This is a genomic window from Streptomyces sp. CA-142005, from assembly GCF_050942335.1.
Classification (GTDB): Bacteria; Actinomycetota; Actinomycetes; order Streptomycetales; family Streptomycetaceae; genus Streptomyces.
Window position 1 is genome coordinate 3950002 of the sequence record NZ_CP192078.1, and the last position, 56233, is coordinate 4006234.

51 protein-coding genes, 1 tRNA gene and 4 pseudogenes (1 of these 56 cut by a window edge) are annotated in these 56233 nt (G+C 70.1%); 21 read left to right on the forward strand and 35 right to left on the reverse strand.

Going from position 1 to position 56233, the window contains the following annotated elements:
* Positions 1-253 precede the first annotated feature (253 nt).
* Positions 254-676: pseudogene (locus ACQPXS_RS18590) on the forward strand (tyrosine-type recombinase/integrase); the annotation flags it as partial.
* A 164-nt stretch (positions 677-840) separates the two neighbouring features.
* Here ACQPXS_RS18590 and ACQPXS_RS18595 read toward each other — a convergent pair.
* The 5 genes from ACQPXS_RS18595 to ACQPXS_RS18615 form a co-directional block, all read right to left on the reverse strand.
* Positions 841-2013 carry a PP2C family protein-serine/threonine phosphatase gene (locus ACQPXS_RS18595; RefSeq protein ID WP_433450456.1) on the reverse strand — a complete coding sequence of 391 codons (1173 nt, stop codon included), beginning with the start codon at positions 2011-2013 and terminating at the stop codon, positions 841-843.
* Positions 2014-2286: 273 nt separating this feature from the next.
* On the reverse strand, positions 2287-3699 hold the full coding sequence (locus ACQPXS_RS18600) for a Cys-Gln thioester bond-forming surface protein (RefSeq protein ID WP_433450458.1): 1413 nt from the start codon (positions 3697-3699) through the stop codon (positions 2287-2289).
* A 295-nt stretch (positions 3700-3994) separates the two neighbouring features.
* Complete coding sequence (locus ACQPXS_RS18605) at positions 3995-4477, reverse strand: single-stranded DNA-binding protein (RefSeq protein ID WP_433450459.1); 483 nt, start codon at positions 4475-4477, stop codon at positions 3995-3997.
* A 534-nt stretch (positions 4478-5011) separates the two neighbouring features.
* The gene (locus ACQPXS_RS18610) at positions 5012-6991 is read right to left on the reverse strand and encodes a GTPase (protein WP_433455856.1); all 1980 of its coding nucleotides are present in this window, start codon (positions 6989-6991) and stop codon (positions 5012-5014) included.
* 660 nt (positions 6992-7651) lie between these two features.
* Positions 7652-9259: a dynamin family protein gene (locus ACQPXS_RS18615; protein ID WP_433450461.1), complete on the reverse strand. Its 1608-nt coding sequence runs from the start codon at positions 9257-9259 to the stop codon at positions 7652-7654.
* Between the two features lie 273 nt (positions 9260-9532).
* Between ACQPXS_RS18615 and ACQPXS_RS18620 the strand changes: the two genes are divergently transcribed.
* Positions 9533-9605: transfer RNA gene (locus tag ACQPXS_RS18620), tRNA-Arg, on the forward strand.
* An 82-nt stretch (positions 9606-9687) separates the two neighbouring features.
* Here ACQPXS_RS18620 and ACQPXS_RS18625 read toward each other — a convergent pair.
* The 3 genes from ACQPXS_RS18625 to ACQPXS_RS18635 are packed head-to-tail and all read right to left on the reverse strand — an operon-like array spanning position 9688 to position 11078.
* Positions 9688-9966: a tyrosine-type recombinase/integrase gene (locus tag ACQPXS_RS18625; protein WP_433450462.1), complete on the reverse strand. Its 279-nt coding sequence runs from the start codon at positions 9964-9966 to the stop codon at positions 9688-9690.
* A gap of 15 nt (positions 9967-9981) precedes the next feature.
* Positions 9982-10911: a tyrosine-type recombinase/integrase gene (locus ACQPXS_RS18630; protein WP_433450463.1), complete on the reverse strand. Its 930-nt coding sequence runs from the start codon at positions 10909-10911 to the stop codon at positions 9982-9984.
* Positions 10911-11078 (reverse strand): hypothetical protein, encoded by a 168-nt coding sequence (locus ACQPXS_RS18635; RefSeq protein ID WP_433450464.1) that lies wholly within the window; start codon positions 11076-11078, stop codon positions 10911-10913. The genes ACQPXS_RS18630 and ACQPXS_RS18635 overlap by 1 nt, the downstream gene beginning before the upstream one ends.
* 394 nt (positions 11079-11472) lie before the next feature.
* On the opposite strand from ACQPXS_RS18635, the gene ACQPXS_RS18640 reads away from it, so the two are divergent.
* Positions 11473-11772: a hypothetical protein gene (locus tag ACQPXS_RS18640; RefSeq protein ID WP_433450465.1), complete on the forward strand. Its 300-nt coding sequence runs from the start codon at positions 11473-11475 to the stop codon at positions 11770-11772.
* 151 nt (positions 11773-11923) lie between these two features.
* Here the strand turns inward: ACQPXS_RS18640 and ACQPXS_RS18645 are convergent, their stop codons facing one another.
* A complete protein-coding gene (locus ACQPXS_RS18645) occupies positions 11924-12253 on the reverse strand; it encodes a deoxyxylulose-5-phosphate synthase (RefSeq protein WP_433450466.1) in 330 nt (109 codons plus the stop codon).
* 700 nt (positions 12254-12953) lie between these two features.
* Here ACQPXS_RS18645 and ACQPXS_RS18650 point away from each other — a divergent pair.
* Positions 12954-13214 (forward strand): DUF7660 family protein, encoded by a 261-nt coding sequence (locus ACQPXS_RS18650; protein WP_433450468.1) that lies wholly within the window; start codon positions 12954-12956, stop codon positions 13212-13214.
* 292 nt (positions 13215-13506) lie between these two features.
* Here ACQPXS_RS18650 and ACQPXS_RS18655 read toward each other — a convergent pair whose 3' ends face one another.
* Complete coding sequence (locus ACQPXS_RS18655; RefSeq protein ID WP_433450469.1) at positions 13507-14523, reverse strand: PQQ-binding-like beta-propeller repeat protein; 1017 nt, start codon at positions 14521-14523, stop codon at positions 13507-13509.
* Between the two features lie 757 nt (positions 14524-15280).
* Positions 15281-16077 (reverse strand): annotated as a pseudogene (locus ACQPXS_RS18660) (IS5 family transposase).
* A gap of 509 nt (positions 16078-16586) precedes the next feature.
* Here ACQPXS_RS18660 and ACQPXS_RS18665 point away from each other — a divergent pair.
* From ACQPXS_RS18665 to ACQPXS_RS18675, 3 genes are all read left to right on the forward strand, one after another.
* The gene (locus ACQPXS_RS18665) at positions 16587-16850 is read left to right on the forward strand and encodes a hypothetical protein (RefSeq protein ID WP_433450470.1); all 264 of its coding nucleotides are present in this window, start codon (positions 16587-16589) and stop codon (positions 16848-16850) included.
* Positions 16851-17042: 192 nt separating this feature from the next.
* Complete coding sequence (locus tag ACQPXS_RS18670) at positions 17043-17351, forward strand: hypothetical protein (protein WP_433450471.1); 309 nt, start codon at positions 17043-17045, stop codon at positions 17349-17351.
* A gap of 937 nt (positions 17352-18288) precedes the next feature.
* On the forward strand, positions 18289-18573 hold the full coding sequence (locus ACQPXS_RS18675; protein ID WP_433450473.1) for a DUF7336 domain-containing protein: 285 nt from the start codon (positions 18289-18291) through the stop codon (positions 18571-18573).
* Between the two features lie 160 nt (positions 18574-18733).
* Here ACQPXS_RS18675 and ACQPXS_RS18680 read toward each other — a convergent pair whose 3' ends face one another.
* Positions 18734-19258 carry a hypothetical protein gene (locus tag ACQPXS_RS18680; protein WP_433450475.1) on the reverse strand — a complete coding sequence of 175 codons (525 nt, stop codon included), beginning with the start codon at positions 19256-19258 and terminating at the stop codon, positions 18734-18736.
* Positions 19259-19730: 472 nt separating this feature from the next.
* Positions 19731-19972: pseudogene (locus ACQPXS_RS18685) on the reverse strand (helix-turn-helix domain-containing protein).
* On the opposite strand from ACQPXS_RS18685, the gene ACQPXS_RS18690 reads away from it, so the two are divergent.
* Complete coding sequence (locus ACQPXS_RS18690) at positions 19971-20129, forward strand: hypothetical protein (protein WP_433450476.1); 159 nt, start codon at positions 19971-19973, stop codon at positions 20127-20129. The pseudogene ACQPXS_RS18685 and the gene ACQPXS_RS18690 overlap by 2 nt on opposite strands.
* Before the next feature lie 599 nt (positions 20130-20728).
* Positions 20729-20851 carry a hypothetical protein gene (locus ACQPXS_RS18695; protein ID WP_433450478.1) on the forward strand — a complete coding sequence of 41 codons (123 nt, stop codon included), beginning with the start codon at positions 20729-20731 and terminating at the stop codon, positions 20849-20851.
* A 171-nt stretch (positions 20852-21022) separates the two neighbouring features.
* On the opposite strand, the gene ACQPXS_RS18700 is transcribed toward ACQPXS_RS18695, so the two are convergent.
* Positions 21023-21577, reverse strand: a complete 555-nt coding sequence (locus ACQPXS_RS18700; RefSeq protein ID WP_433450479.1) for an allene oxide cyclase barrel-like domain-containing protein — start codon at positions 21575-21577, stop codon at positions 21023-21025.
* 1095 nt (positions 21578-22672) lie between these two features.
* Between ACQPXS_RS18700 and ACQPXS_RS18705 the strand changes: the two genes are divergently transcribed.
* Together ACQPXS_RS18705 and ACQPXS_RS18710 are read left to right on the forward strand one after the other, a co-directional pair.
* Positions 22673-22876 (forward strand): hypothetical protein, encoded by a 204-nt coding sequence (locus ACQPXS_RS18705; protein ID WP_433450480.1) that lies wholly within the window; start codon positions 22673-22675, stop codon positions 22874-22876.
* Between the two features lie 37 nt (positions 22877-22913).
* Positions 22914-23381, forward strand: coding sequence for a hypothetical protein (locus ACQPXS_RS18710; protein ID WP_433450482.1), 468 nt, complete (start codon positions 22914-22916; stop codon positions 23379-23381).
* A 636-nt stretch (positions 23382-24017) separates the two neighbouring features.
* On the opposite strand, the gene ACQPXS_RS18715 is transcribed toward ACQPXS_RS18710, so the two are convergent.
* Positions 24018-24425 (reverse strand): SseB family protein, encoded by a 408-nt coding sequence (locus tag ACQPXS_RS18715; RefSeq protein ID WP_433450483.1) that lies wholly within the window; start codon positions 24423-24425, stop codon positions 24018-24020.
* Positions 24426-24523: 98 nt separating this feature from the next.
* Between ACQPXS_RS18715 and ACQPXS_RS18720 the strand changes: the two are divergent.
* Positions 24524-24718 (forward strand): annotated as a pseudogene (locus tag ACQPXS_RS18720) (CPCC family cysteine-rich protein); the annotation flags it as partial.
* A gap of 730 nt (positions 24719-25448) precedes the next feature.
* Complete coding sequence (locus ACQPXS_RS18725) at positions 25449-26081, forward strand: SMI1/KNR4 family protein (RefSeq protein ID WP_433450484.1); 633 nt, start codon at positions 25449-25451, stop codon at positions 26079-26081.
* Positions 26082-26438: 357 nt separating this feature from the next.
* On the opposite strand, the gene ACQPXS_RS18730 is transcribed toward ACQPXS_RS18725, so the two are convergent.
* Both ACQPXS_RS18730 and ACQPXS_RS18735 read right to left on the reverse strand, forming a co-directional pair.
* The gene (locus ACQPXS_RS18730; RefSeq protein WP_433450486.1) at positions 26439-26942 is read right to left on the reverse strand and encodes a DUF4234 domain-containing protein; all 504 of its coding nucleotides are present in this window, start codon (positions 26940-26942) and stop codon (positions 26439-26441) included.
* A gap of 154 nt (positions 26943-27096) precedes the next feature.
* Positions 27097-29106: a hypothetical protein gene (locus tag ACQPXS_RS18735; protein ID WP_433450488.1), complete on the reverse strand. Its 2010-nt coding sequence runs from the start codon at positions 29104-29106 to the stop codon at positions 27097-27099.
* Between the two features lie 193 nt (positions 29107-29299).
* On the opposite strand from ACQPXS_RS18735, the gene ACQPXS_RS18740 reads away from it, so the two are divergent.
* Positions 29300-30259, forward strand: a complete 960-nt coding sequence (locus tag ACQPXS_RS18740; protein WP_433450489.1) for a D-2-hydroxyacid dehydrogenase family protein — start codon at positions 29300-29302, stop codon at positions 30257-30259.
* 514 nt (positions 30260-30773) lie between these two features.
* On the opposite strand, the gene ACQPXS_RS18745 is transcribed toward ACQPXS_RS18740, so the two are convergent.
* The 6 genes from ACQPXS_RS18745 to ACQPXS_RS18770 form a co-directional block, all read right to left on the reverse strand.
* A complete protein-coding gene (locus ACQPXS_RS18745) occupies positions 30774-31271 on the reverse strand; it encodes a DUF5949 family protein (RefSeq protein ID WP_433450490.1) in 498 nt (165 codons plus the stop codon).
* Positions 31272-31395: 124 nt separating this feature from the next.
* Positions 31396-31677 carry a hypothetical protein gene (locus ACQPXS_RS18750; protein WP_433450491.1) on the reverse strand — a complete coding sequence of 94 codons (282 nt, stop codon included), beginning with the start codon at positions 31675-31677 and terminating at the stop codon, positions 31396-31398.
* Positions 31678-31900: 223 nt separating this feature from the next.
* The gene (locus ACQPXS_RS18755; RefSeq protein ID WP_433450492.1) at positions 31901-32437 is read right to left on the reverse strand and encodes a hypothetical protein; all 537 of its coding nucleotides are present in this window, start codon (positions 32435-32437) and stop codon (positions 31901-31903) included.
* Positions 32438-32689: 252 nt separating this feature from the next.
* Complete coding sequence (gene chpG, locus ACQPXS_RS18760; protein WP_390681163.1) at positions 32690-32929, reverse strand: chaplin ChpG; 240 nt, start codon at positions 32927-32929, stop codon at positions 32690-32692.
* 308 nt (positions 32930-33237) lie between these two features.
* Entirely contained in the window at positions 33238-33927 is a 690-nt protein-coding gene (locus ACQPXS_RS18765) for a chaplin family protein (RefSeq protein WP_433450494.1), read from the reverse strand.
* A gap of 142 nt (positions 33928-34069) precedes the next feature.
* Positions 34070-34297 (reverse strand): chaplin, encoded by a 228-nt coding sequence (locus ACQPXS_RS18770; protein WP_433455858.1) that lies wholly within the window; start codon positions 34295-34297, stop codon positions 34070-34072.
* Positions 34298-34692: 395 nt separating this feature from the next.
* On the opposite strand from ACQPXS_RS18770, the gene ACQPXS_RS18775 reads away from it, so the two are divergent.
* Positions 34693-35103 (forward strand): rodlin, encoded by a 411-nt coding sequence (locus ACQPXS_RS18775; RefSeq protein WP_351808424.1) that lies wholly within the window; start codon positions 34693-34695, stop codon positions 35101-35103.
* A 162-nt stretch (positions 35104-35265) separates the two neighbouring features.
* Positions 35266-35673: a rodlin gene (locus ACQPXS_RS18780; RefSeq protein ID WP_433450496.1), complete on the forward strand. Its 408-nt coding sequence runs from the start codon at positions 35266-35268 to the stop codon at positions 35671-35673.
* A gap of 58 nt (positions 35674-35731) precedes the next feature.
* Here ACQPXS_RS18780 and ACQPXS_RS18785 read toward each other — a convergent pair whose 3' ends face one another.
* The 4 genes from ACQPXS_RS18785 to ACQPXS_RS18800 form a co-directional block, all read right to left on the reverse strand.
* Positions 35732-37651, reverse strand: a complete 1920-nt coding sequence (locus tag ACQPXS_RS18785) for an AMP-dependent synthetase/ligase (RefSeq protein ID WP_433450498.1) — start codon at positions 37649-37651, stop codon at positions 35732-35734.
* A 115-nt stretch (positions 37652-37766) separates the two neighbouring features.
* Positions 37767-39383, reverse strand: coding sequence for a YfbK domain-containing protein (locus ACQPXS_RS18790; protein WP_433450500.1), 1617 nt, complete (start codon positions 39381-39383; stop codon positions 37767-37769).
* A 163-nt stretch (positions 39384-39546) separates the two neighbouring features.
* Positions 39547-40401, reverse strand: a complete 855-nt coding sequence (locus tag ACQPXS_RS18795) for an ABC transporter permease (protein ID WP_433450501.1) — start codon at positions 40399-40401, stop codon at positions 39547-39549.
* Positions 40398-43049 carry a CocE/NonD family hydrolase gene (locus tag ACQPXS_RS18800; RefSeq protein ID WP_433450503.1) on the reverse strand — a complete coding sequence of 884 codons (2652 nt, stop codon included), beginning with the start codon at positions 43047-43049 and terminating at the stop codon, positions 40398-40400. The genes ACQPXS_RS18795 and ACQPXS_RS18800 overlap by 4 nt, the downstream gene beginning before the upstream one ends.
* Before the next feature lie 115 nt (positions 43050-43164).
* Here ACQPXS_RS18800 and ACQPXS_RS18805 point away from each other — a divergent pair, with 115 nt between their 5' ends.
* Positions 43165-43575 carry a GNAT family N-acetyltransferase gene (locus ACQPXS_RS18805; RefSeq protein WP_433450504.1) on the forward strand — a complete coding sequence of 137 codons (411 nt, stop codon included), beginning with the start codon at positions 43165-43167 and terminating at the stop codon, positions 43573-43575.
* A 3-nt stretch (positions 43576-43578) separates the two neighbouring features.
* Here ACQPXS_RS18805 and ACQPXS_RS18810 read toward each other — a convergent pair whose 3' ends face one another.
* The 6 genes from ACQPXS_RS18810 to iolC all read right to left on the reverse strand — a co-directional run bounded on the left by ACQPXS_RS18810 (position 43579) and on the right by iolC (position 51542).
* A complete protein-coding gene (locus ACQPXS_RS18810) occupies positions 43579-45042 on the reverse strand; it encodes an APC family permease (protein ID WP_433450506.1) in 1464 nt (487 codons plus the stop codon).
* 380 nt (positions 45043-45422) lie between these two features.
* Entirely contained in the window at positions 45423-46925 is a 1503-nt protein-coding gene (gene mmsA, locus ACQPXS_RS18815; protein WP_433450507.1) for a CoA-acylating methylmalonate-semialdehyde dehydrogenase, read from the reverse strand.
* Between the two features lie 16 nt (positions 46926-46941).
* Complete coding sequence (iolD, locus tag ACQPXS_RS18820; RefSeq protein ID WP_433450509.1) at positions 46942-48819, reverse strand: 3D-(3,5/4)-trihydroxycyclohexane-1,2-dione acylhydrolase (decyclizing); 1878 nt, start codon at positions 48817-48819, stop codon at positions 46942-46944.
* Positions 48816-49640, reverse strand: coding sequence for a 5-deoxy-glucuronate isomerase (gene iolB / locus ACQPXS_RS18825; RefSeq protein ID WP_433450511.1), 825 nt, complete (start codon positions 49638-49640; stop codon positions 48816-48818). The genes iolD and iolB overlap by 4 nt, the downstream gene beginning before the upstream one ends.
* 7 nt (positions 49641-49647) lie before the next feature.
* Positions 49648-50526 carry a Cgl0159 family (beta/alpha)8-fold protein gene (locus ACQPXS_RS18830; RefSeq protein ID WP_351808766.1) on the reverse strand — a complete coding sequence of 293 codons (879 nt, stop codon included), beginning with the start codon at positions 50524-50526 and terminating at the stop codon, positions 49648-49650.
* Between the two features lie 65 nt (positions 50527-50591).
* Positions 50592-51542 (reverse strand): 5-dehydro-2-deoxygluconokinase, encoded by a 951-nt coding sequence (iolC, locus tag ACQPXS_RS18835; protein WP_351808454.1) that lies wholly within the window; start codon positions 51540-51542, stop codon positions 50592-50594.
* 125 nt (positions 51543-51667) lie between these two features.
* On the opposite strand from iolC, the gene ACQPXS_RS18840 reads away from it, so the two are divergent.
* From ACQPXS_RS18840 to ACQPXS_RS18855, 4 genes are all read left to right on the forward strand, one after another.
* On the forward strand, positions 51668-52585 hold the full coding sequence (locus ACQPXS_RS18840) for a sugar phosphate isomerase/epimerase family protein (protein ID WP_433450512.1): 918 nt from the start codon (positions 51668-51670) through the stop codon (positions 52583-52585).
* Positions 52586-52626: 41 nt separating this feature from the next.
* Positions 52627-53586, forward strand: coding sequence for a helix-turn-helix domain-containing protein (locus ACQPXS_RS18845; RefSeq protein WP_433450513.1), 960 nt, complete (start codon positions 52627-52629; stop codon positions 53584-53586).
* A 387-nt stretch (positions 53587-53973) separates the two neighbouring features.
* On the forward strand, positions 53974-54168 hold the full coding sequence (locus tag ACQPXS_RS18850; protein WP_351808463.1) for a helix-turn-helix transcriptional regulator: 195 nt from the start codon (positions 53974-53976) through the stop codon (positions 54166-54168).
* Between the two features lie 53 nt (positions 54169-54221).
* Positions 54222-54800, forward strand: a complete 579-nt coding sequence (locus ACQPXS_RS18855; RefSeq protein WP_433450515.1) for a GNAT family N-acetyltransferase — start codon at positions 54222-54224, stop codon at positions 54798-54800.
* Here ACQPXS_RS18855 and ACQPXS_RS18860 read toward each other — a convergent pair.
* Both ACQPXS_RS18860 and ACQPXS_RS18865 read right to left on the reverse strand, forming a co-directional pair.
* Complete coding sequence (locus ACQPXS_RS18860) at positions 54781-55824, reverse strand: zinc-dependent alcohol dehydrogenase family protein (RefSeq protein WP_433450516.1); 1044 nt, start codon at positions 55822-55824, stop codon at positions 54781-54783. The two genes, ACQPXS_RS18855 and ACQPXS_RS18860, sit on opposite strands and share 20 nt — an antisense overlap.
* Before the next feature lie 47 nt (positions 55825-55871).
* Positions 55872-56233, reverse strand: partial view of an MMPL family transporter gene (locus tag ACQPXS_RS18865; RefSeq protein ID WP_433450517.1) — the end only. The gene runs 1936 nt beyond the window's last position; only the last 362 of its 2298 coding nucleotides appear in the window; the start codon falls outside the window, past its right edge; it ends in the stop codon at positions 55872-55874.

A 56233-nucleotide genomic window follows, 5' to 3' on the forward strand; every position in this document is an offset into this window, starting at 1 on the left:
TGGTTGAGACCGCAACCAAATGAGGGCGAAGAGCAGGGCTGGGGACTTTCAAAGAGTCCCAACACCGTCTTCGCGCACGGTGGTACCGGCGACGGACACCGAATGTCGTGGGCTCTCGTTCGGCACTTGCCCGGGCCTCACTACACCGCTACGTCGCCCGGCGCCTGGCCGTGCTCCAGGTACACCAGGGCGCTCTCGGCTCGGGCCTCGATCGCTGCGAGGATCCGGCGAGCCAGCCGTGGGATCGTGCGGTCTGCCCTGGCTGACACCGACCGGCCCCAAAGTCACACACCGCCTCGTCTTCACGAGCGGCATCGGCGCTGCCATCTGGAGCCAGGGGTTCAACGACCAGTCATGGAAACCTGCGCTGGCCTCCGCCGGCATCATCCCGACCCCGGAGAAGGGTGAGCGCTACGCGGCGGCCCGCGAACACGGCATGCACGCCCTACGGCACTTCTACGCCTCGGTGCTTCTGGACGCCGGGGAGAGCATCAAGGCCGTGAGCCTCTACCTCGGCCACAGCGACCCGGGGTTCACCCTCCGCGTCTATACGCACCTCATGCCGTCCAGCGAGACACGGACCCGGAAGGCCATCTCCGCGATGTACCGGGCGGCCGGTCACGCTCACGACGGCCCGAAGACGGGCGACGGCCCAGAGACGGCCCAGGCTGCCTGAGACGGCCCCTCATCGGCGGGGAACCTGCTGGTGAGGGGCCTTTTCATGCCCTCCACTGGCAAGTAACACCCCATCTTGCCTGACTGCCACCCCTGGATGGAAACCAGTACGGTCGGGGCGCTCTGACCTGAGGGTTCGCTGCCGGCGAGATGGTCCGGAGGCGGTCAGGGGTTGCGGCCGGCCGAGTGGGCGACAGGGCTCCGCTCGTGCGCGTCGTCCGGAACCCGGTCGATGAGGATCATGGCCACGTCGTCCTTCAGGGAGTCGGCGGTGTGGCTGATCAGCCGCTGATGGAGTTCCTCCAGAAACTGCTGCGGGGTGACCGCGCTCACGGCTTCCATGGCCTCGGGCAGGGGGAAGAAGTCGCCGGCCGCGTTACGGGCTTCGACCACGCCGTCCGTGTAGAGGAGCAGTCGGTCGCCCGGCTCGAAGGCGTAACTCTCCGCGGCGGTCTCGGGCCCCGTCATCAGGTCCTCCAGGCCCAGGGGCGGCAGAGGCAGGCTGGGGCCGATGGCGTGGACCCTGCCCCGGTGCAGTACCAGCGGAGCCGGATGGCCGCGGTTGACCAGCTGGACCACGGATCCGTTCGTCACCTGGGCGACGAGTGCGGTGACGAAACACTCCATCCGGTATGCCTCGTCGTGATCGGCGGCGGCGCGCTCCCTGCCCATGGCGGCCGCGCAGTGACTGACGACCTCGGGCAGATCTCGCTCGTAGTGGACGGATTCCCTGAACGCGCACAGTACGGCCGCGGCCGCACGCACGGCGGGCAGCCCCTTCCCCCGGACATCGCCCATGATCATCCGGGTCCCGTACCGGGTCTGCACGGCTTCGAACAGGTCACCGCCGATCTGGGCCCCGAACTCGGCCGCCAGGTAGAGGCTGGCGGCCCGGAGCGGGCCCAGGCGAGGGCTCACGGGCCGCAGCAGGACGTCCTGAGCCGCTTCGGCGACGCGGCGGATCTGGTCCAGCTCGTGTTGTCTTCGCGTCCGCATGACGCTGCTGATGGTGACGCAGGCGACCGAGACCACGACGAGGGCGAGAAGGTTGCTGTAGACCTGCCCGGTCTCCCATGAACGGTGGAGGCTGGCCGACGTGCTGGTGACCGCCAGGGCGCCGACCGCCGTGGACAGGGTGCCCAGGGGGCCCATGGTGAGTGCGGCGAGCGCCGGCATCGCAGTGAGGAGCGGCCCGGTGTATATGGAGTGCATCGGCGAGAGTTCGATGCCGAGCCCCAGGAGCAGGACCGCGAACGGGACGCATTGCTCCAGCCTGAGGAGGAGGCGCTCGTGATCGCCCGCTCCCGGCCCGAGAGAGGCGCGGAAGAGCCAGCGCATGAGAACAGCGTCCCTCTCGGCCGTCGGATGTTCCAACCCCGCCGGGAACATGATCTGCCGGCCACGCGCGACGCTCTCGGAAACCACCCCGCGATTCCCCGTCCCCTCGGGCGCGCAAGGGACCCGGTCACCTTCCGATCCGAGGTCTCACGGGCCGGCCGGACGGCCGCCGGCGTCGTCCGGGCGCCGGCCTCACAGAGACGGGGAGGCTCCCTCCGGGAAGACACCGGGGCGGTGCGTGCCCGCCGCGGTGGTCTCCCGCGGAAGACGTCGTCAGCCGTCGGCCTGTTCGCGCTTGCGCAGCAGGACCAGGACCGCGCCGCCGATCACCACGAATCCGATGGCCACGCCGGCGATCAGCGGGGTGATCGCCGAGCCGCCCGTCGCGGCGAGGTTGGTGCCGGGGGCCGTGGTGCCGCCGACCGAGGCGGGGCTGGGCTCGTTGTGGTCCTGGGCCGTCTGCGCGGTGATCACGCCCTGCGTCTTGCAGTCGAGGACCCCGGTGAAGCGGTGGCTGAAGCCGCCGGCTCCGGTGATCGTGAAGTCGTAGGCCTGGTCCTCCTGGAGCGGCACGGTCACCGTACGCGAGGCGCCCGCGGGGATGGTGTGCTCGGCGCCCATCAGCTCGAAGGTGAAGGGCTTGTCGCCCTTGTTGGCCGCGAAGATGTCCAGGCCGCCCTTGGCGCAGTTCTTCCGGGCCGACACCGCGGGTATCGCACCCCCGGCCGCCCAGGTGGCGGTCGCGGTCGCGGCGACCGTGGACTCGCTGGAGCCGGCCAGGATCTGGGTCTGGCTGCGGCTGTCGGAGGCGAAGGCACGGCCCACCGGCACCGTGGTCGACGCCTGCACGCTCAGCTGGGCCGTGCCGTCCGTGGCGTCCTCGGGAATGTCGAAGTACAGCTGGGTGCCGTCCTGCGCGGACGTCATCACCTTGCCGGTCCTGTCGATGATCCGCACCCCGCTGGTGGCCGCGTCCGGCGGCGGACTCACCGTGACGGTGTTCGCGTTGGTGTGCACGGTCACCGGTCCCAGCACGTCCCCCGGCCGGCCGGAGACCGCCGGCGGGTCCAGGGTCAGCGAGGCCTGCGGTTCGCCGAGGTCGCGGGCGCTCTTCTGCAGATAGTCGGCGAGCTTCTCGGCCTGGGGGTCGACGGCGTCGACCTTCGCGTGGTCGGAGTACCGCCAGATGGCCACCTGGGTGCCGGCCGCCGCGTCCTGCTCGGTCAGGGTGCCGACGCCCGCCTGGCGGGCGAGCGCGGCGAGGTCGTTGACCTGGGGATAGGAGTTCTGCAGGATCCAGCGGATCCGGCCGGCGTCCTTGTTGCCGCCCAGCGAGGTGCCGCTCCAGGGCGTCTCCTCGTAGAGGGCGTCGCGCTGGGTGGGGTTGTGGAGGTCGACGCAGTACGTCTGGAGGGTGCCGCCGCCGTCGACGGACATCTCGAACAGGCCCGCGGCCACGCGCTGGTCGCCGCCGTCCTCGTGGATCACCGCCTCGCCGTAGGTCTTCAGGCCGTTGATCGTGGCCGTCGCCCCGCCCTGGCTCTGCGGTGTCCCGTCGGTCCCGTCGGCCACGGCCGTACCGGCGCCGGACAGCACACCGGCCGCCACGAGACCGGTCACCGTCGTGGCGGCGGCCAGGCGGGCCGCTCCGGCGGAACGGCGGAACCCACTGAACGCAGCAAGCACAGAATTCCCCTTCGAGCAGGACCCGTTGGACGTGGGGGACGGTCCCACCAGCAGAATCGGCAGCCCCTGGGGGCATGCCCGGCATCCTATGGATCAGCCGGAGCCTCTCCCGCCGGTCGGATGATCCGATGGGCGATCCGATCCGTAATCGTTATCGCCGGGACCGTCCATGAGCTGGGCATATCGACAAATCCACCGGTTCGTACGGGGAGTTCGCCAACCGGGTGCCACCGCGGCAACCGGGTTCCCGGTCCCGCCCGGTCCGGCTCCGCCCCGCGGCAACCCGGTACTGACGTCACGTCACCGTGACTGCCTCCGCCGCTTGTTGCGGCGTACCGCTCCCCTCGTCCGGGGTGTCGGCGGGACGCGGTGTCTCCCAGTTCGGCTCCGGCCGGGTCGCCGTCGGCGGTGCCTCCGGTTTGGCCGAGCGCTGGAAGGCGGCCGTACCGCGGGCGAGGTCGTGGCCGACCGCCACGGCGTCGATGTCGGCGGAGGCCCACTGCTGCTGCTCCCCGCGCACCTCCGTGCGCACCTTCAGCCGGCCCTGCACGACGACCGGCTGGCCCACCTCCACGCACGCGGCCACGTTCACCGCGAGCTGGCGGTTGGCCCACACCGTGAAGAAGTTGGTGTGCCCGTCCGTCCAGACGCTCCTCTCCCGGTCCCAGTAGCGCGCCGTCACCGCCAGCCGGAACCGGGCCGACGGACCCGCCGCCGACTCCCGGTACACCGGCTGGGTCGCCACGTTGCCCACCACGCACACGATGGTCTCGTTCACGTCCTCACTCCCCTCCCCCGCCCGGCCCCTTCCGGCCGGGCGGACACGCGCACGGGGCCGTCCCGTACGGCTGTGTCTGTCATGCGGCTGTCCCCTTCGGGTCTGCCGTGCGGGCCCGTTCGGGTCTGCCGTGCGGGCCCGTTCGGGTCTGCCGTGCGGGCCCGTTCGGGTCTGCCGTGCGGGCCCGTTCGGGTCTGCCGTGCGGGCGCATACGACCGCCGTACGCGCCCGCACGTCCCGCCGATCGCGCGCACGGTCCGCCGTCCCTCAGGCCGGGCCCGCCGTGCGATCGCCGCGCAGCCAGACTGCCTCCGCCGCGCCGAACCCGCTGGGAGCTGTGGACGACCACCCCACCTGTGGAAAACCCCGCCACCCGCACGAGGGACCCGGTCGCCGGCGGCTCTCGTCACCCCGCCCGGAGCGCCGCTGAAGAGCCCCCTGAGCACACCCGGGGCCCCTCCCCGGAAACCGCCGAGGGGCCCCGGAAACACCGAGGCCCCTCGCGCTCACATCGCACCCGCTCCGAGCGGGCTCTCACTCCACCCCGGTCCCGCTCCGTACGACGCGCCCGTACTGCTCCCGCACCTCCCGGTACCGCAAGAGCTCCGCCGCCACCGGATCGAGCACCCGGGCCCGGCCGCAGCCGGCGGCCGCCTCCCGGAGCCGGCGTTCCGCCTCCTGGCCGTAGCGCCTGGCCGGGCCTCTCGCCGCCATCCGGCAACTCCACTCCAACAGCGGTCCCCCGACGATCCCGCACACCATCAGCAGCACCGGAACTCCGAGGTTCGGCGCCATGACACCGACGATCTGGCCGCACAGCCACAGGCCGCCCACGACCTGCAGCAGGGTCATCGCCGCCTGGACCAGCACCGCCGCCGGCCACCACCCCGGGCGCGGCGGCCGGCCCGGCGGCAGTCCCGCCCGCGCCGCCAGGTCGTCCAGCGCTTCCGACAGCCCCTGCGACCCCCGTACGGCCGCCTCGCGCACCGCCTGCGTCCACGGCGCAGGCAGCCCGGTCGAGGCCCGGTCGGACACCGTACGGACCGCCTGTTCGACGCGCTGACGGGCCGTGGCCTCCTCGTCGGGCTGGGCCGCCCGTACCGGGATGCGGCCCGTGCTGGACTCGCCCCGGGACCGGTACCAGCGCCACAGCCGCAGCCAGGGCGTGCCGCAGGCGCGGTTGGCGTTGCGCAGCCAGGCCCGCTCGGCGGCCTCGCCCGCCGCGGTTGCGCCCACCGCGTCCGCGAGCCGGTCGGTGAACTCCTCGCGTGCCTCCTCGCTGAGACCGACCAGCCGCCCCGCGGCGTACACGGGCCGCAGACCCGCCGCGGCGGCGTCCACGTCGGCCGACACCCGGCGTGCCGCCGCTCCGCGCTCCGCCACGAACTGGCCGAGGCTCTCGCGCAGATCGCCGACGCCGTCGCCGGTGAGCGCGGACAGCGCGAGCACGGTGGCGCCCGGCTCGCCGTGCTCGCCCAGTGCGATGCCGTCCTCGTCCAGCAGCCGCCGCAGATCGTCCAGGACCTGGTCGGCGGCCTCCCCGGGCAGCCGGTCGATCTGGTTGAGCACGACGAACATGATCTCCGAATGGCCGGCCATGGGCCGCAGATAGCGCTCGTGCAGCACGGCGTCGGCGTACTTCTCCGGATCGACCACCCAGATCACCGCGTCGACCAGCTTCAGGATCCGGTCCACCTGCCTGCGGTGCTCCACGGCGGCGGAGTCGTGGTCGGGCAGGTCGACCAGGACCAGCCCGCGCAACTGCGCCTCCGCCTCCGGGCTCTGCAGCGGACGGCGGCGCAGCCGGCCCGGGATGCCGAGCCGGTCGATGAGGCCCGCCGCGCCGTCGCTCCAGCTGCACGCGATGGGCGCCGCGGTGGTCGGACGTCGTACGCCGGTCTCCGAAATGGCCACTCCGGCAAGGGCGTTGAACAACTGCGACTTACCGCTGCCGGTCGCGCCCGCGATGGCCACGACGGTGTGCCCGCCGGAGAGCTTGCGGCGGGCGGCCGCCTCGTCCAGTACCCGGCCCGCCTCGGCGAGCGTCTCGCTCTCCACACGGGCCCGGGAGAGCCCGACCAGCTCGCGCAGGGCGTCCAGCCGGGAGCGCAGCCGGCCGTCGTACGCCAACGGGGCCGGGGTCTGGCTGCCGGGACCGCGGCCGCCGCTCTCCAGGGCGGTGACGCGTTCGGCGGCGAGAGCGGCGGCCGTCGCCTCCGTGACCCGCCGGGCGATGAGGCCGTCGTCCCAGGGCCCGGAGGGGTCGGTGGAGTCGGTGGAGTCGTCGGGGGACTTCGCGGACTCGGGGGACCGAGGAGCCTCTGACGGCCGCAGGGGATCGGAGGGCTTGTGCGATCCGGGGGCGGTGTCTGCGACCGCAGTTGCGTGGGAGGCGGGGGTCGGCGCGAAGGCGGGGATGGGTGTGAGGGGCGGCAGGGGCGGCAGCAGGCGACGGGGCTTGACTGGCTTGGTCGCCGTGATGGCTGGGTTTGTCGTGATGGCTTGGGCCCCCATGACTGATTCGGTGGCGTGATTCGGTTCGGCGGTGGAGGTGGCTGTGACTGAGGGTGTTGTGGGTCGGGGAGTTGACGTGGTCTGGGGGGCGTACGTGTCTCCCGGGGTGGTGGCGTCGTCTGCGGGGTGCGGGAGCGGGTGCGGCGGACAGAGCTGCGTGGCCCCGCCCCTTGTGTCCGCGTGCCTCCCCGCCTGCGTGTCGAGGTTCATCCGGTCCGCGGCCTCGGCCTCGGCTTCGCCGTCGCCCTCGTTCGTGCCCTCACCGGCGGCCGCGCGGTCGCCGGAGTTGTCGGAGGCGTCCGGCCCCGTGCCAGGACCGGGACGCTCTGCCCGCTCGGCCACACCTGTGCCGTACTCGACGCGATCCACGTACTCGAACCGGTCCGCGTGACCGACGCGACCGCCGATGTGTTTCACGCGGTCGGCGTGATCCACGCGACTCATGGGGTCAAGGCGGTCCACGTGCTCCACGAACTCGGGCAGCGCGTGACGGCCGTGTTCCACGCAACCGCCGTGCTGTTCGACATGCCCGCCGTGTTCCAGGTGTCCGGTACCGGTGTCGTCGCCGTGGCTGCCGTGCTCCCTGTCCCTCATGCGTCCCGCGTGCCTCGGGCGGTCGCTGTGATCCATGTGGTCCTGGTCAGTGACGGCGGTCAACGGTCACCTCTCCTTCTGCAGTACCGACAGCGCGGCGATGAGTGTGGCCTGGGGCTCGGGACGGACGTCCAGGGCGTCGAGCGGGCCGAGGCGCCGCTCGCGTTCGGTGTGCAGGACGCGGTCCACGTGTTCGCCCAGCAGCCGCCCGGCCCGGTCGCGAAGCCGCAGCGCGCCATGCGCCCCGATCCGCTCGGCGAGCCCCTCGCCCGCGCCGCGCGCCCGGCGTCCGCCGAGCAGGGCGGTGGCGACCAGGGCGGCGACGACTTCCGGGTCGGGTGCGGCGGCGGCACGTTGCAGTTCGCGTACCTCGTCCTCGGCGAACTCCTCCAGCTCGCGCCGCCAGCGCCGTACGGCCACACCGATGCGGTGTTCGGTGCTCTCCCCGGAGGACTCTGCGGCGGTGAGGGCCGGGCCGGCTCCGGCCGGCTCGCGCCGCCAGGCCTCGTCGATGCGCTCGTCGGCGGCGGTGACCGAGCACAGCAGCAGGGCGGACAGGCTCGCCACGAGCGCGTCGAGGAGTTCGCCGGAGGTGCAGTCCAGGGGGAAGGCGCGCCAGCGTTTGAGGGCGTCCCCGGCGAGTACGGCGCCGGACTGGAGCCGGTCACGCACGCGCGCGTGCTCGCTGTCGTAGGCGGCGTCCACGGCGGAGATCAGCCGGACGGCGGCGGCGTGCTGGGCGGCGGCGGCATTGGCCAGCTCGGGCATGCGGGACTTGAGGGAGTCGAGAAGACCGTACGCCGTACGGGCCATGACATGCTGCCGGGCGGCGGGGTCCTGGGCGTGGTGCACGAGCCAGTTCTTCAGCGGCGCGACGGCGCTGGCGGGCAGCAGGCCCGCGCCCCAGGCGGACTCGGGCAGCTCGGGCACGGTGAAGCGGGGTACGTCGCCGAGCCCGGCCTTGGTGAGCAGGGCGCCGTACTGCCGGGAGACCTCCGAGACGACCTGGTGGGGCACGCGGTCCAGGACGGTGACGAGGGCGGCGTCGTACTCCTTGGCGGTGCGCAGGAGGTGCCAGGGGACGGCGTCGGCGTAGCGGGCGGCCGTGGTGACCATGATCCAGACGTCGGCGGCGCAGATCAGCTCGGCGGCGAGGAGGCGGTTGTCGGCGACCAGGGAATCGATGTCGGGGGCGTCGAGGAGGGCGAGTCCGCGCGGGAGGGTGTCGGCGCTCTCGACGCGGAGCACGCGCGCGGGGTGGTCGCCGGCGGGCGCGAGCTCGTCGGATTCCTCCTCCGGCCCCCACACGCGCGTGAGGTCGGGCAACACGCGCATCTCCCTGAACCAGTGATGATCCTCCGGATGGCAGACGAGCACCGGCGTCCGGGTGGTCGGCCGCAGCACGCCCGCCTCGCTCACCGGGCGGCCGACGAGCGAATTGACGAGCGTCGACTTGCCGGCGCCGGTGGACCCGCCGACGACGGCCAGCAGCGGCGCACCGGACTCCCGTAGGCGCGGTAGCAGATAGTCGTCGAGCTGCGCCAGGAGTTCGTCGCGGTTGGCACGCGCGCGTGGGGCACCGGGCAGGGGTAGCGGAAAGCGTGCGGCGGCGACACGGTCGCGCAGCGCGGAGAGTGTGTCGAGCAGCTGAGGCCGTACGTCCAAGGTCACCACATGCGAAGAATGCCCAATTTTGGGGGATTTCTGAAGCATATGGATACGTCTGCGCGCCGACGGAACAGAAAGGATGCAAGGGACGACTGGGACACAGGCAAACCCCAGGCATAACGAGTGCACAACACCCGGTGCGTCGCACGCCAAAAGCGGTGCACGATTCGTACCTGCCTGCGATTATCGGGATCGCTTCACCGAACCTCCACATCGAGCCACGGAGGCGAAGCGACAGGGTCGAGGAACAGGGAGCTTTATCCTTGGTCCCGCCACCAGGCCCCCGTAGCTCAGTGGATAGAGCAGGCGCCTTCTAAGCGCTTGGCCGCAGGTTCGAGTCCTGCCGGGGGCGCAAGCCGTCACCAGCAAAAACGCCCCAGAGGGGATCTCCCCTCCAGGGCGTTTCGTGTCTCTGACGGCAACGGGCCCGTCACTTACTCCTCGGCGAGCAGGGTCCCCAGCCGGTCCAGCGCGGCTCGCTTCTCGGTCATGTCGGCGTGCGCGTAGATGTTCATGGTCACGTCCAGCGCGCTGTGCCCGACGATGTCGCGGACGATGTGGGGCGGGATACCGAGGCCGAGCAGCAGGGTCACGCAGGTGTGCCGGAGATCGTGGAAGCGGACGTCCAGGCCCAGCCGCTCGCGGATCGGGTAGAAGTGCCGGTTGAGGTTCCGCGGCTCGATCGGAGTACCCCGCCGGGTGGTGAAGACCAAGCCGGTTTCCTGCCACTACTCCCCCGCGGTTTCACGTTCCTCCGCCTGGCGCTCGCGGTGCCGGCGGAGTGCATCAACGCACACGGCCGGGAGCGGTACGGGCCGCTCCGAGCGGCGCGTCTTGGGTGCGGTGAGTGTCAGCTGTCCGTTGACCCGCTGCAGAGCCGTACGGATCTCCAGCGATCCTCCGTCCAGGTCAACGTCCGACCAGTGGAGCCCCAGCAGCTCGCCGCGTCGGAGCCCCAGGTACAGCGCGAGCACGTACGCCGCGCTCAGCCGGTCGTCACGCACGTCGGCCAGAAGCTTCTTCGCCTCGGCGACGGACAGGCCGCGCCCGACGCGGTACCGGGGAGTCTGCACCTGCACGAGCTTGGCGACGTTGCGCTGCACCAGCTCCTCCCGGACCGCGTGCTGGAGGGCGTTCCGCAGCACCGCGTGAAGGTACTGGACCATGCGCGGCGACAGCCGACGCTCGCAGCATCGCTTGGGGGTGGCGGCACAGCAGCGGCGCTCACCTGCCGGGCGGGCGGCGTCACGTCCCTGAGCGCAGCACTGGCATGCCTGCCGAGCCCAGTCGAGGAGGAGCCGTACGTCCTTGGCGGAGAGCCGGGCGAGCTTCTTCTTTCCGAGCCGGGGCACTATGTACGCGTTCACGCACTTGCTGTAGCTGTAGACCGTCGAAGGCCGCACCTTGTGGCTCACGACGTGCTCAAGCCAGTAGGCCAGGTAGGTGCCAAGGCTCTCGGTCGTGTCGGCGGCAGGGATGCCCTGGTCGCTCTTCGCGAGCAGCTCGGTGAGCTTCTTCCGAGCCTCCTCCCAGGTCTTGCCGTAGACCCGTCGGCGCTTGTAAGTGCCGTCCGGCATCAGGACGTAGCCCGCTCCCTCGTAACGGCCGTCCTTGCGACGGTAGATGGTGCCCTCGCCGTTGGGGTTCCGCTTGGCCATCAGGCAGCCTCCTCGATTTCGCGGGTGATGAATTCGCGCAGGGCATCGGCCGGAATGCAGCGGGAACGGCCTACGGTGATGGAGACCAGTCGCCGGCTCCTGCCTTCGGCCCGCTCCGCCCGCGCTGCGCCGACGCGCGCCCACTGGTGGAAAGGGCCGGTGGCCATGAGTCGATCACCGCATACGCGACGGTCAGAACAGTGCCTCCGGCGGGGGATCGGCCGGCACCGGGATGGAGGGGGCGCCGTCGCCGACCGCGGGCCCGTGAGTGGCGTGCGTGGGGTGCGTGGGGTGCGTGGGGTGCTCCCATCCCGTCCACCGTCGACCCAGGCAGAGCCGAGCAGACGCGGCCCCTGGCGTCCAGGTCGTTCGTACAGTGGCGCGCTCCACCTGGACGCCAGGAACCACGCCCGCTCCACGGTGTGGGGGTCGACGGCGGACGGGATGGCAGCTGGGGTGAGTGGTGGTTCCTGCCGGAAGCAGCAGATCAGGACGGTGCCAGATCCGTGCTCTGTGAGGTCACGGCCGCGATACGGTGCAACCTCCATGAAGGGGGCCGTGATGGAAAACAAGGTCTGGCAGTTGCGTCGAGGTCGTGAAGTCGTCGGCGTCCTCACACTCGAAGCCGTCGATATGTTCTGGACCGACTGTCGGTTCGAGCCCTCAGTTGGCTGGCCGGACCTCAAACCGTTCATTGACGCATCGCGGGCCGCATGGCAGCGGAAGGACCAGGACGCGGCCATCGAGGCTGACGAGGCGATCTATGCGCTTGGCCTCGAATTGGTACCCGAAGGCGGGGGTGAGGTCATCAGAGACTTCCTGTTGCGGATCGATGGCGATACCGCGCGCTTCCGGTACTGAGGTCGGGCGTTCGGCCGTCCCCGAGCCGTCCGAGGCAGACCAACGTTGACAGGCAACGACAGAGGCTGACGGCGTTCCCACAGGTCACATTGGGTCGGCCAGGAAAGGCGCCCAAGTGAGAGATCGGCTGTGCCACTTCCAGAAAGACTGGCTAGGGCAACTCGCGGCGCACCAATGCCTTGGCGAACGGCTCCCCGCTCGAGCGGGCGTACGCCATGCGTTCACGGATCTCCCCGAGGGTCCGCGGTCGATAGCCGGGGCCACCGCAACAGCTCTTGTGGAAACGGACACCCGCGTTCAACAGCACAGAGAGCACCCGCCAGCCAGCGGTGTCCCGACGACGCGGCACGGCGAAGGCGGAGCCAACATGGATGAGCGGTTCAGCGCAACGCGGGCACAGCCGTTCGTGCTCGCCGACGTACGGTTGCTTGTACGAGGCCCGGCACGGCAGGCAGACGTACGAGGTCTTTGCATGCGCCATGCGCTCAGACTACGGACGGGACCGGCCAGACTCCACAGGATTCCGTGAACGGGGCAGGCGTGCCACACCCGTGCCGGGCGCGAGGGTACCGAGCGGGAAAGTCGGGAGAACGACGTCGTGTCCCCTGCGTGCCCGGTCGGGTGGCGAACGCCGGGGAACAACGGGGAACGTCGGCAAGTCACCCAGGAAGGTCCAGGTCAACGTTTCGCCAGCTCAACGGACATCCACATACGCACTCTTCCAAACTAGTGCTACAGGGTGACGCCCACTGCTGCCGCGTGGCTGTGCAACCCGCCGACGACAGCGCCAGGAGTGAGGATGATCGCCTCATGCATATGCGACGAGAGGCCCGCTGGATCCTGTGGGGCCTGTGGCTTGCCTGTCTGGGGTTCTCCATATGGATCTTCGTGGAGGTGATCAGATTGTTCTTGCAGGCCGAATCATGGTGACCCCTCTACAAGCCCCTCGCTAGGACCGGGCATGCGGAGGCCTCTGACACCAGCGTCTGACACCAACAAGGGCGGACAGCGACGGCCGGCGCCGGACCCAAGCGGACCATCCGCCGAGGTGCTAAGGCGGTTGCCCAGTGCTGACGGAGCCCCGTGATCGACCTGATAAGGATGAGGCCAGACTGCAAAGCTGGCGCGGAGCAGTCACCAATCGACGGACGGGCCTACGCCGACCACGCTACGGTCCAGCCATGTCCAACGATGCGCCCGATCCCTTCAAGGAAGTCATGACTCGTGAGTCCCTTGCCGCCATGATCCACAGCCTTTGTGACGACTTTCACCGACGAGGCGAGGAGTGGGAGAACCGCACCGTAGAGGACTACCTCGGTGCGCTCGCCGCGTGGATCACGGACTCGCCCGGCTCCTACCGGTACCTCGGCGAAGAGCTGCCGCCGGACGGCGACTGGACGTTCTTTGCGCGGGCCCTCAGCGCGGCTGTCGTCTACGAGTAGCCGAAGGGCCGTGCCCTTGCCGTGCCCGATCGACCGGTAACTGACGGGGAACCGCGGTGATTGACGGACAGTGCACATGAGAACGGCCCCCGACCGACTTACCTGGTCAGGGGCCGTTCACCTGCGGTGGGTGTGGGATTTGAACCCACGGTGACTCGCGCCACGACGGTTTCAAGATTGTTGACAGCCTTTGCCTCGCCGTTGAGACTCCGCTGACCTCATTCGGAAAGACCTGCCACGCGCCACCAGGCCCAGGCCGGGTGATGACGAGGTGCGTGCCACGAGGGAGGGGTCAGTCCGTGGCGAACAGCACGTCCCCCTCTCCGTCTCCCCAGCTGATGCTCACCGCCCCGTCGGCGATGTCGATGACGTCGAGTTCCCTGTCGTCGTCCGGAACGGTCATGGCCGGCAGCCGCAGGGTGTGGAGCAGGCGCCCGGTGCCTGCTTCGAGCACGAGCAGGTCGGCGCGGATCCGGCGCCCCGTGTCCGTGTCGGTGAGGAACGGCTGGCGTACGACGTACAGCCGCCCGTCGGCGATCTCGGGCAACCCGTACTCCTGACCGGCCGGCGCCCGCAACTGCCAGGCGAGGTGTCCGTCCCGGGTGCCATAGGCACGCAGGAGGGTGTCGTGGTCCTCCTCGGACTGGTCAATGGGGCCGGTGGCCGACAGTACGATGCCGCCTCCCGAGGCGACCGCGTCCCACTCGCCGAAGGAGAGGGCGGCGCGTGGAGATATCCCTTGGCGGTTCACGTCGAGCAGCTGGATGTTATACCGGTCGGTGTCCGGGGTGTCCGGATCAGGGGCGACCAGCGTGTGCTCGTCGCCCCTGACCGTCAGCTTGAAGTCCTCGGTGCGCTGCTGCCAGAGGACCTTGCCCGTGCGGTTGTCGATGCCGAGCCGGAGGTGGCACTCGTCCCTGCGGACGTCCGGCATGCAGTACACAGAGGCGACGCTCAGGTGGTCCGGCAGGACGTACACGACGTAGACGATCGCCTCGGGACAGAACTTGGGCGTCTTCGCCGTCCACAGACTCCGGCCGTCGCGCTCGTCGAAGGCACGCACGGCGCCGGGCGCCCCGGTAACGACTTGACCACCGACGAGCGTCACGACCCGATAGTTGTTGTCGTGCCGGATGTCTGCGCGCCACAGCGGCTTGCCCGTGCGCAGATCGATGCCGACCAGCCTCCCGTCGGCGTAGCCGGCCACCACGGTGCGTTCCGACACCCCGAGCGTATCCACGGGGGCGCCCGGGTCCTGGGGCTCGTAGCGCCAGTATTCCTTGCCGGTCCGCACGTTCACCGCTGTCACGCCGTGGAGCGAAGCCGTATCACGTACGTACAGTCCGTGGACCAAGGCTTCTGTGAGTCCCGAAGTCCGACGTACGACGCGTTCAGGCGCAATCGGGCCCCCAGTGCCGAATGCGGCGGGAAAGGGGCCGTGGGCACCGGTGACCACGTCCCGTGGCTGGTCCTTGTGCACCAGCAACTGACTGATCGCGAGGAGGAGGAGGAGCGCGATGAGCCCACCCCACACCTGGCCGCGGGCCACCGCCCGCACCTCCGCAAGGTTCGGGACAGGCCTGCCCGGTCCCCCCGACAGCCCCACTCCTGGTTCTCCCAGCAAATTCATGCGTTTCGCCACGACAGCCCCCAGGTCCTGCCCCTGATCACCGTGACCCGGTGGCTGGGGGATTCTCACCTTCCGCAGGAGAGCAGGACAAGAGCTGCGGCGTGGTTGCCGTGGCTCGCCAGGTGGTTCCCGAGGGACCCCTGTACATTTTCCCGGGCTTCTGCCTGGTTTGCGCTCCGGGAGTGGGAGCCGTGGGCCGTCTCAGTTTCCGTCTCATTCACTGTCGTTCGGAGTCGTTCGCACTGGTAGGCAGGTCGGATCGGGGACCGCCGACGACCTGGAGCGACCGCGGGTGAACCACGGCGGACCACCATCAGACCCCGGCCAACAGACTTGGAAATCGGGCGCCTGCCTCTGCCCGCGCGAGAAGTGCGCGGCCGGCGCTGGCAGGTCGTTCCCTGGCCATCGACGAAGCCCGGCCGTCGGTTAAGAGGTCCTAACGGAATGCGGCTCGCAGGCGGCGCCAGCAGATCAGCGAGCAGGCGAGCTTGAGGAACGCCTCGTGGATGTCGTCGCGGATCTCCCAGCGGATGCGCAGGCGGCCGAACCAGTGCAGCAGCGCGATGGTCTGCTCGACCACCCACCGCTTGGTGCCCAGGCCGGAGCCGTGCTCGGTGCCACGACGGGCGATCACGGGCTTGATGCCCTTCGCCCAGACCTGGCGGCGGTAGCAGTCGTGGTCCTAGCCTCGGTCCGCGTAGAGCTCCCGCGGTCGCTGCCGCGGTCGCCCCCGCTTGCCGCGGATTGGCGGGACTGCCTTGAGAAGCGGCATGAGCTGGGTGATGTCATTGCGGTTGCCTCCGGTCAGTGTCACCGCGAGCGGGACGCCGGTGGCATCGCAGATCACGTGGTGCTTGGAGCCCGGCCGTCCCCGGTCAACCGGGCTCCGACCGGTTTTGGGCCGCACTTGAGCGCCCGGATGTGGGAGCTGTCGATCACCGCCCTCGACATATCCAGCCGGTCAGCGGCCCGCAACTCGGCCAGCAGCACGTCATGCAGGCGCTGCCAGACTCCGGCATTGTTCCAGTCACGCAGCCTGCGCCAGCAGGTCATGCCTGAGCCGAAGCCCAGCTCGGCAGGCAGCCACTCCCACCGGATGCCCGTGTAGAGGACGAACAGGATGCCGCACAGCACCTTGCGGTCATCCAGAGCCCTCCGGCCGGGGTGCCGATGCCGACGGTGTCGGACAGGCAGCAACGGCTCGATTCGCGACCACAACTCGTCATCAACCAGCCACGGTTGGGGATCACGCTTCCTCACACCTAAGCAACTGGGTCACCCAGCCAGAGGTCACGACTCAACCGCATTCCGTTAGGACCTCTAAGACTTTCCCTACTTCATCAAGCACCCGTCGTCGCTTCGCTCCTTCGGGGGCGCGGGCGGCCGGCGGCGCCCGCGCTCATGTCTCCGCCCCGCTCGGCACCGCCGGCCGCCCGCTCCCGCCCAAGAGGCAGGCACACGGGGCATGAGGTCAGAACACGTCCTGGCTGGGGCGGTCGGCTCCGCGACCTTGCGCTGTTTGCTCTTCGCCCGCCACTTGAAGGGCCGTGTTCTTGCGCGATGGGCTACAGCACCTACTTTCGCCTCTGACCTGCGCCGAAGATCGCACCCACTCCCTTGCCGTTCCCCCACACCAAGGACCGTGGCATGATCCGCTCGCGCGGCATGGAGCCGCGTCGACGATCTTCCGAGGAGAGGCGTTCGTCATGGACGCTTACGGGTGGGCCGCTCTCGGAGCCGCCTTGGCGATCACGCTGATACCGGGCGGAGTGGCGGTGTTCCGCGGCTGGCTGCTCCCTCGGCTCAGGGGCCGTGTCGAGTCGCCCCGGATCTGGGGGTTTGGCGTCATCCTGATGGGGCTTGGGTTGTCGATCGTGCTTCTCGCCGCCCATCGGCACTGGGACATGTTCCGCAACATCGCAGGATTGACGGGCCTCTGCATCCTGATATGCGGCTTTTGCCTCGAAAAGTGGGCGCGGATGGGAGGCCGGCTCGGCCGGTCGTAGGTATGCACTGCACGATCTTGTTGGCTGAAGTAGGCGTGAGCTCGTCGCGCGCCCAGATCGCTGACTGCCCGTGATCAGCGGCTGTACTCTCTCCCAACCACGCCGACCCCTGGGGGGATCATGACGACTTCCGTTACGGACGCGCCCGACTCTTCGCCAAGACGCCCGCTCGTGTCCAGGTTGTTCCTGAGCGTGGTGATCACAGCGGTCCTTGCCGGCGGAGGAGGGCTCGCAGCAGGCCGTGCCACAGCAGTGGAGTCCGGGAACGAGGACTGCGCGGCCACGCTGACCGCCGAGAAGAAGGCAGAACATGAGGCATACAGGATCGGTCATGAGGAACACCGGTTCGGTCACGACGACGGGAGCGATCCCGACGAATGGGTCTTGAGCGTGCGGACCCACGCCTACCTCATCACACAGAACCCGAACTGCTTCTCTGCTCAAGAACGTGCGAAAGCCCAGGCCACGCTCGATGAGTTCAAGCACTACGAAGAGGGCTGACGCCGGCACCGGGTCCGACAGCCGTCTGCGGGCCGGATGGCGAGGGCTCTCCCGCTGCTCGGCGGTGGCGAGGTGGGCACTGGCGTAGGTGCAAATCCGCAAAGCCAGGTTGAGGGACACCAGAGGACTTCTGACATCCACAGCTGACATCAACGATGCCGGACGAAGGCGTACACCAGCACCCTGTTTGGCCATGGTTCCCATCGGCGGTCGCAGCCGGAACAGGCTCGGAGCGAACTTGTAAAGCGGTGGCTCTTCGCCCGCTACCCCTGAACGGGAAGATCAGGATGGTTTGCGAGATAGATCATGTAGGTGGTTGCTGCTGCTGCACCCAGGAGGGACAACCCGGCACCCACTACAGCTCGCGTCCTGCTCGCTCGCCCCGACTTTGACGCGCGGTACTCGACACAGGCCCGCATAAGGCCGACGAGTGCCACGGGCAGCGAGACAAAGCTGACCAGTATCCAGAACGGGCAGCAGAACCAGCACGCCAAGGAGGCCCCGCCGAACCAAACCGCGAGCTCTGCTTTCTCTCGCGTCTCGTCCGATGTACCGACAGAATTCATGGAGTGATCCAAGCAGAACCTTCCGGCCGTACAGCAGCGAGATACAGCAACCATCACAACCGGAGTCAACCACCACCCGCCGGGAGCGACCGTCTGATCAGCCGAGCAGACGTCAGTGACCGCAGTGCTCATAGTTCGCATCGAGGGGAGGCGCCGTGCCCTTGCCGTGCCCGATCGAGCGGGGAACACCGGGGCACGACGGGCACTCACGGACAGCGCACAACGCGACGGGCCCCTGACCGATTTACCTGGTCAGGGACCGTCAACCTGCGCGGTGGGTGTGGGATTCGAACCCACGGTGACTCGCGCCACGACGGTTTTCAAGATCGCTTATGTCTTGACTCGACTCACGCGCTGATAGCTTCGGGAGCGTGATCGTGTACCCGCTTTGGCATGTTGGCCACCAGAACGAGGCCGGCCACAACCACTCGACCATCCATGTCGACGAAGGCGGAGTCTTCATCGACGAGCAGGACGGCGACGACGTGAAGCTGCTCGGCATCTACTCACCACGGGAGCGGGCAGAGGAGTGCATGAAGCGAGCCCGGCTGCTGCCGGGCTTCCGGGACGAGCCGGAGTGCTTCATCCTCGACGGTTACGAACTCGACGAAGACACCTGGACCGAGGGCTTCGTGCGGATCCCGCCAGGCGAATAGCGGCAGTGACTACCGCGAGAAGTACAGCAGCAAAGTACAGCGACCCCACCAACCGCAGCCAACCGTCACCAGCCCCAGATGACCGACTGATCAGGCGGGCAGACCCCAGCGACCGTCCTGCCCGTAGTTCGCATCGAGGAGCCCAATGTCACGCGGCGAGTCAAGCTGCGTTCGGTCTACGCTCACGCTCGCGTACACGGCGATCGTGGCCTGCGTAGTCGGGACTGCCCTCGTAGCCGGGGAGTTGCAGTTCCCTGCCGAACCACAGGCCCGGTGGGACCCAGCGTCGGCACACCTCCTCCGCGTGCGGCACGCCATCCAGCTCGATGCGATAGCGCAAGCGAGGATGGCCGGCTGACCGCGGTTCCGCCTCGCGGATCATTCTCCACAGCAGGGGATCGTCAGGGTCGATTTCACCGCGAGGGCACAGTTCGAGCGTGCGGTCAACGGCTCTTCCTGCGCGGTTGGTGACGCAGTAGATGCCCACCGCGGCCAGCGTGTCCCAGGCCACGAAGGCAGATCGGTCACCGTGCAACCACCACATGCCGGTGGCATCGAAGGCGAGCGCGACTTTGCGGTCCGCCCAGCGACCCATGACGAGGAAGAGCATGGTGAGGACGAGCAGGCCCGAAAGAACAGTGAACGCCCACAAGACGATGTTCTGCCCGGCATCTCGTGCCAACATCACGGTGACGGTGCCCCATATGCCGGCCAGGCCAACGAGAGGGAGTACGCCCAGAAAACGCCGTCTCCCATACCTAATGACCGTGGCACTCTCAGACGGCCATCCCGTTGCCTTGCTCCCCCCAGCGCCCATGGCGGTCACCATACGGCCCCTGCCCAGAAGTCGCACTACACCGGAGGGCTGAGACGGGTGTGGACGTTCATCGTCACTGGGATCCGCCAATGTCCAGGGACCTCGATCACGGTCCGGGGCGCCACTCCCGCATGACATGGCGCCATCCGATCCCGCCCCTGACACCCGACCACGCATCGTTGGTCTTCGCATTCACAGCCGTGTCAAGCCCCACCCGGCAAGTGACACCAGCGACTGACAGATAAGGATGAGGGCTCACCTCAAATGTGGAACTCGTAATTCCCCTCCCGCCCCTTACGTCCGAGCCCGCCCTGCTGCCTGGCCGTGCGCGGCCGCAGTGTCACCGGTCCGGCGCGGGGGTGACGGTGAACAGGTCGCCTGGCCGACCGTCGAGGGCTTCACAGATCCGGGTGAGAGTGGAGAAGCGGATGGCCCTGGCCCGGTTGTTCTTGAGGATCGAGAGGTTCACGACCGTCACGCCCACGCGAGGGCGAGGTCGGTCAGGGTCATCTCGCGTTCGGCGAGCAGCGCGTCGAGATGCCAGACCACCCGGTGCGGTTCTTCTGCGGGATCGGGTGCCATGTCAGACGAGCCCCTCGACGTCCCGGGCCAGCTCGCCGCCGCAGCGGAAGGCTTCCGCGAACGCCAGCACCAGGAGTGGCAGCAGGAGATCCCGTGGCGGGTACTCCAGAAGGTGGCGGCCACCACACCGAGCAGGGCGACTCCGGTGAGGGTGTAGGGCCGGACTGGCGTGCCGACGCCGCGGTTGCGGGAACGGCGGATGTAGAAGAACGCCGTCGCCGCGTAGGCGAGCGCGATCCCGATAGGCCAGTAGAGCGGCGACCCCTGCTTGACGAGGGCACAGCCCATGCCTGCGCCGGCGCCGGTCACCGGGCAGGGAACGGTCAGGACCTGGAATGTGAAGCGGCTGACCAGGATTCCGCCCAACGTGAGCACGCCCAGCGGCAGGAGAGGAAACCCAGATGCCGCGCTGAGCGGCTCTGACCTTGCGGGTCAATTCCTCCAGACCGGCAAGGACGTCGTGAGGAGTGCCTTGCGAGGGCACCGAAGCGTCTGTCGCCCAGTCAGCTGCGCATCACCAAACCAGTTGTTGCAAGAAACTTCCGTCCTTCTGACGCCTCAGTAGCAGCCCACGACACCACCGTTCGGGCTGTTTCCGGGCCTTGCAGGGGCGCTCAACGTCGACCAACGCTGACAGCTAAGCCGCAGGTGTGAGCGCTGATCAATCACACGGTCGCAGGTCAGGGGCCCGGCCCTTCACTTCTGTCACTTCTGACGGGAGCGGTGTGGGCTACCTACTTCCTGTTACTCCCAGACGTGCAACTATCGGACTACGTCATCGCGCCGATCGGCGGCCTTCTGCTCGGCGGGATCTTCGGGCTCACGGCGCTATGCGAGAGGCGTCGTCTGCGACGGCTGGAGCTGTGGGACGGCTCGTGAGAGAGCCATCCCAGACATGAAGATCACGATCCACATGTCTGGTCGGCTTGTCGCTGACAGCGGATGGCCTGGGGATCAAGCCTGCTGGTGGCGTCACCCATGGCGACCAATCGAGCCGGTGGGCCGGGCCGTGGAGGGGCCGGCCTTCTCACAGGGCGGGGGCAGGGCCAGTCAGTTGTCGAGGTCGATCGTGAAACGCCTCTCGCCCACACCGATCGTGTCGGCGTGGACCATGCCACGAGCCCGGTCGAATACCCCAGTGCCGCCGGTGATCGCGTTGTCGAACGAAGGGGGAGGGCTCGCTGTGAGATTACCGAAGATCATCCCCTGCACAGTGAGTTGGCCGCCTGGGAGGCTGTAGGTCACGACACACACCTCCGCTTGGTCGTTTGTGTCTTTGGGGTTGACCCAGGTGGTGGTGCAGGTGCCGTCGGTCTGGCCGACCCGGTTCTTGCCCTGCTCGTCGTAGAAGAGGTCCGAGCGGAATGCGGTCCGATCGCCCTGGGCGGCGGTGCCGCCGGGATTGACTGGGAAACGCGTCTGCTGCGCGAGAACTCCGAAAAGTGTGATGACCCGGTCGTGGACCTTGGCGTGGGAGGAAGCGGTGTCCTCCGCGGCGGCGGCAGCGACAGGGGCGCAGGCGAGCAGGGTGACCAGCACAGTGGCCGTGCCAAGACAGGCTGCCCTGATGGGGCGCATCATGTGGCTCCTGAGGTTGATGTTCATAGGGGTCAGGTGCCGCATTCATAACCTCGGCTCTGCCAACGCCAGGAACGTCCCGGCGCGACCCACCGGCAGATCCGATCAATCGGACCAATCCAGGACGAGAGGGCCCGGCCGACCGCGCACGACGAAGATCGAGATCTACAGCTGGAGCGCTAAGCCGCAGCGTTACTTGATTGAGCGGCCACAGGTCAGAGACCCGGCCCTTCACTTCTTCGGTTACCGATGCCGGCGGACGGGGGCTCAATGCATCAGTCTCCGAGGCCAGGCTAGTCCGTCTCAGTTTCCGTCTCATTCAGCGACGGACGCCGCCGTTCAGGAGGGTCCTTGGAGAACGAGCGTCTGGAAGCGGAGTGCCGCCAGCTTCGGCAGGCCGTCGCTTCAGACGCCACCATCGACCAGGCCATCGGTGCTGTCGTCGTCCTGAAAGGAATCCCTCCGGGGGAGACATGGAGGGCCCTCGCAGGACGTCTCACAGGGCATCAATGCCAAGCTGCACACCGTTGCTCAGCGACAGTGACGGCAACGGCGACGGACGGCAATGCCACTCGGCAGCCGAGCATGGGACTGGGAAAGTGCCGGCGACCCAGCCCCACCAAGGCCTGCCCTTCTAAGCGCTTGGCCCAGGCTCGAGTCCCGCCGGGGCGCAAGTCTCCGCCCTCCCACCTGGGAGGGCTTTTCGCTGGTCAGGGGTGGGGTGTACGGGCACGCAGAAGAGCGCCGGACCGAACCCGTTGATCGCGGGGAGGGTCCGGCGCTGTCCGGCTGTCGCCGGGTTTCTGCGGGTGGCTGCGGTGAATACGCGGAGAAGTTCGCCGGGCGGCCGCCAGCCAGTCTCAGACAGCGCGGAGAGGCCGACACGCGCCAGGATCACTGCCCGACGTCCCGGAGGTGTCCCGAAATGCACAGAGCAGCTCTGACCGTGCGGTCACCCGGCGGCCGGCGCGGCGCCCTCGCCGAAGGCGGCAACGTCCTGTGGTGCCGTGTCCTGCCCGATTCGCGGGCTAGCGTGCTGGGCCCTGATCACTCGCGCCGAAGCAGCTCCCGGCCAAAGCCGCTACGCCGACCGCGCGGTACGGTGCCGCCCAGGGGGTGGTCTTGAGCGAACAAGACCTGTCGGCCTACGCATCGATGTGGACCACGGAACGAGCTCAGTGGGAGCTCCATCGGATCGGCGACGGGTACCTACCGATCATGAAAGGTGATCCGCCGATGCCACAGATGATCTGTGATGACGAGCTGGCAGACCTGGTGATCGCGCAGATGCTCGCTGTTGGAGTTGCCGTGGTGGACCACTCATAACGCATCCGGGCCGTCTCGGGGAAGCGAGGAACACACGATGGGCGAGAGCATCGGCCAACAGCAGTTCATGGTCGGCGACGTCTTGCTGGTCAGCTGCCTCTCAGCACGTGCACGAGTCGCCCACGTGACCCCGTTCGAAATCTCGGTCCACTGGCCATGGGCACAGATTGATCCGGACTCTGAGATCCGGTGGAACGGACACAGGGCATTTCCGCGCCCCACGCCTGACGGTGAGTGGGGCGGGCTTTTTCAGGTCGACCCGCATGCAGGACACCTGGCGGTCGGCGACTCCTGCCGGGTGGGCATCCCCGAGACGCTCGTGCGGATCATCGACATCGGCCGCTTCGACCCGCCCGCAGACGTGGGATGGCTTCCTAGGCCTCACACCATGTTGATCGTGCTGCCGGTCGATCATCCTCGTGAGCCTCACGCAGAGGAAGAAGGCGACACCATCGACCTCGATTCTGCGGCTCCCGTCAAGATCGAGCTGGTATCACGCGGCTGACGGGACCGCGGGCCTGGGCCGTCCCGGGGCCGTCGACGGGTGCTCAACGACGACCAACGCTGACACCACCGACAGCTAAGTCGCAGGTCACAGCGTTGATCGAGTGCATGGCCGCCGGCCAGGGACTCGGCCCTTCACTCCTTCGGGCATTGAGAATCCCGCGCATACGCGATCTTCCGAGGAAGGTGCACGGCACCCGATCGGCTGGATCACCACTGCCACACGACCAGGTCGCACCAATGTCCAAGACCTTGTCGGCGCTAGCGGTAGCCCTTGGTCCGTTCTTTCGCGTCCCGCATTTTGCCCCGTGCTTCGAGAGCGGCGCCTTTTGCTGCGAGGGTTTCTTTGTGCACCGCGTGGGCCGCCTTCCGCACGGCCTTTCCGACGACCTGTTCGGCCTTTGCCTTGGCCCGTTCTCCCGCACTCATCTCGGTACCTCCGCGGAGTCCTACTGGCTGCGTGCCCTTGAGGCAGGGGCCAAAAACCACCCTGCTGTCACACTGCGGAATGCGTCGGCGTCCCCGTCAGATCGCGGCTTCGTTGAGCCAGTACCCTCTACCCAGGCACGCTCAGTTCCTGAATCGGGGCGCTGGAGCCGCGCTCGCGGAGTTCGAGGCGGCCGTACAGACCTGGCGGTCACACGAGGCAGCGGCCGAGCAGCCACCGCGCGTTGCGCGCGGACAGTGTCAGCTCGTCTTCGTCCCCGGCGTCGATCACCAGCACCACCTCATCGCTCGGCCAGCGAGAGGCCAGGTCCCGCAGGGTGACACCTCTGTAGCAGGGCACCTGAGGAAAGGCCCTGAGCAGCCGTTCCTCCGAGGTGAAGACCATGACCGCGGGGGCGTCGTTGACGCTTTCGATCACCGGCAGCACAAGCCGCACAACTTCACTGCGGTCACGCGTGTAACGGATCCCGCCGATCGCGGGAATCAGCACGTCACAGCCGGCCAGCGCTTCCAGCGCCCGTGGGTCCACCGCGGTGGACAGGTCCTGCAGAGCCTTCCGCGCCACCAACTCGAAAACCTCTGCCGGGATCTCAGTCATAGCGCCGCACCCCTTTTACGCGGAGCCGCCCCCGGGACGACGGGTCGTATACCCGCGATCGGCCCGATCATGCGACCGGTACGGAGCCTTGCCCATGCTGTCACCACATGACGCTCACCCATCGCGGCGGGTTCGAAATGTGCCAAGTGTGTGGATGGGAGGACGACGGACAGGACGATCACGATGCGGACGTCATCCGTGGTGGTCCCAACGGCTCGATGAGCCTTACCGAAGCCCGCCGAAGGTTCCAGAGCCGTCAGGCCTGCGATGCACGGTGCTCACCTTGTCGATGAACCGGCCGGAGCACTACAGCAGCGAAGTACAGCAATCGCGACGACCGTAGCCAGGTGTCATCAGGCTCCGATGGCTGACCGACGGTCCCGGCAGCCTTCAGGAACCGTCGTGCCTGTAATCGCTCAGCACCGGTGAGAAACACGGACGACCGAGCGATTCAAAAGGCCGTTGACGTCCATTGCCGACCGGCCTGAAGATGCCGCGCGAGAGTAGAGACTGTGAAGTGATAGTCATCGCATTCGGAGCCGGAGAGGTGATGGAGCCTCTCACCCAACCTGACGATCACCGTGAATGACACCAGCAGTTCGAGCCCATCCCCGGTATGGATGCGTGGGTCATTGACTTCTGGAGGCCCAACTGGACCGGTCTCCTACGCCACTTGGAACAGATGCCCTGGCCGTATCCCCACTCCGTTCAGGCGCTGCTTCGGGACCAGGACGACGATTGCTTTGGGCACTGGATGACGTGGCGCCGCTGGGCTCCATACTTGCCCGCACGGACCTGGAAGGATGCCCGGTCACCTGAGCAGTCAGAGATCGTGTGCCACAACCGTGCCAGACGCAGGGGACAGCCGCGGTCAACGAGGGTGACTGGCGGGCAAGCTCATGTCCACCAGCTCGGCCGGCAGAGCCGCAGGTCATCCATGCGGATGACCCAGCCTCTCGCCTCATGCGGAGGTCAGCCCGCCTACCGTGCCGGGCTGCCGTCGCCTGCCTCTAGTCTGCCGCTGTGAGCGACAAGCGAGGCCAGTCCGGCGGGCAGTCCTACGCGTGGCGGGAGTTGCTGCAGCGCTGGAGTGATGAGTGGCTCGATCCGGTGTTGCACGAGCAGGAACGGACCGAGCCGTTTTCCGAGGACGTGCGCCGGGCCCGATGGCTGGGCCGGGCAGGTGCCGGCCTCGATGCGGTCGGCGCGCTCGAGGACCGTCTGGGCGCCGTGCTGCCGACCAGCTACCGGCAGTTCCTGCTGACGAGCGATGGCTGGCTCAACACGACCTCCGACATCGAGCGGCTCCTGTCGACCCAAGAGGTCGGCTGGACCCGGGACCTCGACCCCGACCTCGTGGCGGTCTGTACCGACGCCCCCGGCGGTGCCGGCGCGCGGATCGCCGACGACGAGTACTTCCTCTACGGCGAGGCCCAGGACCCCGTCTCGATACGCCCCGAGTACGTGCCTCACACCCTGAAGATCAGCCACACGCCCGAGGCCACCGAGGTCTACCTCCTCAACCCGTGCGTGGTATCGGCAGACGGCGAATGGGAAGCCTGGTTCGTCGCCCATTGGCTGCCCGGCGCAGTCCGCTACCAGTCCTTCTGGGACCTGATGAACGGCGAGTACCGGCGTTTCCGAGGCGACTGGTGACGTCCAGGGCGCTGCAAGCCTGACAAGCCAGGTGCTTGTTCGATCCCCCGTCCAGGTCGACGTCCGACCGTCCGACCGGTGAAGCCCCGGCCCGCGAGCAGCTGTAGGCGGCAACCCAGGCTCGTTCGACCGGGGCCGCGAGGCTCTCGACCACTGCGATGGGGGCCGACCTCAGCCGGCGCCGGGTGTGGTTCTCAGTCCGCTCTCCGCATAGATCAGGTCAACGAGGCAGAAGAAGAGTCCACCCGGCGCGAGCACTCCACCGATCAGCCGGAAAAACCTGGGACCGAGGCACGATTCCTCGACTTCCCGTCGCGCTGGTCAGCGGACCGGTGATCAGTACACCGGCTGCCGAACTCAGGCCGCCAGGGGCACCTCGGTGCCGGGGGCAACGCCCGGGTAGGCGTCGACGACCAGGTTGAGCTGGCGCTGCATGTACCAGACGTTGAGGCCGAAGACGAAGGTCAGCCAGGTGCTTGCGGCGGCGCTGCACGTCACCGGCAGGCCGGCCGCGCGCTGGGCGTTGGCGATGGCCTTGCCGGTGTTGTGGAAGGAGATCAACGGCGCGATCAGGGTCCAGCCAAGGAAGATCATGACGAGCAGGCTGCCCGTCGGGCTGAGGACCCGGCGCCGGTCGAACTCCTGCAGCTCCTTGTGGATCTTGTAGTACCAGACCAGCTGGTAAATCCCGAGGGTGATGAGCGGCAGGCCGAGCCACACCGCGACGGGTCCACGGCGCTTCATGGCCAGGCCGGGCAGACGGACCGCGGCGGGGACGCCGGCGGTGCCGGGTGCGACGGCGCCGCCGGCCGGGATCGGAACGCTCTGGCCGGACTCGGTGGCGGGCTTGATGTCGTCCATGTGATGGGCTCCACTTGCTGGTTCTGGTCTCAGCCGGAGCATGGCAGCAAGTAAAGGTGCCGTAAAGGTAGTTGGTGGTTCAATGAAGGTTTGTCACGTTATCGTGATCAACTCGATCGGGCGGCATGCACCAGCGCCCCTGTCCCGCCGCCGCTCACGCCGCCAAGTCCGTCGGTCGCTGGGTCTGTTCCGCGGTCGCCTTCCGGGCCAAGGCGTTCACCGCGGCGTTGAAGCGTTCCATCGAGGTGGGGTGGTCGGGACCCAGGACGTAGTCCTTGAGGGTGCGGCGCGCCGGGGCCATGGGGTCCGGGTGGGGGGAGCGGATCGCGCTGAGGATGGACGGGAGGCGGGTGCAGGCGCGGTCCAGGAGGTAGGCGCCACCGGCCGTGGTGTAGGCGGCGCGGAACTCGGCGTCGGGGAGGTCGTGGGCGTTGGTCAGGGCGTACGGCTTGAGGCTCGCCACGAAGTCCGCGACCACCGAGGAGACGTCGCTGATCAGCATGTCGGCCTGGTTGAAGCAGTCGTACAGGGACGGGAGTTGGCGCGCGATGACGTTGTGGTGAAGGGGGCCGCGGCTCTCCCAGAAGACGCGGTGCCATTCCGACCGCAGCTCCTGCCACTCCGCCTCCCCCGCGCGGTCGGGGACGCGTGCCGCCCGTAGCTGTGCCGCGTCGTCGCCCCGTTGCCGGCCGGCGAGTTCGTCGAGGCGGGCCTGGATCTCCCTCAGCCGGGGACGGGCCGCGGCGACAGCCGCCTCCGCCTCCGCGGCGCCGCGCCGCTCGTTGTCGGCGCGCAGCAGTTCCCGGATCGCCCGGTCGGCCGCCGCCGCCTCGGCCGAGCGCTTGCCGGTGAGGGGGTGGGGCTTGTAGATGACCCGGACGTTCTCCGCGAGGAGCCTCTCGATCAGGGGCACGCCCATCGGGATCAGGGAGGTGTGGCAGTCGTCGTCGCTCCAGCCTTCCCAGGTGGGGGCGTAGAGGACCACGGGGAGTGGGCCGGGGGTGTGGTCGGCGTGCAGGCGGATCGGGGACAGTTGCGGGCGGCCCACCTCCACGATCGCGCTGTCGCTGATGGCGTGCCGGACCCGCTGGTACCGGTCGCGGCCCGCGCGGCCGGCCACCCAGATCTCGTCGTACACCTTGCTGACCCGGTTGCTGCTGGCCAGTTTGTCGCTGTCGCCGTGCCCGATGAAGACGTGCTTGGCCTCGGCGACGCGCAGCATGTGGACGTTCTTGCCCGCGTTGCCGGGATAGAGGACGACGCGTACGGCGGAGAGTTCCAGCTCGGCCAGGTCGTCCGCCCTCGGGACGCACACCACCGGTATCCAGGTGCGGCTCAGATGACGGAAGGACGCCCCCTCGCGCAGGATGATCACCGGGCGCAGGTCCAGTTGTTCCAGCGTCTCGATCCACATGTTGACCTGGTACATGAAGTCACGGGAGACGGCCGCGAAGCTGAAGTACAGGGCCACCTCCGGCCGGTATCCGGCCAGTTGGCGGTTGACCGCGGCGAACACCTCGTCCCGGGCGGGCATACGGCGTGCCCTGCGGTACTGGACCAGGATCCCCACCGCGCCGGCCGTGGTCGTGCCGATCGTCAGCGTGAAGCCCGCGTAGGCGGCCCACTCGCTCCCGGTGGCCGCCGCCACGAGGAGCCCGGCGTGCGCCGGCAGGTCCAAGTGGAGGAGTTTGCGCAGGTGACGGCGGTAGAGAAGGGCCGGCGGCTGCTCCGGGACGGGCAGTTCGCTCATGTCGAGGTTGCGCACCACCAGCGGCAGGATCCGGCGGCGCCGGACGGCGTGGTGTACGGCCGTGTAGAACATCATCATCGCGAAGTGCGCGCTGAAGACGGCGAGCCCGGCGACGAGCACCGCGTCCGGCGCCTCCAGCCGGCTGGCCAGCGCCAGCAGCATCACCGTACGCACCGCGAACCGCATGGTGCGGTCGAGATGCAGCGCCGCCAGCCGGCGCACGAAAGCGGGAACCCGTACGTGCAGCACCTCGTCCACCACGTACGTCACGGCCGTCGCCGCCACGAAACCCCACAGGGACGGCAGCAGGGCGAAGACCGGCAGCGCGGCGAAACCGGCGCCGAGAAGGAGCACGAGGAGCAGGTCGGTCGTTCTGCGTACACGCAGGACTCCGCACAGCCGACGGATCGTCATGGGCAGGTTCCTCTTCCGGGATGCGCGCCCGCGCGGGGCGCACGCCGCTGTTCACCGGTTCGACGTAAGAAAGAGGTGAGGAGTTGTACAGCAGGAAGAAAGAAGAAGTTTGGGTTCCGTTTACCCGGGATGGAGGTCATCGGCTCCCTTGTTGAACAGCCCTTACCGTCATCGTGGGAGAGGGAGAGACGACGTGCGACTTCGCTGTGCGGTGCTGGACGACTTCCAGGGTGTGGCCGTCGAGTCGGCCGACTGGTCGGTGATCGGGGACGAGGTCGAAGTCGTCGCGCTGCGCGAGCACCTCGACGGCGAGGACGCCCTCGCCGCGGCCCTCGCCGACTACGACATCGTGGTCACACTGCGCGAACGCGTCGCGTTTCCCGGCTCGTTGCTCGCCCGCCTGCCCCGGCTCGGGCTGATCGTCGCCTCCGGGATGCGCAACACCGTCATCGACTACGCCGCCGCCGAGAAGCACGGCATCACGGTGTGCGGCACCGACAGTTCGGGCATTCCGCCGGCCGAGTTGACCTGGGCGCTGCTGCTCGGGCTGGCCCGCGGGATCGTCGAGGAGAACACCGCGCTGCGTACGGGCGGCCCCTGGCAGTCCACCGTCGGCACCGACCTGCACGGCTCCCGGCTCGGTGTGCTCGGCCTCGGCAGGATCGGTGCCCGCGTGGCCCGGGTCGGGCTCGCCTTCGGCATGCGCGTCAGCGCGTGGAGCCCGCGCCTCACCGAGGAGCGCGCCGCGGAGCACGGTGTGGAACCGGCCGCGTCCAAGGAGGAGTTGCTCGCCGCAAGCGACTTCGTCTCCGTCCACGTGCCCGGCGGGGACGGCACCCGCGGCCTCATCGGCGCCGCCGAACTCGCCCTGATGAAGCCGACGGCCTACCTGATCAACACCTCCCGGGCGTCGGTCGTCGACCAGGACGCCCTGCTGGCCACGCTGCACGAGGGCCGGATCGCGGGCGCCGGCGTCGACGTCTTCGACATCGAGCCGCTGCCCGCCGGCCACCCGATGCGCACCGCACCCCGCCTCCTCGCCACACCCCACCTCGGCTATGTCTCGCGGGCCAACTACACGACGTACTACGGCCAGGCGGTGGAGAACATCCGCGCCTACCTGGCGGGCTCCCCGGTACGACGGCTGCCCTGAATCACCGCGAAGAGCGCCCCCGCTGCCGGCGAACGCCCCGGCTCCGGCGCGCGGTCGCGGTTCGGAGGCCTGGTGGGCGGCGGCTGCGGCATCGCCGGGGCAGAAGCCCGGGGCAGAACGAAAGGGCCGGTCCGTGCCGGCCGCCGTGGAGGCGGTCGGCACGGACCGTTCGGGGAAGAGCATGCGGACGGGGAGCTTGTCCCCTTGGCGGCCGTACTCTTTCGCCCGGGATCAGACCGGCTGTCAGACCGTCGTGACCCCTGTGCCACGACGCCCGTGACGGTGGCGGCGGGAGTTCGTCGGGTGGCCGGGTTCATGGCGGGTGCCGTTCCTTTCCGGATTCCATGACCGGCGTTCGTACCGTCCCACGGGCTGCAGGCCGCCCCTCGTTTCAGGATTCGCCCGGGTGCCCGAGCAGCAGGACGGCACAGCCGTCGGCTCGGTCCGGAAGTCCTACCGCCGTGCGGCACCAGGAGCGGCGCGGCCCACGGCTGTCGCCTGCGGTTCTCGCCTTTCAGCCGCGCAGGCTCCGGACCGGCAGGACCACGTGCGCCGCTTGCTTCAGGGTCTCCTCGGAGCCCGCGAAGGCGGCCAGTGCCGCGGGGTCCACATGCCTGCCCGGCACGGCTTCGGGCCAAAGACGGGTGGTGAACACGAAGTAGGCGAAGCCGCGCACGCCGACCGCCTCCAGCCACTCCCGTGGCGCCTGGCACTGGGCCTTGAGCTGCGCCATGCTCACGACGGCCTGCCCCGCCTCGACCAGCAGGCTGACCGGCAAACCGGAGCGCGCGAAACCGTCGACGAGGTCGCCGCCCACGGGCAGTCCGCTGCCCTCCAGCAGCCTTTCAACGGCGGAGGAGGAGGCCTCCGGGCCGCCCTCGGCGTCGCCGAGAGGGTAGGCGAGCAGGTAGGGCATGTCACCGCCGGGAGCCTCCCCGCTCCAGGCCAGCACGACGATCGTGCCCAAGTCGGCGGGGCGGGACGGAAGGGTGGCGCTTGAGGTTGAGGTCACCGCGCGATCGTATCGACGGCCCCGAAGCAGTCCGGCGACGCTTCACTCGACCGGAGCAGCGGCTCGTACCGTCCATACGAACGAGGGACGCCTCTGGGCGCCCCTCGCACATCGCTCAGGTGCGTCAGCTCTGCAACGGCAGGCCGCCCAGCAGCCGGGTGTGCTGGTTCAGTGCACCTGCCACGCCCTTGGCGGTGTGAAGCACGGAGTTCCGCTTCTCCGTGTCCAGCGCGCCCGACTGGTGGTGCAGCGGCATCACGTCGAGGGGGCCTTGGGTGAGCCTGTTCACGGCGCCGTTGAGGCTGGTGGGCGTCACATCGGCAGCGCTTTGGGCGAACGCCGGCGCGGCGGTACCGGCGACGACCACGAATCCGGCAAGAGCGGTGGCGGTTTTCAAGGACTTCATCGAATCCCCTTCTTCGGCGGGTCACTGCATTCGACCGTCTCGGACGCCGTGTCCAACGATTCCCGGCCGGGGTGGAAACCCCGGGTGGTGAAGTACTCCGCAACCCGCCGAGTGCTCATATGAGCCCGGAACAAAAATAAGACCCGAAAAGCGACCGGAAAAAGGAAACAGCCATCGCGCCGTCACGGGCATCCGGCACACCGGCTGTTCGCGGACTGCTTTGTCAGACCCCCGGTACCGAGGGGGTGGGCGTAGGCATGGGCACCGGCAGGCCGCTGCCGCCCAGCACTGCGGTGACGTATTTGTCCAGAGCCGTCTCGACGCCGTCGACCGCCGTGCCGACCTGGCCGGCGTCCCCGGAAGTGGCAGCCCTCCGGAGGGCGTCCAGCGCCTTCCGCAGACCGGCAAGGGCGTCGCCGGCGGCGTCCTCGGCCTGCATTCCGGCCCCGGCCCTCCGGTGGGCGACAGCCTTCTTGGCGGCATTGGCGAGCCGGGTCCTCTCGGCGGCGGAGAGTCGGCCGTCGTCGGCCTTGTGCACGGCGTTGAGCAGACGCGGCTGCGGGTTGAGCACGGTGTCGACGCCGCCGGTGCCGTTGACGCGTGTCATGAGCGCTTTCGCCTTGGGCAGGGACGCAGCGGACACCGCAGGGCCGCGTTCCCGAGCGTTGTCGGCCGCCGTTGCGGCCGGGCCGGTGACGCCGGCCGGGAGTACGGCACCAAGCGCCGTGGACGCGATACGCCGTGCGGACAGACCACGCATGCGAGTTCCTTTCGGTGGGGGGATCCGATCTTGCGACCACCGTTCAACCGCACAGCGGGACGCCCAATCAGTCGGGTACGTGGAGCCGGCCTCCTGCCTCGCGCGTCATCCCTGGTCAGTTGCCCGGATGGGACCGACCCGGCGAACCGCTGTCCCGTCCGGCCGATCAGGTCACCGGGGCACACCGGGGAAAACACGAACCGGCCGCTCTCCTCCTGCGGAGGGCGGCCGGTCGATGCGGTGCTGGCGACGTCAGTGGTTGGTGCAGGTGTTGCCGAACGCCGGGTTCAGCAGACCAATGACGTCGACGGTGTTCCCGCAGACGTTGACCGGTACGTGAACCGGGACCTGGACCACATTGCCCGACAGGACGCCCGGGGAGTTGGTGGCGGCGCCGCTCGCGCCACTGTCGGCGGCGGCGATACCGGCGGCGCCGGCGACGGCCGCGGCGGCGACGGAGGTAAGGACAAGGCCCTTCGCGATACGCGACATGGAGAGGTACTCCTTGGGTTGGAAACAACATCCGGGCGGATGCCCGACGTTGTGTCAACGCGCGGCGGGCGCCAGGGTTGTGCCGCCGAAGGAGTGATGTGAGTGGAGAGCGGTCTCCTCAACTCCCGGCGGTCAAAGCCGCGTTGACGTCAAGTGAGGGCCCCTTCGGCGGACGTGTCCGCCAAAGGGGCCCTTCAGTCGCCACCCGCCCGTGCGGGGGATGTCTTTCGGCCGACCAGCCTTCGCGGCTGTCATGACGGCCGGTCGGCCAAGGGTGCCGGGCGTCCCCGCGCCCGGCACCCGGCACGTCACCGACCGTGTGCGGCCCGGCCTCGCCGGTACAGGATCAGCCCTGCCGCGATCAGCGCGGAGCTGACACCCGCGACCGCCAGCGTGGTCCCGCTGCCGGTGGCCGCCAGGGTGGCGCGGCTGCTGTCACCGATCGCGACGGGCCGCACGGCGGGGGTGTTGGAGCTGTGCTCCTCGGCAGGTACGGGCACCCGGGGGCCCGGCAAGTGAGCAGTGGGTGGAGTGTGCCCGTCATGCTCCGGCGCAGGAGTCTGTGCCTGCCTGGGCGGCGTCGCCACGGACCCCGTGTCCGAGCCGCCGTCCCGGCTGGGCGGCGTCACCACGGAACCCGTGTCCGAGCCGCCGTCCCGGCTGGGCGGCGTCACCACGGAACCCGTGTCCGAGCCGCCGTCCCGGCTGGGCGGCGTCACCACGGAACCCGTGTCGGAGTTGCCGGCTCCGCGGGGGGGCGTCGGTGCGGTCTGCGTGCCCGTGTTCGCCGGGCTGTCACAGGAGTTGCCGAAGGCCGGGTTCAGCAACGCGACGACGTCGACGGTGTTTCCGCAGGCGTTGATCGGCACGTTCACCGGCACCTGCACGGTGTTGCCGGATAGGACACCGGGCGAGCCGCTGGAGGTTCCGTCGGCGTTGGAGTCGGCGAGGGCGGGGCTGCCGTACAGAGACAGAACACTCGTCGCGGCGGCGGCCACGACTACCCCCCTGCTCAGGGTCTGTCGCACTCTTGTTGTCTTCCTGATTGAAGAAATGGGGAATCGACAAGCCGGCCCCGGATCGACGAGCTGTGGTCCGAGGCCGGCGCTGCCGCAGCCGTGCGGCTGGTGCGTTACCTCGTCAGTGGTTGGTGCACGCGGTGCCGAACGCGGGGTTCAGCAGGGCGAGAACGTTGACGCTGTCGCCGCACACGTTGACGGGAACGTGCACGGGAATCTGGATCACGTTGCCGGACAGGACACCCGGGGAGTTGGCGGCGGACCCGTTGGCGCCGGCATCGGCGAAGGCCGGAGCCGCCACGCCCAGAGCCATGATTGCGCCAGCGACGACTGCAGCGCTCCTCTTCATGATTTTCCCTTTCTCTCCGGTCACGCCTCTTTGGCGGCTGACAACCGAGCGAGCACAGTGGCAACGGCTCGCACCATGACCGGCAGTTGTACAACGAGGAATAGACAGCCGGGGAAACTACGGAACATGAGCCGCCTGAGAATTCACCCGAATGCCTTTGCCGAGTTGCACCCCAGGCGCGGAAGGAACAGAAGACAGGATCAGCCGAGTGGTGCGCACACGTAGGTGAGGTCCAGCGGTTGTCGGTTCCGGTTGCCGGACGGGTCCGGCCGCGCATCGCGCTCCGGCAGATTTTCCGGCGTGGGCCATCGGAGTGAATACGAGCAACCAAACAGGCGTCCTGCAGTTGATCAGAGCGCTCCGGTGGACGGGGCTTCTTCAGAAGGGAACAGCACGTGATCAAGAAGGTTCTGGCCACCGCCGCGGTCGCCGCTTCCGTTGTCGGTGCCTCCGCCGCCGTCGCCCCTCAGGCGCTGGCCATCGGCAATGACACAGGCACCACCTCGGCCAGCGGAAACAACGCTTCCCAGTCGTTCGGCAACTCCGCCACGTACGGCACCATGAGCCCGCAGATGGCGCTCGTCCAGGGTTCGCTGAACAAGCCCTGCATCGGGCTGCCCGCCAAGGCCAACCTGGCGTCGCTCGTCGGAGTCGTGCCGGTCGCGGTCCAGGACATCCCCGTTCTGTCCGCGCCGCAGAACCAGCAGTGCGTGGAGAACTCCACCCAGGCCAAGGGCGACGAGCCGCTCTCGCACATCCTGGACGACATCTCCGCCCTGTCCGGCAACGGAACCGGCAACAGCTGAGCAGCACGGCAGGACGCCGTCAGGGCACCACATCCGACGGGGAGGGCGGTCGCATCACCCGGAGTCGCTGGACCGAACTGGGCACATCCCGCGGTCAAGGACGGTGCCGCCGGGTTGGCGATCGTGCGTCTCCCCGGATCAGCCTTTTCGAAAGGGATTGAAATGAAGAAACTGTGGGCAACCGCGGCAGTCGCCGCTTCGGTCGCTGGCATCGCGGCTGCGGCCGCCCCCCAGGCGCTGGCCACCGGCAACGACACCGGGACCACCTCCACCAGCGGCACCGGGGCTTCGCAGACGTTCGGCAACTCCGCGACGTACGGCGACATGAGCCCGCAGCTCTCGCTGATCCAGGGTTCGCTGAACAAGCCCTGTGTGGGGCTGCCCGCCAAGGCCAACGCGGGTTCGCTCGTCGGGGTCGTGCCGGTCGCGGTCCAGGACATCCCCGTTCTGTCCGCGCCGCAGAACCAGCAGTGCGTGGAGAACTCCACCCAGGCCAAGGGCGACGAGCCGCTCTCGCACATCCTGGACGACATCTCCGCCCTATCCGGCAACGGAACCAACAACCGCTGAGCAAGCCCCCCCGAGCGGTGGGTCACCGGTTCCCCCGGTGACCCACCGTTCGCGTGCGCTACGTCCGGTACAGCGCCTCGATCCGCTCGGCGTACGCCTCCGTCACCGCGCGCCGCTTGACCTTCAGAGACGGCGTCAGCAGCCCGTTCTCCTCGGTGAACTCGCCCTCGACGAGCGCGAAGGCACGGATGGACTCGGCGCGCGAGACGGCCTCGTTGGCGTAGTCGACCGCCTTCTGCACCTGCGCGCGCAGCCGTTCGTCACGGACGAGCTCGGACAGCGGGGTGTCCGGCGGCAGTTTCCGCACCGAAAGCCAGTGGGCGAGCGCCTCCGCGTCGAGCGTGATCAGCGCGGCGACGAAGGGGCGGTTGTCGCCGACGACCACGCACTGGCCGACGAGCGCACGGCTGCGCAGCCGGTCCTCCAGAACGGCCGGCGAGACGTTCTTGCCTCCGGAGGTGACGAGGATGTCCTTCTTGCGTCCGGTGATGGTGAGATAGCCGTCCTCGTCCAGCGCGCCGAGGTCACCGGTGGCGAACCACTCGTCCGCGAGTACGGCGTCCGTCGCCTGCCGGTTGTTCCAGTACGATCCGAAGACCACCCCGCCCCTGATCAGCACCTCGCCGTCGTCGGCGATGCGTACGGCGACCCCGGGGATCGGCAGGCCGACCGTGCCGGGACGGGGGCTGAGCGGGGGCACGATGGTGGCGGCGGCGGTGGTCTCGGTCAGGCCGTAGCCCTCGTAGACGACGATGCCGGCCGCGTGGAAGAACAGGTTGAGGTCGCGGTCCAGCGGGGAGCCCCCGCTGATGGCGTACCGCATCCGGCCGCCCAGCTCCTTGCGGATACGGCGGTAGACCAGCAGGTCGTACAGCGCCCAGGCGGCGTACAGACCGGGGCCGGGGCCCTTGCCGGTGCCGAGGAACTTCCTCAGGTACGCCTCGCCGAAGCGGATGGCGATCCGCTCGGCGCGGTCGAAGGAGGCGGCACGGCCGATCTTCTCGGCGGTCGCCCGCCCGGTGTCGTGGATCTTCTCGAAGAGATACGGCACCCCGACCAGGAAGGTGGGCCGGAACTCCTTGAGCGCGGGCCGGAGTTCGTCGGGCTTGACGCTCGGGAAGTGACCGGTCTCGATGCGGGCCAGCAGGCAGGCGAGTTGCAGGGTGCGGCCGAGGATGTGGGCGAGCGGCAGGAAGAGCAGGGTGGAGGCGGTCTGGCCGGTGACGGCCTGGAAGACCGGGTGCAGCAGTTCCACGGTGTTGGCGGCCTCGGCGTGCAGGTTCGAGTGGGTGAGGACGCAGCCCTTGGGCCGGCCGGTGGTGCCGGAGGTGTAGCAGATGGTCGCGATGGTGTCGGGTGTCAACGCGGCGCGGCGCTTGGCGAGTTCGTCGTCGGCGACGGCGGCGCCGAGGTCGGTGAGGTCGGCGAGGGCCCCCGCGTCGAGCTGCCACAGGCGGGGCGGCCGGGGATGGCCGGCGGTGCCGGTGGTGACCGTGGCGGCGTTCTCGGCGGTCTCGGTGACCACGTACCGGGCGCCGGAGTCGCGGACGATCCACTCCACCTGCTCGGCGGACGAGGTGGGGTAGACGGGCACGGACTGGCCGCCGGCCGCCCAGACCGCGAAGTCCAGGACGGTCCACTCGTAGCGGGTGCGGGACATGACCGCGACCCGGCCGCCCGGTTCGAGGCCGGCCGCGATCAGCCCCTTGGCGACGGCGGCGACCTCGGCGGCGAACGCGGCCGCCGTCACCGGACGCCACGCTCCCCGGTCGCGGCGGCGCAGCAGCACCGCGTCCGGGGTCTCGGCCGCGTGCGTGAACGGCAGGTCGGCCATGGAGCCGGTGGCCAGCGGGGGCGCGAGCGGGGCCGCGCGCACCTCGCGGGCCGTGCCGTCGGCGTCCCGGACGATCTCCACCGAGCCGCGCGCCGCCAGGTCGGTGCGCTGCCGTGCCCGTTTCAGATCCTTGCGTACGCCCATGGCGGCTCCCGGCTCGTGCCTGCGAAGGTCCTTGCCGCTGCGCCAACTTACTCACAGGTAAGGAAAGGTCAATGGGTTGCGCACGCTCCCGGGGCGGCGGACCGGCCGGGCGCGGTCAGTCCTCGGGCCCGGTACGGCTCGCCTGGCGGATGGCGTCGGCCAGGCCCCGTACGTCCTCGTCCTCCGTCCGCGCCGCCAGCCCGGCCGCCCGGTCGGCGAGGCGGGTCAGGCCCGGGGCGCCCGGGAGGGCGGGCCCGGCCCGCAGGCCTTCGGCGCGCAGGGCGTCGGCGAAGTAGGCGGCGACCGCGGTGACCTGGAAGCGGGGGCTCGCCTCCCAGACGGAGCCGGCCAGGGCGCCGGTCTCCAGCTGTCCGGCGGCCTCGTGCGGGTCACGGGTGTTCGGGTCGAGCCAGCGGACGGTCGCGGTGGCGAGGTGGCCCTGGGCGCCGGGCCGGGTGTGGACGGCGTACAACGCGGTCACGGTGTGGCCGGGGCCCACCTCGCCGCCGTCGACGTGGTCGTTGCGGAAGTCCTTGTCGGCGACCTTGCGGTCGTCGTAGCCGATGAGCCGGAAGGCGGTGACGGTGTGCGGGTCGAAGGCGACCTGGGCCTTGGCGTCGCGTGCGGTCAGCTCGATGTTCTGCGGGAGTTGCTCGCAGAAGACCGTGCGGGCCTGGCCGGCGTCGGAGACGTAGACGGTGTGGCCGTCGCCCTTGTCGGCGAGGCGTTCCATGAGGGCGTCACCGTAGTCGCTGCCCACGCCCACGCCGAAGAGGGTGATGCCGTGTTCGCGGCGGGCGCCGTCGATGCGGCGCAAGATGGCGTCCGCGCTGGTGTCGCCCTCGTTGGCGAGGGCGTCGGAGACGAGGACGACCCGGTTGGTGGCGCCCTTGCGCAGGCCCTCGACGGCGGTGGCGTATCCCTTCTCGACGCCCGCGCCGAGGTTCGTGGAGTACTGGGGCCGCAGGCCGTCGACGGCGTCGTGCACCTCGCCGCGGTGGCCGCCGAGCCGGGTCATGGGCAGCACGGTCTCGGCGTGCTCGCTGAAGGTGACGAGGGCGACGGAGTCGTCGTCGCGCAGCCGGTCCGTCATGGTGTCCAGGGACCTCCGGGCGAGGTCGAGGCGGCCGGGCTCGCTCATGGAGCCGGAGACGTCGATGACGAAGGTGAGCGCGGCGGGCGGGCGTTGTGCGGTCGGCTCGGCGGACCGGGTGGCGAGGCCGACCCGCACCAGGGACCAGTCGGGGCGGTCGGTGCGGGCGCCGTCGACGGTGACCGTGAAGCCGTTGCCGTCGGGGCGCCGGTAGTCCTGGCGGAAGCTGTTGACGAACTCCTCGGGACGGATGGTGGACGGTTCGGGCCTGCGGCCGTCGGCGAGGGTGCGGCGGGCGTAGGTGTAGGAGGCGGTGTCGACGTCGAGGGCGAAGGTGGACAGCTGTCCGGAGGACCGCTCGGGCGCGGCGTCCTTGGCGCCGCGGCCGGGGCCGGGCGCCGACTGGGCGGCGCCGTTGGACCGGTCGGCCGTGCCGTGCTCGCCCTGGCCCGCCGAACAGGACGTCAGCAACAGGCCCGCGGCGAGCGCGAGGGCGAGCACGGGCAGCGGACGGCGGGCCCTCGGGTGCCGGGGATCCGCATCCGGCCCGGCACCCGTCGTCGCCCGGTCCCCTGTCCGCCGGTCCCCTGTCCGCCGGTCCGCTGCCGGCCGGTCCCCTGTCCACCGCTTCCCTGCCATCTGGCCAACCCCCTAAGCCGGTTGAGAACGACCCGCCGTCGTGCGGCTCGTCTCGACTGTGACGGCGTGGGGGCGTGGAACGTGCGGGCCGGGGTGTTGCGGATGGGTCTCGAAGCGACCACGGCGGCGGGCCGCCGAGACCGGTGGGTGACCCTCCGGTGACCTAGGAGACGATGTCCTTGCGGGAAAAACCCCGGAAGGCCAGGGCGAACAGCACCAGGGCGTACGTTATGGAGATCGCGGTGCCCTGGATCATGCCGGACCACTCCGGGTGCGGCTGGACGGCGTCGGCCCACGCGAACTGCCAGTGCGCGGGCAGGAAGTCCCGCCAGTGGCCGAGCGCGGTCACGGCGTCCAGGACGTTGCCGACGATGGTCAGGCCGACCGCGCCGCCGACCGCGCCCAGCGGGGCGTCGGTCTTCGTCGACAGCCAGAACGCGAGCCCGGCGGTGACCAGTTGGGACACGAAGATGTACGCCACGGTCAGCGCGAGGCGCTGCGTCGCCGTGCCGGTGTCCAGCGCGCCGCCCGTCGGGATCTGCAGCGGTCCCCAGCCGTAGGCCGCCGTGCCGACCGCGAGGGCGACGACCGGGAGCAGGATCATCGCGGCGAGGCTCAGCCCGAGTGCCACGGCCAGCTTGGACCACAGCAGCCGGGCACGCGGCACGGGCGCGGCGAGCAGATAGCGCAGGGAGGACCAGCTGGCCTCCGAGGCGACCGTGTCCCCGCAGAACAGGGCGACCGGGATCACCAGCAGGAAGCCGGCCGAGACGAACAGGTTCACCGCGGCGAAGTTGGCGCCGGACGCGGTGGCCGTGTCCATCAGGGTGATCTGGCCGTTGCGGCCCGACGGGTCGCCGCCGATCGCGAAGGCGATCACCAGCACGAAGGGCAGCAGGCCGAGGACGGCCCCCATGACCAGGGTGCGGCGCCGCTTGAGCTGGCGGACCAGCTCGACCCGCAGGGGCAGGGTGTGCCGGGTCTGGTAACCGGAGGCGACCTCGGTGAGCGTGCTCATGCAGAACCTCCGATCAGGGTGAGGAAGGCGTCTTCCAGGCGGCGGTGCGGGCCGACCGAGGCGACCGGCACCTCCAGCCGCACCAGGTCCGCGACCAGCCGCTCGGCCGTGCCGCCGGGCTCCAGCCGGATCAGCAGCCCGTCGTCGGTGCGCACGGCGGAGGCGACGCCGGGCAGCGCGGCCGCCTTCTCCACGACCGGCTCCTCCACGGGCGTGGCGGTGCCGACCAGCAGCGTGTCGCCGGAGCCGACGATCTCGCCGACGGGGCCGGCCTGGACGAGCCGGCCGCGGTCCATCACCACCAGGTGGGTGCAGGACTGCTCGACCTCGGCGAGGAGATGGCTGGAGACGATCACCGTGCGGCCGCCGGCCGCGTAGCGGATCATCACCTCGCGCATCTCGCGTATCTGGGGCGGGTCGAGGCCGTTGGTGGGCTCGTCGAGGATGAGCAGGTCGGGCAGGCCGAGCATGGCCTGGGCGATGGCTAGGCGCTGGCGCATGCCCTGCGAATAGGTGCGCACCGCGCGGGCGAGTGCGTCGCCGAGCCCGGCGATCTCCAGGGCCTCGTCCAGGTGGGCGTCCTGAGGCGGGCGGCCGGTGGCCTTCCAGTACAGCTCCAGGTTCTCCCGGCCGGACAGGTGCGGCAGGAAGCCCGCGCCCTCCACGAAGGCGCCGACCCGCGACAGCACCGGTGCGCCGGGCCGGATCGCGTGGCCGAAGACGCGGATCTCGCCGTCGTCCGGGGTGATCAGGCCCATCAGCATGCGCAGGGTGGTGGTCTTGCCCGCGCCGTTGGGTCCGAGCAGGCCGAGGACCTGGCCCTTGTCCACCCGGAAGGACAGCTCGCGCACCGCGTACCGGTCGGCGGACTTCGCGTACCGCTTGCTCAGGTCCTTGATGACGAGCGGGACTTCGGCCAGCTCCGGGTCGGGCGCGGGGCCGGCCGTACGCCGGCGGGCGGTGAGCAGCAGGGCGAGCGCGGCCGCCGCGCCGGCCGCCGGCAGCCACCAGACCCAGGCGGGCAGGGGTGCCGCGGCGGTGGTGACGGCGGGGGCGGTCGGCACGCTCAGGTCTCCCCCGAGGGAGACGGTGTACGTGGCCGGGGCGGCCGGTGAGGCGTAGCCGAGGTCGGTGGAGGCGAGGACCAGGCGGAGCCGGTGGCCCTTCTGCACCTCGTGGTCGATGGCCGGGAGGGTGACCGTGACGTCCTTGCCGGCCTTGGCGCCGGTGACCCGGAAGGGGGCGACGAGCTGGGCGGGCAGCACCTGCCGGGTGCCGTCGGGGCCGACGTCGTAGACCTTGCCGAACAGAACGGCGTCGTCGCTGGTCGAGGTGATGTGGAGGGGCACGGTCGGGGTGCCGGTGATCTGCAGGTCGCGGGTGAGCGGCGCCGAGTCGAACGTCGCGTACTGGCCGGGGAAGTCGAGGGAGACGCCGAGGCCGAGCGCGGACAGCTGACCGAGGCCGCCCGAGCCGCCGAGGCCGGGCAGGGCGGAGATCCCAGGCGGGCTGGCGCCGGCCGGGTTGGTGACCCGCTTCCCGGTGCCGCCGGTCAGCGGGATGGCGCGCGGGTGGCTGCGCAGGCCGGGGTAGGTGCCGGCGGTCGCGCCGCGCAGCTGGGCGGTGCCGTCGGTGGAGTTCACGCCTCCGGTGCGGGTGATCCGGAAGGCCGGGCCGGTGCCGGCGCCCTTGTCGCCCTTCAGATACCGGTCGAACCACGCACGCACGCGTGCCTGCACCCGGCCGGTCTCCATGTCCCCGCCGTCATGGCCGCCCGCGATCCAGTCGACGTCCACGGGGGCGCCGTTCGCCCGGATCGCCTTCTGGGCGGCGTCGGACTGGGCGAGGGTGAACAGGGAGTCCGTCTGGCCCTGCAGCAGCAGTGTGGGCACCTTGATGCGGGAGCCGACGGCGGACGGCGAGCGCTCCTGGAGGAGCGCGCGGGCGGCCGCGTCCGGGGTGCCGGACTCGGCGACCCTGTCGTACATCCGGCACAGCGCGGGCTCGAAGCGGGCGCAGCCGCCGCCGGTGTTGACGAAGACGCCGGCCCACAGCTTCTTGAACACGCCGTTCGGGAACAGGGCGTCCGCCAGGTTCCAGTAGGTGATGGCCGGGGCGATGGCGTCGACCCGGTGGTCGTATCCGGCGGCGAGCAGGGAGATCGCGCCGCCGTAGGAGCCGCCGGCCATGCCCACGCGCGGGTCGCCGGGCTTGTCGAGCCGGACCTCGGGCCGCCTCGCCAGCCAGTCGATGAGCCGGGAGACGTCGGCGACCTCGCCCTCGGGGTCGTTGAGCCCGATCTTCCCGGTGGACCTGCCGAAGCCGCGCGCGGACCAGGTCAGGACCGCGTACCCGTCCCGGGCCAGGTCCTCGGCCTGCTGCCGCATGTCGTTCTTGCTGCCCCCGAACCCGTGCGCCAGCAGGACGGCCGGGTGCCGTCCGGCGGTGGCCGGGGTGAAGAACGAGGTGTCCAGGCGGACGCCGTCCACGGCCATGACCTGGTCGGTCCTGTGCACAGGGGGCATGTCACCGGACGCGGCGGCCGTCCAGGTCCCGGCACCGGCCAGCACCACGACTGCGGCCGCGGCGGCGACGAGCCGACGCGGCCTCTTGAGCAGCCCCCGCAGCGAGAGCCGGCGAAGATCCATGGCTCAACGGTACGGGCCGCCACCGACAACCGAGGGAGCCGGTGGGCTGAAACCCCGCCCCTCCCGAGGGAGTACGGGGCCTGCCCGGCGTACACCAGCCGTGGTACGAAGAGCCATGGAGATCCGCAGGGCCACCAGCGCCGCCGAGGTCGCCGCCGCCGGGCACCTGTTCGACAACCCGGTGCGTCCGGAGTGGGCGGAGCGTTTCCTCACCACCGCCGGGCACCATCTGCTGCTGGCGTACGCCGACGGTGGGCCGGTCGGCTTCGTCACCGGGGTCGAGACGGTCCACCCCGACAAGGGCACCGAGATGTTCCTGTACGAGCTGGCGGTCGCCGAGCCGTACCGGCGCCGGGGCATCGGGCGGGCGCTGGTGGAGCGGCTGGCCGCGCTGGCCGGGGAGCGGGGCTGCTACGGCATGTGGGTCGGGGTGGACGCCGGGAACGACGTCGCCCTTGCCGCCTATCGCAGTGCGGGCGGCAAGGAGGACGGGACGTGCACGGTGCTGACGTGGGCCTTCGCCTGAGCGTCAGGCCTGGGCGCCCTCGGCGAGCGGCGCGGCCGTCGCGGCCTGCAGGCCCTCCGCGGCCTGCTCCTCGGTGAGCCGGACGTCCTCCGGGAGGGACACCACCCAGCGGGTCTCGCGGCGCGGGCGGAGGTAGAAGGCCCAGTAGAGGGTGGCGACGGCGGTGATGCCGCCGGTCCACCACAGGTACGACGGGTCCTGCTCGACCAGGATGTAGACGAGGACGGCGATCAGCAGGACCGGCATCGCCGGCCACAGCGGCATCCGCCACGCCTTCCTGCCGCCGTGGGCGCCGCGCCGGGCGAGCAGCGCGGCGATCGCGACCAGCAGGTACAGGCCGGTGACGGCGACGCCGGTGACGCCGTAGAGCGTGTCCAGGTTGACGAAGCAGAGGAAGGCACCGGGGACGCCGACGACGAGGGTGGCGACCCAGGGGGAGCCGAACCGGCCGAGCTTGGCGAGGGCGTTGTTGACCGGGGAGGGCCAGGCCTTGTCGCGGGCGGAGGCGAACAGGACGCGGGAGTTCTGGATGACCATGACGATGCCCGCGTTGATGATCGCGAGGGCGACGCACAGGCTGACGAAGGTGCCGACGGCCGAGTTGCTCCAGGCGATGACCATGCTGGAGATGTCGCCGCCGGTCAGCGTCTTCAGGTCGCCGGCGCCGAGGGTGATCGCCACGACCGGCACCAGGATGACGACGCTGGAGATGGTGAGGGTGGCGAGGACGGTGCGGGCGACGCTGCGGCGCGGGTTCTCCAGCTCCTCGGAGAGGTAGATGGCGGTGGAGAAGCCCTGGGTGGCGAAGAGGGCGATGGCCAGCCCGGAGAGGACCATCGTGGCCGTGACCGCGTTGACGTGGCTGTGCTCGCCGGCCACCTGCAGGGAGCTCACGAGGCTGCCCGCACCGCGGTGGGAGTGGGTGAAGCCGAGGAGGGCGACGAGCCCGGCGGCGACGACCTCCAGGACCAGGAAGATGCCGGTGATCCAGGCGTTGGCGCGCAGGTCCAGCAGACCGGCGAGGGTGGCCGCGAGCATCACGCCGGCGCCCGTCATGGACGGGTCGAGGTGGACGATCGGGGCGAGGTAGTCGGCGGTGCCCATGGCGATGACCGGAGGGACGATCATCACGACGAGCAGCGACATCACGAAGGCCAGCCAGCCGGCGAGCCGTCCGGCGAGGGTGGAGACGATGGCGTACTCGCCGCCCGCGCTGGGGACGAGGGTGCCGAGCTCCGAGTAGCAGAAGGCCACGGGGATACACAGGAGCGCGCCGATGGCGATGCACAGCGCCGTCGCCGTGCCCAGACTGGAGAACAGGTCCGGCACGATCACGAAGAGCGTGGAGGCGGGTGTGACGCAGGACAGCGTCAGCAGGGTGCCGCCGACGACACCGATGGACCGCTTCAGGCCCGGTGAGTGGGCGGGGGCGGTGTCGGCCACGGACTGCGGGAGCGTGTCGGTCATGCGGCGGTTCCGATCGACTTGAGCGGCTGAGGGTGGGGCACGGGAGCGCTATCGCCTCCGGCGGATCGTCGTACGTTCGTCTCGTCCGCTCCCGGCCCGCTTAGGGAACCCCGACGAAAACCACCACGTCAATGGCCGTTTACCTTCGGAATCCGCACTTGCGGAAGGCCTTACGTCACATCACATTCCCAGGCCGCGAAGCTCTATAGAGGCATCCATCAAGCTCTTGGCGAATGTGACCTTGCTTTCCAAGGTGAATAGCGCGAAACCCCTTTGACATCCGTTTCGTCCGGCAGAAACGGGAACCGCAGCGAAGGTGTCAAAAAAATGTCAGGCCGTCCGGAATCCGGACGGCCTGACGAGGGGGTTCTTGCTACGGCTCAGTGGTTGCGTGGGAAGCCCAGGTCCACGCCCGCCGGGGCGTCGGCCGGGTCGGGCCAGCGGGTGGTGACGACCTTGCCGCGGGTGTAGAAGTGCGTGCCGTCGTTGCCGTAGATGTGGTGGTCGCCGAAGAGCGAGTCCTTCCAGCCGCCGAAGGAGTGGTAGCCCACCGGCACCGGGATCGGCACGTTCACGCCGACCATGCCCGCCTCGATCTCCAGCTGGAAGCGGCGGGCCGCGCCGCCGTCCCGGGTGAAGATCGCGGTGCCGTTGCCGAACGGCGAGGCGTTGATGAGCGCCACGCCCTCGTCGTAGGTGTCGACGCGCAGCACGCACAGCACCGGGCCGAAGATCTCGTCCTGGTAGGCCTTGGCGCTCGTCGGCACCTTGTCCAGCAGCGAGATGCCGATCCAGTGGCCGTCCTCGAAGCCCTCGACGGTGTAGCCGGTGCCGTCGAGCACCACCTCGGCGCCCTCGGCCGCGGCGCCGGAGACGTACGACGCCACCTTGTCGCGGTGGGCGGCGGTGATCAGCGGGCCCATCTCGGAGGCCGGGTCGTTGCCGGGACCGATCTTGATCTTCTCGGCGCGCTCGCGGATCTTCTCCACCAGCGTGTCGCCGATCGAGCCCACGGCGACGACCGCCGAGATGGCCATGCAGCGCTCGCCGGCGGAGCCGTAGGCCGCCGAGACCGCCGCGTCGGCGGCCGCGTCCAGGTCGGCGTCCGGCAGCACCAGCATGTGGTTCTTGGCACCGCCCAGGGCCTGCACCCGCTTGCCGTGGGCGGAGGCCGTGGTGTGGATGTAGCGGGCGATCGGGGTGGAGCCGACGAAGGAGACGGCCTTGACGTCCGGGTGCTCCAGCAGGCGGTCGACGGCCACCTTGTCGCCGTGGACGACGTTGAAGACGCCGTCCGGCAGGCCGGCCTCGGCCAGCAGCTCGGCGATCCGGATCGACGCCGACGGGTCCTTCTCGGACGGCTTCAGCACGAACGTGTTGCCGCACGCGATGGCGATCGGGAACATCCACATCGGGACCATCGCCGGGAAGTTGAACGGCGTGATGCCGGCGACGACACCGAGCGGCTGGCGGATCGAGGAGACGTCGACGCGGCTCGCGACCTGCGTGGACAGCTCGCCCTTCAGCTGGACGCTGATGCCGCACGCGAGGTCGACGATCTCCAGGCCGCGCGCGACCTCGCCGAGCGCATCGGAGTGCACCTTGCCGTGCTCGGCGGTGATCAGCTCGGCGATCTCGTCGCGGTGGGCGTCGAGCAGCGCACGGAACCGGAAGAGGATGGTCGTGCGCTGGGCCAGGGAGGAATGGCCCCAGGTGGTGAAGGCGTCCTTGGCCGCCGCGACGGCCGAGTCCACCTCCTCCACCGACGCGAACGCGACCTTGGTGGTGACCGCGCCGGTCGCCGGGTCGGTGACCGGCCCGTACGTGCCCGACGCGCCTTCGACGGTCTTCCCGCCGATCCAGTGGTTGACGATCTTCGTCATGCCCAGAGACTCCTTATTACAGATGGCGGCGTCGGGTCGAGACGTGCCGTTCGTACAGCTCTCGTGCCTTGACCGCGGACGGTCGGGTCGCGGTCTCGGCCACAGGAACATCCCACCAGGCCTGCGCCGGAGGCGCGCCCGACACAGTGTCGGACGTTTCGGTCTCCACGTAGACACATGTGGGAGTGTCGGCGGCGCGCGCCTCGGCGAGCGCCTCGCGCAGGTCGCGTACGGTCTTCGCGCGCAGCACCCGCATGCCCAGGCTGGCCGCGTTGGCGGCGAGGTCGACCGGCAGCGGGGCGCCGGTGAACGTGCCGTCCCCGGCCTGGAACCGGTAGGCGGTGCCGAACCGCTCGCCGCCGACCGACTCCGAGAGCCCGCCGATGGACGCGTACCCGTGGTTCTGCACCAGCAGGATCTTGATCGCGACGCCCTCCTGCACGGCCGTCACGATCTCCGTCGGCATCATCAGATACGTGCCGTCGCCGACCAGCGCCCACACGTTCCGCTCCGGTGCGGCCAGCTTCACGCCGAGCGCCGCCGGGATCTCGTAGCCCATGCAGGAGTAGCCGTACTCCAGGTGGTACTGGTCCACCGACCGCGCCCGCCACAGCTTGTGCAGGTCGCCGGGGAGCGAACCGGCCGCGTTGATGATGACGTCCGACTCGTCCACCAGGGCGTCCAACGCGCCGATGACCTGCGGCTGGGTGGGCCGCACGTCGATCTCCTCGGCCTCGAAGCAGGCGTCGACGCGCTGCTCCCAGCGCTCCTTGTCCTCGGTGTACTCGGTGACGTACGACTCCGCCACCTTGTGCCCGTGCATCACCAGTGCCTCGGTCAGCTCGCCCAGTCCGCTGCGGGCGTCGGCGACCAGCGGGAGCCCGGACAGCTTGTGACCGTCGTACGGCGCGATGTTGAGGTTGAGGAAGCGGACGTCCGGGTTCTCGAAGAGGGTGCCGGAGGCGGTGGTGAAGTCGGTGTACCGGGTGCCGACGCCGATCACCAGGTCGGCGGTGCGGGCCAGCTCGTCGGCGGTCGCGGTGCCGGTGTGGCCGACCCCGCCGACGTCCTGCGGGTGGTCGTAGCGCAGGGAGCCCTTGCCGGCCTGGGTGGAGGCGACCGGGATGCGGGTCGCCGCCGCGAACTCGGCGAGCGCCAGCTCGGCACGGCTGTGGTGGACTCCGCCGCCCGCGATGACCAGCGGCCTGCGGGCCTCCCGGATCGCCCGGACCGCCTCGGCCAGCTCGGTCGGGTCCGCGCCCGGCCGTCGTACCGTCCACACGCGCGTCGAGAAGAACTCCTCCGGCCAGTCGAAGGCCTCGGCCTGCACGTCCTGCGGCAGCGCGAGGGTGACCGCGCCGGTCTCCACGGGGTCGGTGAGGACCCGCATGGCCTGCAGGGCGCTCGGGATCAGGGCTTCCGGGCGGGTGACGCGGTCGAAGTACTTCGACACCGGGCGCAGGGTGTCGTTGACCGACACATCGCCGGCGTACGGCACCTCCAGCTGCTGCAGGACCGGGTCGGCGGGGCGGGCGGCGAAGACGTCACCGGGCAGGAGCAGGACCGGGAGGTGGTTGATGGTCGCGAGGGCGGCGCCGGTGACCAGGTTGGTGGCACCGGGGCCGATCGACGTCGTCACCGCGTGCGTGGACAGGCGGTTCGACTGGCGGGCGTAGCCGACGGCGGCGTGCACCATGGACTGTTCGTTGCGGCCCTGGTGGTACGGCATGACGTCGGCGTACTCGACCAGCGCCTGGCCGAGCCCGGCGACATTGCCGTGCCCGAAGATCCCCCAGGTGGCGCCGATCAGCCGCTGCCGTGCGCCGTCGCGTTCGGTGTACTGGGCGGCGAGGAAACGGACCAGCGCCTGCGCGACGGTCAGTCGGATGGTCATCGGTATCCCCCTGTGCTCTCTACGTGATCCGGGTGGAAGCAGATCCGCCACTCCCGGGTCTCGCCCGGTCCCGCCATGACGTTCAGGTAGTACATGTCGTGCCCGGGCTGGGCGATGGACGGGCCGTGCCAGCCGTCGGGGACGAGGACGGCGTCGCCGGAGCGGACCTCGGCGAGGACGTCCGAGCCGCCCTCACGCGAGGGGAACACGCGCTGGTAGCCCAGTCCGTTCGGGCCGTCGATCTCGAAGTAGTAGATCTCCTCCAGCTCGGACTCCTCGCCCGGCCGGTGCTCGTCGTGCTTGTGCGGCGGGTACGACGACCAGTTGCCGCCGGGGGTGATCACCTCGACGGCGATCAGCCTGTCGCAGTCGAAGGAGTCCGCGGAGGCGAAGTTGCGCACCCGGCGGGCGCAGGTGCCGCTGCCGCGCTCCTCGACGGGGACCTCCGGCGCGGGGCCGTAGCGGGCGGGGAGTCGTCGCTCGCACTTCGCTCCTGCCAGGGCGAAGCGGCCTCCCGCGCCGGAGGCGATCTGGACCCGGGCGTCCCGGGGAACGTACGCGAAGTCGGAGACGTCCGCGAACACGCTCTCCCGGCCCGAGAGTTGGAACTCGTTCTCCGCGATTCGCACGGTACATCCGCCTTCCAGCGGAAGCACGATCCACTCGCTGTCCCCGGTGGTGAACGTATGGCTGCCGCCGGGCGCCAGTTCGACCACGCGCAGGCTGCTGTGTGTCCAGCCGGCCAACTTGGGGTCGATGTCGACGGCGTACTGGGCGTTCGCGGTGGCGCCCCCGGGCAGATGCAGATCGGTGCTGGTCATGCGGCCCTCACAGCAGTCCTACGGCGGTGTCCACGGCGGCGGCCACATCGCCGTCCGCCGGGTACAGCAGCGAGCGGCCGACCACCAGGCCGCGCACGGTGGGGAGTTGCAGCGCGCCGCGCCACTTCTCGTAGGCGGCGACCTGGTCCTCGGGCGAGTCGCCGATGTCGCCGCCGAGCAGCACGGCCGGCAGGGTGGAGGTCTCCATGACCCGGGCCATGTCGTCGGGGTTGTCGGTGACGGGCACCTTCAGCCAGGTGTAGGCGGAGGAGCCGCCGAGGCCGGAGGCGATGGCGATGGACCGGGTGACCGCCTCGGCGGACAGGTCGTTCCTCACCTTGCCCTCGGGGGTGCGGTGGCTGATGAACGGCTCGACGAACACCGGCAGCCGGCGCGCGGCCATGTCGTCGATGGCGCGGGCGGTGGACTCCAGGGTGGTCAGCGAGCCGGGATCGTCGTAGTCGATGCGCAGCAGCAGCTTGCCCGCGTCGAAGCCGAGCCGCTGGAGGTCCTCGGGGCGGTGGCCGGTGAAGCGGTCGTCCAGTTCGAAGCTGGCGCCCTGCAGTCCGCCCCGGTTCATGGAGCCCATGACCACCTTGTGGTCGAGGGCGCCGAGCAGGAGCAGGTCGTCCAGGATGTCGGCGGTGGCGAGGACGCCGTCGACGCCGGGCCGGGACAGCGCCAGGCACAGCCGTTCCAACAGGTCGGCGCGGTTGGCCATGGCGAGCCTGCGGTCGCCGACGCCGAGGGCGCCCCGGGCGGGGTGGTCGGCGGCGACGATCATCAGCCTGCCGTTCTCGTTGAGGAGCGGCCTGCGGGCGCGGCGGGTGGCGGCCTCGGCGATCGCCTCGGGGTGGTGGGTGCGGACGCGGACGAGTTCGGCCACGTCGACACGGGGGCGCCGGCCGGCGTCCCCGCCCTCGGTGTGCGTGCCCGCGACCCGGCCCGCCCTCACAGCACCGCTCCGGCGTCGAGCGCGGCGGCCACCTCGTCCGGGGTGGGCATCGCGGAGGAGCACTCCAGGCGGGAGGCGACGATGGCGCCGGCCGCGTTGGCGTGCCGCATGATCGTCTCCAGGTCCCAGCCTTCGAGCAGGCCGTGGCACAGGGAGCCGCCGAAGGCGTCTCCGGCGCCGAGGCCGTTGAGGACGGTGACGGGCAGGGGCGGCACCTCGGCGGACTCACCCGAAGAGCCGACCGCGAGGACACCCTTGGGCCCCTGTTTGACGACGGCGATCTCGACCCCGGCGTCGAGCAGCGCGCGGGCGGCCGCATGCGGATCGCGTACGCCGGTGGCGATCTCCACCTCGTCCAGGTTGCCGACGGCGACCGTGGTGTGGCGCAGGGCCTCGGCGTAGAAGGGGCGGGCCGCGTCCGGGTCCTTCCAGAACATGGGCCGCCAGTCCAGATCGAAGACGGTGGTGCCCGCCTTGGCCCGGTGGGCGAGGGCCGCGAGGGTGGCCGTTCGGCTGGGCTCCTCGCTCAGGCCGGTGCCGGTCATCCAGAAGATACGGGCGGCGCGGATCGCGTCGAGATCGAGCTCATGGGCGTCGATCTCCAGGTCGGGCGCCTTGGGCTGCCGGTAGAAGTACAGCGGGAAGTCGTCCGGCGGGAAGACCTCGCAGAAGGTGACCGGGGTCGGCAGCCCCTGGACCGGGGTGACCCAGCGGTCGTCGACGCCGAAGCCGCGCAGCGCCTCGTGCAGATACACGCCGAACGGGTCGTCGCCCGTGCGGGTGATCACGGCGGTGTGCCGGCCGAGCCGGGCCGCGGCGACCGCGACGTTCGTCGCCGACCCGCCGAGGAACTTGCCGAAGGACGACACCTGGGCGAGCGGGACGCCGGTCTGCAGCGGGTAGAGGTCCACTCCGATCCGCCCCATGGTGATCAGGTCGTAGGCCATCGGCTTCCCTTCGTCATGACTCTCCCCGGCTTTCTAGTCCCGTACGGCGAACCCTGTCAATGTTTTGTCCAGACATTCGGACCAGCTCTTGACATCGCTTTCCGGACACCCGCAGGCTGACGCCCATGACGCCGCTGTCACCCTCCTCCTCACTGTCCCGTATCCGGATCGGATCGGCGCCCGACTCCTGGGGCGTGTGGTTCCCCGACGACCCGCGCCAGGTGCCCTGGAAGCGCTTCCTCGACGAGGTGGCCGACTCCGGCTACGAGTGGATCGAGCTCGGCCCCTACGGCTACCTCCCCAGCGATCCCGCGGTGCTCGCGGAGGAGACCGCGCGGCGCGGCCTGAAGGTGTCGGCCGGCACGGTCTTCACGGGCCTGCACCACGGTGAGTCCGTGTGGGACAAGACATGGGCGCACGTGTCGGACATCGCGGCGCTGACCCAGGCGATGGGCGCCCGGCATCTCGTCGTCATCCCGTCCTTCTGGCGGGACGACAAGACGGGCGAGGTGCTGGAGCCGGACACGCTGACCGCCGAGCAGTGGCGGAACCTGACCTCGCTGACCGAGCGGCTGGGGCGTGAGGTGCGCGAGCGGTACGGGCTGACGATCGTCGTCCACCCGCATGCCGACACCCACATCGACAGCGAGGAGAACGTCAGCCGTTTCCTCGACGGCACGGACTCCGACCTGGTGTCGCTGTGCCTGGACACCGGGCACTACGCGTACTGCGGCGGGGACAGCGTGCGGCTGATCGAGACGTACGGGGAGCGGATCGGGTACCTGCACCTCAAGCAGGTGGACCCGCGGGTCCTGGCGGACGTACGGGCCGAGGGGACTCCGTTCGGGCCGGCGGTGGCGCGGGGTGTGATGTGCGAACCGCCCGGCGGGGTGCCGGAGTTGGGGCCCGTACTGGAGGCGGCGCAGCGGCTGGGGGTGGATCTGTTCGCGATCGTCGAGCAGGACATGTACCCCTGTCCGCCGGACGCGCCGCTGCCGATCGCTCGGCGGACTCGGGCCTTTCTGCGGTCCTGTGGGGTGTAGGGGCGCCTGCCGGCTAGGGGGTTGCGGTCGCCGCTCGTAGCATGGGCGGCGTGTCCTGGGAGACCGTGCCTGCCTGGCCCCATCCGGCGTTGCGGCCCGGCGTGATCAGCTATCGCGGCGTCCGGGTGCACCTCGACCGGCCGCGCCGCCGGCTGGAGGCGCCGATCGGGGCGGCCACCTTGCTGCTGGGGTTCGAGCAGCCGGTGCGCATCTCCCGGGCCGGCCGGCCCCCGGTGTCGCTGGTGTCCGTGGTCAACGGGCTGACCACCGTCCCGGCCCTGGGCGAGCACGGGGGACGGATCTCGGGGATCGAGGTGCTGCTGGAACCCTGGGCCGCGTTCGGCCTGTTCGGCACGGAGCAGTACGAACTCGCCAACCGGTCGCTCGGCCCGGACCAGCTGGACCCGGACCTCGCTCAACTGGCCGGGGCCCTGGCCGCGTTGCCCGGCTGGCCCGAGCGGTTCGCGCTGCTGGACCGGGTGTTGCTGGAGCGGTTCCGGGTGGCTGCGCCCGTCTCCGAGCGTGTGGTGCACGCCTGGTCGGTGCTGCGGCGCAGTGCCGGTGTGATTCCGGTGGCCAAGCTGGCCGACGAGGTGGGCTGGAGCGTACGGCACCTGGAGAACCGCTTCCGGGAACAGATCGGTCTGCCCCCGAAGGCGGCGGCACGGGTGCTGCGGCTGCAGCGGGCGCGGCGGCTGCTGGCTGCGGGGCACGGGCAGGCGGAGACCGCGGCGGTGTGCGGGTACTACGACCAGGCGCATTTCAGCGGCGAGTTCAAGGCCATGACGGGCTGCACTCCCGGGGAGTTCCTGGCGGCCCGGCGGCTTCCGGCGGGGAACGCCGTGACCGACCGGCTGGCGGGCGAGGCCACCAGCCTGCTCCTCGCCTCCGGCCGGGGTGCGCTTTTTTCCAAGACGCGTGCGAGCGGGGCCGGGCACGCTGATCATCCGGCCGGCGGGCTCCCGGGGGAAGCGGGGGCCTCCGGCGGCCAGGGGGACTGATCCAGGAGAGAACCCCTGGGTGAAGCGGCCGCCGGAGAGGGCGGGGAAGCCGGCGGGCCGGGTCCGACGCAGCGGACCCGGCCCGTCCTCGCGACCCGGTTCCACCGGCCCTGGACCGCCCGGTTCGTCGCCCCGGATCGGCACACGATCAACGCGCCGCGCCGACGCCCCGGCGTACGCCTTTGCGGCAGCTGTGTCACAAACGCCCCCTCTGTGTCACACATGTCGCGTGTACGCGGATTCTGGGTCACACCGTCTCGACAGGCGCTGTCCCCTGGTCACCGTGCGTCGTTCACCGGTCGCAGGCTGGTGATCGCCAGCGCAGCGCCCGGCTCCCCCGACGGCCGTCCCGGTCGCCGCTGTGGCGCGCGCAGGGAGGTGCAACTCATGACCGACCGAAGGCTCTGGTCCTACAAGGAGATCGCGGCGCACATCAACGTGCAGCCGGACACCGTACGGTCCTATCGCAAGCACGGGCTGCTGCCCCCGCCCGACCATGTGGAGAGCGGCAAGCCCTACTGGTACGCCGACACCGTCCGCGCCTGGGTCGCCTCCCGGCCGGGCAACCGCAGCCGTAAGTGACCGCCACCGGAAATCGGCTGTGCCTCACCTGCCACGTGAGGCACAGTCACCCCATGAGCTTCTCCGTCAAACCCACGCCGGCCGGCCGGAAGACGGTCCTGCGGCCCTTCACCGAGGCCGATGCCGACGTCATGTGGGAGATCATCGCCGACCCCGAGGTCCGCCGCTTCACCTACGAGCCGTCCACCGAACTCACCCTGGAACGGGTGCGGTCCTGGTACGGATCCCGGGCCACCGCGCCCGACCGTCTCGACCTGGCCGTCACGGACCCCGAGACCGGCGAACTCCTGGGCGAGGTCGTCCTGCACGAGTACGACCCGGCCGCCGCAAGCTGCACCTTCCGCACGCTCATCGGCCCCCGGGGCCGCGGTCGCGGGATCGGCACCGAGGCGACCCGGCTGATCGTCGGCCACGGCTTCGGGCAACTCGGGCTGCACCGCATCCAGTTGGAGGTCTACGGCCACAACGCGCGGGCCCGGCGGGTCTACGAGAAGGCCGGATTCGTGGTCGAGGGCGTGCGGCGTGAAGTACAGCGGCGGGACGGCGAGTGGGCCGACGAGGTGATCATGTCGATCCTGGACCGGGAGTGGGCCGCCCTCGGCTCCGACGCCCTCAGCCCCACGGCTCGATGACCGTCACCCCGGCCCCCGGTGCCGAACCCATCGCCGCGAGGGCGGCCGGTGCGGCGGCGAGGGTGATGGCGGACGTCACCAGAAGGTCGGGGCGCAGGGCGCCGGAGCGGACCAGACGGAGCATCTCGGGGTAGGTGTGGGCGGCCATGCCGTGGCTGCCGAGGAGTTCGAGCTCCAGGGCGATGGCACGGGCCAGCGGGACGGGGGTGGTGCCGTCGGCCGAGGGCAGCAGCCCCACCTGGACGTGCCGGCCACGGCGGCGCAGCCCGTTCACGGAAGCGGCGCAGGTGGCGGGCGAGCCGAGGGCGTCCAGGGAGAGATGGGCGCCGCCGTCGGTCAGCTCGCGGACGGCGGCGGCCGTGTCCGGCGTGCCGGTGGCGTCCAGGCACTGCGCGGCACCGAACTTCCGCGCGAGGTCGAGGGCCTCGGCTGACACGTCGACGGCGATGACGCGCGCCCCCGACGCCGCCGCGATCATCACCGCCGACAGGCCCACCCCGCCGCAGCCGTGCACCGCGACCCACTCCCCCGCCGCCACCCGGCCCTGCTGCACCACCGCGCGGAAGGCGGTGGCGAAACGGCAGCCGAGGGAGGCGGCGGTGGCGTACGCCATGTCGTCCGGGATCGCGACCAGGTTGACCTCGGCGTGGTCGAGGGCGACGTACTCGGCGAAGGAGCCCCAGTGGTGGAAGCCGGGCTGGGTCTGGCGTTCGCACACCTGCTGGTCGCCCGCCGCGCAGGACGGGCAGGTGCCGCAGGCGCAGACGAACGGCACGGTGACCCGGTCGCCGGGCCGCCACCCGGTCACCCGGGAGCCCACCGACTCGACCACACCGGCGAGTTCGTGCCCGGGCACGTGCGGCAGCGTGATGTCGGGGTCGTGACCCATCCAGCCGTGCCAGTCGCTGCGGCACAGGCCGGTCGCCTCGACCCGTACGACGACTCCGTGCTCCGCGGGCTGCGGATCGGGGACGCTCCGCACCTCCGCCGGCTCGCCGAACCGCTCGAACACCACCGCGCGCATCCTTGCCTCACCTTCGCCGCGTCCACGCCACTGTTTCCTGCCGAACGCTAGCGCTCGGCGGGAGCCGCCGTTCGACGGCTGCGGGCCGTCTGCGGCCGGTCGCGCCCCTTGGGGGGCGCCGGGTGCTCGCCCTCGCTCAGACCGAACCGTTCGTGGAGGCGGCGCAAGGGCGCCGGCGCCCACCAGGTGGCCCTGCCCGTCAGGCGCATGATCGCCGGTACCAGCAGGCTCCGGACCACCATCGCGTCCATCAGCACCGCGAGCGCGATACCCAGGCCGAGCATCTTGGTGTTGGTCACCCGCGAGGTGCCGATGGCGACCATCACCACCGCCAGGATGACCGCCGCCGCGGTGATCAGCCCGCCGGTGCGCTGGAGTCCGTGCCGCACCGCCGCGTCGTGGTCGCCCG

Bases quoted from the DNA above. Each gene is read 5' to 3' on its own strand.
- iolD (WP_433450509.1), bottom strand. From the start codon at position 48,819: ATGACCATCCGACTGACCGTCGCGCAGGCGCTGGTCCGTTTCCTCGCC.
- ACQPXS_RS18860 (WP_433450516.1), bottom strand. From the start codon at position 55,824: ATGCGCGCGGTGGTGTTCGAGCGGTTCGGCGAGCCGGCGGAGGTGCGG.
- ACQPXS_RS18790 (WP_433450500.1), bottom strand. From the start codon at position 39,383: ATGGCAGGGAAGCGGTGGACAGGGGACCGGCCGGCAGCGGACCGGCGG.
- ACQPXS_RS18610 (WP_433455856.1), bottom strand. From the start codon at position 6,991: ATGGGGGCCCAAGCCATCACGACAAACCCAGCCATCACGGCGACCAAG.
- ACQPXS_RS18700 (WP_433450479.1), bottom strand. From the start codon at position 21,577: ATGAACATCAACCTCAGGAGCCACATGATGCGCCCCATCAGGGCAGCC.
- ACQPXS_RS18855 (WP_433450515.1), top strand. From the start codon at position 54,222: ATGAGCTTCTCCGTCAAACCCACGCCGGCCGGCCGGAAGACGGTCCTG.
- ACQPXS_RS18680 (WP_433450475.1), bottom strand. From the start codon at position 19,258: ATGTTGGCACGAGATGCCGGGCAGAACATCGTCTTGTGGGCGTTCACT.
- ACQPXS_RS18630 (WP_433450463.1), bottom strand. From the start codon at position 10,911: ATGGCCAAGCGGAACCCCAACGGCGAGGGCACCATCTACCGTCGCAAG.
- ACQPXS_RS18800 (WP_433450503.1), bottom strand. From the start codon at position 43,049: ATGGATCTTCGCCGGCTCTCGCTGCGGGGGCTGCTCAAGAGGCCGCGT.
- ACQPXS_RS18805 (WP_433450504.1), top strand. From the start codon at position 43,165: ATGGAGATCCGCAGGGCCACCAGCGCCGCCGAGGTCGCCGCCGCCGGG.
- ACQPXS_RS18810 (WP_433450506.1), bottom strand. From the start codon at position 45,042: ATGACCGACACGCTCCCGCAGTCCGTGGCCGACACCGCCCCCGCCCAC.
- ACQPXS_RS18750 (WP_433450491.1), bottom strand. From the start codon at position 31,677: ATGAAGTCCTTGAAAACCGCCACCGCTCTTGCCGGATTCGTGGTCGTC.
- mmsA (WP_433450507.1), bottom strand. From the start codon at position 46,925: ATGACGAAGATCGTCAACCACTGGATCGGCGGGAAGACCGTCGAAGGC.
- iolC (WP_351808454.1), bottom strand. From the start codon at position 51,542: ATGGCCTACGACCTGATCACCATGGGGCGGATCGGAGTGGACCTCTAC.
- ACQPXS_RS18850 (WP_351808463.1), top strand. From the start codon at position 53,974: ATGACCGACCGAAGGCTCTGGTCCTACAAGGAGATCGCGGCGCACATC.
- ACQPXS_RS18840 (WP_433450512.1), top strand. From the start codon at position 51,668: ATGACGCCGCTGTCACCCTCCTCCTCACTGTCCCGTATCCGGATCGGA.
- ACQPXS_RS18690 (WP_433450476.1), top strand. From the start codon at position 19,971: ATGTCAGACGAGCCCCTCGACGTCCCGGGCCAGCTCGCCGCCGCAGCG.
- ACQPXS_RS18640 (WP_433450465.1), top strand. From the start codon at position 11,473: ATGGAAAACAAGGTCTGGCAGTTGCGTCGAGGTCGTGAAGTCGTCGGC.
- ACQPXS_RS18845 (WP_433450513.1), top strand. From the start codon at position 52,627: ATGGGCGGCGTGTCCTGGGAGACCGTGCCTGCCTGGCCCCATCCGGCG.
- ACQPXS_RS18780 (WP_433450496.1), top strand. From the start codon at position 35,266: ATGAAGAAACTGTGGGCAACCGCGGCAGTCGCCGCTTCGGTCGCTGGC.
- ACQPXS_RS18785 (WP_433450498.1), bottom strand. From the start codon at position 37,651: ATGGGCGTACGCAAGGATCTGAAACGGGCACGGCAGCGCACCGACCTG.
- ACQPXS_RS18770 (WP_433455858.1), bottom strand. From the start codon at position 34,297: ATGAAGAGGAGCGCTGCAGTCGTCGCTGGCGCAATCATGGCTCTGGGC.
- ACQPXS_RS18635 (WP_433450464.1), bottom strand. From the start codon at position 11,078: ATGGCCACCGGCCCTTTCCACCAGTGGGCGCGCGTCGGCGCAGCGCGG.
- chpG (WP_390681163.1), bottom strand. From the start codon at position 32,929: ATGTCGCGTATCGCGAAGGGCCTTGTCCTTACCTCCGTCGCCGCCGCG.
- ACQPXS_RS18645 (WP_433450466.1), bottom strand. From the start codon at position 12,253: ATGGCGCATGCAAAGACCTCGTACGTCTGCCTGCCGTGCCGGGCCTCG.
- ACQPXS_RS18730 (WP_433450486.1), bottom strand. From the start codon at position 26,942: ATGGACGACATCAAGCCCGCCACCGAGTCCGGCCAGAGCGTTCCGATC.
- iolB (WP_433450511.1), bottom strand. From the start codon at position 49,640: ATGACCAGCACCGATCTGCATCTGCCCGGGGGCGCCACCGCGAACGCC.
- ACQPXS_RS18735 (WP_433450488.1), bottom strand. From the start codon at position 29,106: ATGACGATCCGTCGGCTGTGCGGAGTCCTGCGTGTACGCAGAACGACC.
- ACQPXS_RS18710 (WP_433450482.1), top strand. From the start codon at position 22,914: ATGGGCGAGAGCATCGGCCAACAGCAGTTCATGGTCGGCGACGTCTTG.
- ACQPXS_RS18650 (WP_433450468.1), top strand. From the start codon at position 12,954: ATGTCCAACGATGCGCCCGATCCCTTCAAGGAAGTCATGACTCGTGAG.
- ACQPXS_RS18755 (WP_433450492.1), bottom strand. From the start codon at position 32,437: ATGCGTGGTCTGTCCGCACGGCGTATCGCGTCCACGGCGCTTGGTGCC.
- ACQPXS_RS18595 (WP_433450456.1), bottom strand. From the start codon at position 2,013: ATGCGCTGGCTCTTCCGCGCCTCTCTCGGGCCGGGAGCGGGCGATCAC.
- ACQPXS_RS18715 (WP_433450483.1), bottom strand. From the start codon at position 24,425: ATGACTGAGATCCCGGCAGAGGTTTTCGAGTTGGTGGCGCGGAAGGCT.
- ACQPXS_RS18795 (WP_433450501.1), bottom strand. From the start codon at position 40,401: ATGAGCACGCTCACCGAGGTCGCCTCCGGTTACCAGACCCGGCACACC.